Source organism: Brevibacillus dissolubilis (genome assembly GCF_006170445.1).
In the GTDB taxonomy this organism is placed as follows: domain Bacteria; phylum Bacillota; class Bacilli; order Brevibacillales; family Brevibacillaceae; genus Brevibacillus_B; species Brevibacillus_B dissolubilis.
The window spans coordinates 115,343-173,013 of sequence record NZ_VCNA01000009.1 but is presented as its reverse complement, the minus strand read 5'-3'; the positions used below and the strand labels follow the sequence as shown (position 1 = coordinate 173,013).

The 57,671-nt window shown below is 52.4% G+C and carries 47 protein-coding genes and 1 other annotated feature (2 of these 48 running past the window's edge); of the genes, 35 read left to right on the top strand and 12 right to left on the bottom strand.

Annotated features, from left to right (window positions below; all coding sequences use genetic code 11):
- Both leuB and FGI41_RS17510 read left to right on the top strand, forming a co-directional pair.
- Positions 1–483 carry the final stretch of a 3-isopropylmalate dehydrogenase gene (leuB, locus tag FGI41_RS17515; protein WP_139491637.1) on the top strand. Its footprint begins 615 nt before the window's first position, so the window shows 483 of its 1,098 coding nt (coding positions 616–1,098); its start codon lies beyond the left edge, outside the window; the stop codon is at positions 481–483.
- 143 nt (positions 484–626) lie between these two features.
- Positions 627–2,003, top strand: coding sequence for a sodium:solute symporter family protein (locus FGI41_RS17510; RefSeq protein WP_139491636.1), 1,377 nt, complete (start codon positions 627–629; stop codon positions 2,001–2,003).
- A gap of 42 nt (positions 2,004–2,045) precedes the next feature.
- On the opposite strand, the gene FGI41_RS17505 is transcribed toward FGI41_RS17510, so the two are convergent.
- The 3 genes from FGI41_RS17505 to FGI41_RS17495 all read right to left on the bottom strand — a co-directional run bounded on the left by FGI41_RS17505 (position 2,046) and on the right by FGI41_RS17495 (position 5,542).
- Positions 2,046–3,392, bottom strand: a complete 1,347-nt coding sequence (locus FGI41_RS17505; RefSeq protein ID WP_139491635.1) for a TrkH family potassium uptake protein — start codon at positions 3,390–3,392, stop codon at positions 2,046–2,048.
- Positions 3,393–3,408: 16 nt separating this feature from the next.
- Entirely contained in the window at positions 3,409–4,011 is a 603-nt protein-coding gene (locus FGI41_RS17500; RefSeq protein ID WP_139491634.1) for a DedA family protein, read from the bottom strand.
- A gap of 94 nt (positions 4,012–4,105) precedes the next feature.
- Positions 4,106–5,542, bottom strand: coding sequence for an aminotransferase-like domain-containing protein (locus tag FGI41_RS17495; protein ID WP_139491633.1), 1,437 nt, complete (start codon positions 5,540–5,542; stop codon positions 4,106–4,108).
- A 117-nt stretch (positions 5,543–5,659) separates the two neighbouring features.
- On the opposite strand from FGI41_RS17495, the gene FGI41_RS17490 reads away from it, so the two are divergent.
- The 6 genes from FGI41_RS17490 to FGI41_RS17465 all read left to right on the top strand — a co-directional run bounded on the left by FGI41_RS17490 (position 5,660) and on the right by FGI41_RS17465 (position 11,918).
- Positions 5,660–6,172 carry a MogA/MoaB family molybdenum cofactor biosynthesis protein gene (locus tag FGI41_RS17490; RefSeq protein WP_139491632.1) on the top strand — a complete coding sequence of 171 codons (513 nt, stop codon included), beginning with the start codon at positions 5,660–5,662 and terminating at the stop codon, positions 6,170–6,172.
- Between the two features lie 33 nt (positions 6,173–6,205).
- A complete protein-coding gene (locus FGI41_RS17485) occupies positions 6,206–7,984 on the top strand; it encodes a B12-binding domain-containing radical SAM protein (protein ID WP_139491631.1) in 1,779 nt (592 codons plus the stop codon).
- Between the two features lie 274 nt (positions 7,985–8,258).
- Positions 8,259–9,242 (top strand): tryptophan--tRNA ligase, encoded by a 984-nt coding sequence (trpS, locus tag FGI41_RS17480; RefSeq protein WP_139491630.1) that lies wholly within the window; start codon positions 8,259–8,261, stop codon positions 9,240–9,242.
- Between the two features lie 507 nt (positions 9,243–9,749).
- The gene (locus FGI41_RS17475) at positions 9,750–10,367 is read left to right on the top strand and encodes a DedA family protein (protein WP_438358034.1); all 618 of its coding nucleotides are present in this window, start codon (positions 9,750–9,752) and stop codon (positions 10,365–10,367) included.
- Between the two features lie 9 nt (positions 10,368–10,376).
- Positions 10,377–10,820, top strand: coding sequence for a DUF1294 domain-containing protein (locus tag FGI41_RS25535; protein WP_139491628.1), 444 nt, complete (start codon positions 10,377–10,379; stop codon positions 10,818–10,820).
- A 15-nt stretch (positions 10,821–10,835) separates the two neighbouring features.
- Complete coding sequence (locus tag FGI41_RS17465; protein ID WP_139491627.1) at positions 10,836–11,918, top strand: M42 family metallopeptidase; 1,083 nt, start codon at positions 10,836–10,838, stop codon at positions 11,916–11,918.
- Positions 11,919–12,105: 187 nt separating this feature from the next.
- Here the strand turns inward: FGI41_RS17465 and sspI are convergent, their stop codons facing one another.
- On the bottom strand, positions 12,106–12,342 hold the full coding sequence (gene sspI, locus FGI41_RS17460) for a small acid-soluble spore protein SspI (RefSeq protein ID WP_139491626.1): 237 nt from the start codon (positions 12,340–12,342) through the stop codon (positions 12,106–12,108).
- A gap of 99 nt (positions 12,343–12,441) precedes the next feature.
- Here sspI and FGI41_RS17455 point away from each other — a divergent pair, with 99 nt between their 5' ends.
- Positions 12,442–13,095 carry a potassium channel family protein gene (locus tag FGI41_RS17455; protein WP_139491625.1) on the top strand — a complete coding sequence of 218 codons (654 nt, stop codon included), beginning with the start codon at positions 12,442–12,444 and terminating at the stop codon, positions 13,093–13,095.
- Between the two features lie 3 nt (positions 13,096–13,098).
- Complete coding sequence (locus tag FGI41_RS17450) at positions 13,099–13,914, top strand: TrmH family RNA methyltransferase (protein WP_139491624.1); 816 nt, start codon at positions 13,099–13,101, stop codon at positions 13,912–13,914.
- 47 nt (positions 13,915–13,961) lie between these two features.
- Here FGI41_RS17450 and FGI41_RS17445 read toward each other — a convergent pair whose 3' ends face one another.
- Entirely contained in the window at positions 13,962–14,741 is a 780-nt protein-coding gene (locus FGI41_RS17445; protein WP_139491623.1) for a DUF2225 domain-containing protein, read from the bottom strand.
- A 110-nt stretch (positions 14,742–14,851) separates the two neighbouring features.
- Positions 14,852–15,095, top strand: a binding site (T-box leader).
- A gap of 44 nt (positions 15,096–15,139) precedes the next feature.
- On the opposite strand from FGI41_RS17445, the gene pheS reads away from it, so the two are divergent.
- The 3 genes from pheS to zapA all read left to right on the top strand — a co-directional run bounded on the left by pheS (position 15,140) and on the right by zapA (position 18,990).
- Positions 15,140–16,174 carry a phenylalanine--tRNA ligase subunit alpha gene (pheS, locus tag FGI41_RS17440; RefSeq protein WP_139491746.1) on the top strand — a complete coding sequence of 345 codons (1,035 nt, stop codon included), beginning with the start codon at positions 15,140–15,142 and terminating at the stop codon, positions 16,172–16,174.
- Positions 16,175–16,197: 23 nt separating this feature from the next.
- Positions 16,198–18,627 (top strand): phenylalanine--tRNA ligase subunit beta, encoded by a 2,430-nt coding sequence (gene pheT / locus FGI41_RS17435; RefSeq protein WP_139491622.1) that lies wholly within the window; start codon positions 16,198–16,200, stop codon positions 18,625–18,627.
- 81 nt (positions 18,628–18,708) lie between these two features.
- Positions 18,709–18,990 carry a cell division protein ZapA gene (gene zapA, locus FGI41_RS17430; protein WP_139491621.1) on the top strand — a complete coding sequence of 94 codons (282 nt, stop codon included), beginning with the start codon at positions 18,709–18,711 and terminating at the stop codon, positions 18,988–18,990.
- Positions 18,991–19,124: 134 nt separating this feature from the next.
- Here zapA and FGI41_RS17425 read toward each other — a convergent pair whose 3' ends face one another.
- Positions 19,125–19,985 carry an alpha/beta fold hydrolase gene (locus tag FGI41_RS17425; protein WP_139491620.1) on the bottom strand — a complete coding sequence of 287 codons (861 nt, stop codon included), beginning with the start codon at positions 19,983–19,985 and terminating at the stop codon, positions 19,125–19,127.
- Positions 19,978–21,831 carry an ABC transporter substrate-binding protein gene (locus FGI41_RS17420; protein WP_139491619.1) on the bottom strand — a complete coding sequence of 618 codons (1,854 nt, stop codon included), beginning with the start codon at positions 21,829–21,831 and terminating at the stop codon, positions 19,978–19,980. Before FGI41_RS17420 ends, FGI41_RS17425 begins: the two co-directional genes overlap by 8 nt.
- Before the next feature lie 135 nt (positions 21,832–21,966).
- Here FGI41_RS17420 and FGI41_RS17415 point away from each other — a divergent pair, with 135 nt between their 5' ends.
- The 5 genes from FGI41_RS17415 to FGI41_RS17395 all read left to right on the top strand — a co-directional run bounded on the left by FGI41_RS17415 (position 21,967) and on the right by FGI41_RS17395 (position 25,695).
- On the top strand, positions 21,967–23,196 hold the full coding sequence (locus tag FGI41_RS17415) for an MDR family MFS transporter (protein ID WP_139491618.1): 1,230 nt from the start codon (positions 21,967–21,969) through the stop codon (positions 23,194–23,196).
- A 314-nt stretch (positions 23,197–23,510) separates the two neighbouring features.
- The gene (gene larE, locus FGI41_RS17410) at positions 23,511–24,350 is read left to right on the top strand and encodes an ATP-dependent sacrificial sulfur transferase LarE (RefSeq protein WP_139491745.1); all 840 of its coding nucleotides are present in this window, start codon (positions 23,511–23,513) and stop codon (positions 24,348–24,350) included.
- Positions 24,343–25,104: a nickel pincer cofactor biosynthesis protein LarB gene (larB, locus tag FGI41_RS17405; RefSeq protein ID WP_139491617.1), complete on the top strand. Its 762-nt coding sequence runs from the start codon at positions 24,343–24,345 to the stop codon at positions 25,102–25,104. Before larE ends, larB begins: the two co-directional genes overlap by 8 nt.
- Positions 25,105–25,195: 91 nt before the next feature.
- The gene (locus tag FGI41_RS17400; protein ID WP_139491616.1) at positions 25,196–25,432 is read left to right on the top strand and encodes a hypothetical protein; all 237 of its coding nucleotides are present in this window, start codon (positions 25,196–25,198) and stop codon (positions 25,430–25,432) included.
- Positions 25,420–25,695: a hypothetical protein gene (locus FGI41_RS17395; protein ID WP_139491615.1), complete on the top strand. Its 276-nt coding sequence runs from the start codon at positions 25,420–25,422 to the stop codon at positions 25,693–25,695. The genes FGI41_RS17400 and FGI41_RS17395 overlap by 13 nt, the downstream gene beginning before the upstream one ends.
- Positions 25,696–25,774: 79 nt before the next feature.
- Here FGI41_RS17395 and FGI41_RS17390 read toward each other — a convergent pair whose 3' ends face one another.
- Positions 25,775–26,134: a phage holin family protein gene (locus FGI41_RS17390; RefSeq protein WP_139491614.1), complete on the bottom strand. Its 360-nt coding sequence runs from the start codon at positions 26,132–26,134 to the stop codon at positions 25,775–25,777.
- 120 nt (positions 26,135–26,254) lie between these two features.
- A complete protein-coding gene (locus FGI41_RS17385; RefSeq protein WP_139491613.1) occupies positions 26,255–27,166 on the bottom strand; it encodes an alpha/beta fold hydrolase in 912 nt (303 codons plus the stop codon).
- A gap of 129 nt (positions 27,167–27,295) precedes the next feature.
- Here FGI41_RS17385 and FGI41_RS17380 point away from each other — a divergent pair, with 129 nt between their 5' ends.
- From FGI41_RS17380 to FGI41_RS17370, 3 genes are all read left to right on the top strand, one after another.
- Complete coding sequence (locus FGI41_RS17380; RefSeq protein WP_139491612.1) at positions 27,296–29,650, top strand: endonuclease MutS2; 2,355 nt, start codon at positions 27,296–27,298, stop codon at positions 29,648–29,650.
- A gap of 3 nt (positions 29,651–29,653) precedes the next feature.
- On the top strand, positions 29,654–30,064 hold the full coding sequence (locus FGI41_RS17375; protein WP_139491611.1) for a DUF350 domain-containing protein: 411 nt from the start codon (positions 29,654–29,656) through the stop codon (positions 30,062–30,064).
- A 279-nt stretch (positions 30,065–30,343) separates the two neighbouring features.
- Positions 30,344–31,642, top strand: coding sequence for a nucleotide sugar dehydrogenase (locus FGI41_RS17370; RefSeq protein WP_139491610.1), 1,299 nt, complete (start codon positions 30,344–30,346; stop codon positions 31,640–31,642).
- 99 nt (positions 31,643–31,741) lie between these two features.
- Here the strand turns inward: FGI41_RS17370 and FGI41_RS17365 are convergent, their stop codons facing one another.
- A complete protein-coding gene (locus FGI41_RS17365; RefSeq protein ID WP_139491609.1) occupies positions 31,742–32,569 on the bottom strand; it encodes a M55 family metallopeptidase in 828 nt (275 codons plus the stop codon).
- A 204-nt stretch (positions 32,570–32,773) separates the two neighbouring features.
- Between FGI41_RS17365 and FGI41_RS17360 the strand changes: the two genes are divergently transcribed.
- From FGI41_RS17360 to FGI41_RS17295, 14 genes are read left to right on the top strand one after another with little or no spacing between them, the layout of a single operon-like run.
- Positions 32,774–34,273 carry a tyrosine-protein kinase domain-containing protein gene (locus tag FGI41_RS17360; RefSeq protein ID WP_139491608.1) on the top strand — a complete coding sequence of 500 codons (1,500 nt, stop codon included), beginning with the start codon at positions 32,774–32,776 and terminating at the stop codon, positions 34,271–34,273.
- Positions 34,274–34,288: 15 nt separating this feature from the next.
- Positions 34,289–34,897: a YdcF family protein gene (locus FGI41_RS17355; protein ID WP_176560330.1), complete on the top strand. Its 609-nt coding sequence runs from the start codon at positions 34,289–34,291 to the stop codon at positions 34,895–34,897.
- 57 nt (positions 34,898–34,954) lie between these two features.
- Positions 34,955–36,238: an oligosaccharide flippase family protein gene (locus FGI41_RS17350; protein ID WP_176560329.1), complete on the top strand. Its 1,284-nt coding sequence runs from the start codon at positions 34,955–34,957 to the stop codon at positions 36,236–36,238.
- The gene (locus FGI41_RS17345; RefSeq protein WP_255298520.1) at positions 36,198–36,719 is read left to right on the top strand and encodes an acyltransferase; all 522 of its coding nucleotides are present in this window, start codon (positions 36,198–36,200) and stop codon (positions 36,717–36,719) included. Before FGI41_RS17350 ends, FGI41_RS17345 begins: the two co-directional genes overlap by 41 nt.
- Before the next feature lie 22 nt (positions 36,720–36,741).
- A complete protein-coding gene (locus FGI41_RS17340; RefSeq protein ID WP_139491605.1) occupies positions 36,742–37,872 on the top strand; it encodes a glycosyltransferase in 1,131 nt (376 codons plus the stop codon).
- A gap of 21 nt (positions 37,873–37,893) precedes the next feature.
- Positions 37,894–39,270 (top strand): O-antigen polysaccharide polymerase Wzy, encoded by a 1,377-nt coding sequence (gene wzy / locus FGI41_RS17335; RefSeq protein WP_139491604.1) that lies wholly within the window; start codon positions 37,894–37,896, stop codon positions 39,268–39,270.
- Positions 39,267–40,499, top strand: coding sequence for a glycosyltransferase family 4 protein (locus FGI41_RS17330; protein ID WP_139491603.1), 1,233 nt, complete (start codon positions 39,267–39,269; stop codon positions 40,497–40,499). Before wzy ends, FGI41_RS17330 begins: the two co-directional genes overlap by 4 nt.
- Complete coding sequence (locus FGI41_RS17325) at positions 40,496–41,518, top strand: NAD-dependent epimerase (protein ID WP_139491602.1); 1,023 nt, start codon at positions 40,496–40,498, stop codon at positions 41,516–41,518. Before FGI41_RS17330 ends, FGI41_RS17325 begins: the two co-directional genes overlap by 4 nt.
- A 3-nt stretch (positions 41,519–41,521) precedes the next feature.
- Complete coding sequence (locus FGI41_RS17320; protein ID WP_139491601.1) at positions 41,522–42,802, top strand: nucleotide sugar dehydrogenase; 1,281 nt, start codon at positions 41,522–41,524, stop codon at positions 42,800–42,802.
- Positions 42,803–43,969: a glycosyltransferase family 4 protein gene (locus tag FGI41_RS17315; RefSeq protein WP_139491600.1), complete on the top strand. Its 1,167-nt coding sequence runs from the start codon at positions 42,803–42,805 to the stop codon at positions 43,967–43,969.
- Entirely contained in the window at positions 43,953–44,561 is a 609-nt protein-coding gene (locus FGI41_RS17310) for a sugar transferase (protein WP_139491599.1), read from the top strand. The genes FGI41_RS17315 and FGI41_RS17310 overlap by 17 nt, the downstream gene beginning before the upstream one ends.
- On the top strand, positions 44,554–45,222 hold the full coding sequence (locus tag FGI41_RS17305; RefSeq protein ID WP_139491598.1) for an acetyltransferase: 669 nt from the start codon (positions 44,554–44,556) through the stop codon (positions 45,220–45,222). Before FGI41_RS17310 ends, FGI41_RS17305 begins: the two co-directional genes overlap by 8 nt.
- Positions 45,223–45,227: 5 nt before the next feature.
- Positions 45,228–46,379, top strand: coding sequence for a DegT/DnrJ/EryC1/StrS family aminotransferase (locus tag FGI41_RS17300; RefSeq protein ID WP_139491597.1), 1,152 nt, complete (start codon positions 45,228–45,230; stop codon positions 46,377–46,379).
- Between the two features lie 36 nt (positions 46,380–46,415).
- On the top strand, positions 46,416–48,359 hold the full coding sequence (locus FGI41_RS17295; protein ID WP_139491596.1) for a polysaccharide biosynthesis protein: 1,944 nt from the start codon (positions 46,416–46,418) through the stop codon (positions 48,357–48,359).
- 151 nt (positions 48,360–48,510) lie between these two features.
- On the opposite strand, the gene FGI41_RS17290 is transcribed toward FGI41_RS17295, so the two are convergent.
- Positions 48,511–53,853, bottom strand: coding sequence for a fibronectin type III domain-containing protein (locus tag FGI41_RS17290; RefSeq protein WP_139491595.1), 5,343 nt, complete (start codon positions 53,851–53,853; stop codon positions 48,511–48,513).
- A 287-nt stretch (positions 53,854–54,140) separates the two neighbouring features.
- Positions 54,141–57,671, bottom strand: the 3' portion of a protein-coding gene (locus FGI41_RS17285) for a fibronectin type III domain-containing protein (RefSeq protein ID WP_176560328.1). Its footprint extends 2,757 nt past the window's final position; the window shows 3,531 of its 6,288 coding nt (coding positions 2,758–6,288); its start codon lies beyond the right edge, outside the window — the gene reads right to left on this strand; its stop codon occupies positions 54,141–54,143.

The window sequence follows — 57,671 nt, the reverse complement described above, 5'->3', positions numbered from 1 at the left end:
GTAGCAGAACGGGTTGCGGCTGACTATCCAGATGTCACTCTGTCCCACCAGCTGGTAGACTCCTGCGCGATGCAGCTGGTACGTGCGCCGAAGCAGTTTGACGTCATCGTTACTGAGAATATGTTCGGTGATATCTTGAGCGATGAAGCGGCGATGCTGACCGGCTCGATTGGGATGCTCGCATCCGCAAGTCTGGGTGAGGGCAGTATCGGTCTGTATGAACCGGTACACGGCTCTGCACCAGATATCGCGGGCCGCGGGGTAGCCAATCCACTTGCCACCATTTTGTCTGTAGCGATGATGCTGCGCCATTCGCTTGGCATGGACGAAGCGGCAGAAGCGGTTGAGAAGGCAGTCTGGGCTGTACTTGATGCAGGATACCGCACAGGTGACCTGACAGAAGACCGCAGCCAGGCACTTGGCACTGTTGAGATGGGGCAAAAAGTAATTGAGCAGCTTCAAAAGCAGGTTGTCGGGCAATAACCCATAATAGCTGATTAGATGAAGAAAGCATTCTTAGTTCCCGGGTGGAACAGGATGCTTTCTTCCTTTTTTCTTGTGGGAGGCTCTGTCTTTTTCTATACTGAAACCAAGCTTTACAGGAACGCAGAGAGAAGGGAATCATCATGTTGTTTGTCAGTTTTTTTGCTGTGCTGGCCTTGACGATTGTCGCTGGGATGTATGCCAAGCGCTCCGTGAAAAAGGTGAGCGATTTTACCAATGCGAGTGGGATGTTAAGTACAGGGATGGTTACTGGTGCACTGGTCGGCGGTTTTGTCGGTGGCACTTCTATCGTAGGGACCGGGGAGTTGGCTTTTCGCTACGGCTTTCCGGCGTTGTGGTTTACGCTTGGCGGTGGACTGTCGATTATACTGCTTGGCTTATTTGCTGAAAAATTCCGCCGTCAGCAGGTGACGACCTTGCCTGCTCTGATCGGGAGCCAGTATGGGGATCGGGCGAGGCTGGGGGCGAGTATTTTTTTATGTATGGGGATGTTCATTCAGGTGATTGCCCAGATCCTCGCGGCATTACCGCTGTTGACAATCTTCTGGCAGGGGGATGTCGTGCTGATGGCGTTGGTGCCCATGCTGCTACTCTTGGCTTATGTCTGGTTTGGCGGGTTCATGGGTGCGAGTGTGGTCGGGTCGATTAAGACATACCTGCTGTTGATCTTGCTGGTGGGGACAGGGATCTGGCTGTTTGTCACCCTGCCGCCCGATACCTATGCCAGATGGATGGAGGAAGGGCGTTTTACCTTATTTAATGAAGAGCATGGGATTGGCTGGGCGCAGGGCGGTGCGATGTTCGTAGGGATTTTTTCGACGCAGGCGTACCTGCAGCCGATCTTTGCCAGCAGAGATACACAAGCAGCGCGCAATGGCTCTTTTGCCGCTGGTCTGGTCATTATGCTGATTGGACTGTTGGGAGCTTGGATTGGTATGTTCATGCATGATGCTGATCCACAGTTGACTCCGCGTGAGGCGATCCCTCAGTTCTTTTTACAGTTCATGCCGCCTTGGGTGACGGGGACGGCGCTTGCGGTGATTCTGCTCTCGGTCGTGATGACAGGGGCTGCGCTTGCGCTTAGTATCGGGACGATTCTCGGACAGGACGTGATTTTGCGGTATACGAAGCGGTTTGCCAGTGATACCGCAGCGATTCAGCTGTCACGGGTGTTGATTTTTGCTGTGATATTTTGCGCATACCTGATCGTCTGTGTGCAGGCGGACTCGCTTATTCTGGAGTGGGCGTTCCTGTCGATGACGCTTCGCGGAGTGACGATCTTTTTTCCGGTGGTACTGTACCTGTTGGGGATTGTCAACGTACAGCCTCGCTGGATTACATGGTCGGTATGGGGCGCGCCAATCATCGCACTCATCTGGGCGCTTGCTGACATGAATACAGGCATTGATCCGTTCTGGCCGGGTGCGGTATGGAGTCTCGGTTGCTTTTTACTTGGTGTCTGGGCACAAAAAAAATCCACCCGTCTTGTGGACAGGTGAACTCATTTGATTAGGAAGTAGGCCAGACCGACGTAGTGTGGGTTAGCCGATCATGATTTTGCCTTGCGGATAGCGGAAGTATTCCTTTTGCTTGCGCTGTGCCAAGGCAAAGGCAATCGTGAGTGGACCGACCCGCCCGGCAAACATGGTCACTGCAATAATGATTTTTCCGGGGACACTTAGCTCCGGCGTCAGACCCATGGATAAGCCTACGGTGGCAAAAGCTGAGGCCGACTCGAACAGGATCATCAAAAAGTCACGGCCTGGTTCTGTGATATTCAACAGCATCGTCACCATCACAACAAGGAATAAACCGCTCATCGTAACGGTGAGGGATTTGTAAACCATCGTCGGAGCAATCCGCTGACGGAAGAAGATCACGTCTTCTTTCCCTTTGATCTGTGTGATGACGGCACCGATCAGGGTGGCAAACGTGGTCGTTTTGATACCGCCACCCGTCGAACCTGGTGATGCCCCGATCACCATCAGGATGATGATCAAGAATAAGGTAGAATGCTGCAGACCGGCGATGTTAAGTGTATTGGAGCCTGCTGTACGTGATGTGACAGATTGATACAGCGCCCCGAGGAATTTACCGACTGGCGATAGCTCAGACATGGTGTTGGGATTGTTGTATTCAAAGAGTAAGATCAGCACAGTACCAAGTCCTGTTAAGATCGCTGAGGTTGCCAGTACGATTTTAGTATGTAAGGAAAGACGGCGGGTGAAGCGATATTCCCAGACCTCACTTACGACAATAAAGCCAATCCCGCCTAGTGTGATCATCGTGCACACGACCAGATTCACCAAAATATCGTCAACATACCCAGTCAGACTGGCGAATTCACCCATCAGGTCAAAGCCTGCATTGTTAAAGTTGGAGATGGCGTGGAAAAAGCCATAATAGATGGCCTTTCCAAGCGGCATATCAAATGCAAACCGAATCGACAACAGAATCCCGCCTATCACCTCGGTGGTCGCGGTGAAGTAAAGGATCAGCTTGGCGAGCCTGACAATCCCTTCGATGGAGACTGTATTGAGCGATTCCTGCAACATCAGCCGCTGGCGCAAGGAGATTTTTTTGCCCAACAAGACAGCGAAAAAGGTGGCAAAGGTCATGAAGCCGAGTCCACCTACTTGAATCAGTGACAGGATCACCATTTGGCCGAAGGTGGTAAAGGTCGTGCCCGTATCTACTACAACCAGACCTGTTACACAAGTAGCCGATGTGGATGTGAAAATGGCATTGATCCAAGAAAGCCCCTGTCCGTCACGTGTGGAGATGGGCAAGGTTAATAAAAATGCTCCGATCATAATAATGAAGGCAAAGCCCAGCACCAGCGCTTTTGGTGGATCAAAGAAGATGGTGTCGATCAGTTTCCGTTTCATTTGTTTATCGCTTCCCCTACTTTTTACGGAATTTCCTCCACAACAGTGAAGTGACACCAATTAGTATAACTCCAGATGCGATTCCTACCAAATATTCTTTTATCGTTTTTACCACGACTGACCAATTTTCCCCCAAATAGAACCCGACCATTGTCCAAAAGCCACAGAATATGAAAAAACCGATAAAACTACATACCAAAAACGTCGGCCAGCTCAGATTGCCAATCCCGGCCACATACGACGAGAGTGTCCGCACACCAGGCAGCATCCGGCCTACTAACAGCACCAAGACACCGTAACGGCTGGAAAAACGCGTGGTGACTTCAATCGATTGTTGTGAGATCAATAAGTATTTGCCGTATCGTTGCAACAGAGTGACTCCATACCGTTTGCCCAGCGTAAAAGAGATCATGGAGCCAACCCCACTGCCAAGTGTGGCAAACAGGATCGTCTGCATCAGGTCAAAACGCTCCCGACTGGCCAAATACCCGAAAAAGGAGAGCGCCACATCACCTGGAAACGGCAATCCAATCCCTTCCACCACCATGGAGAGAAAAACACCAAGATAGCTGAATGTAGCCACCAGCCAAACAATCGTATCCCATATTGTCGTTACCATCTTTATTGATCACCTCAAGACAGTATATGGGACAAACAGGAGGATTAGGCTGATTATCTTGTCCGAAGCGTGAATTGGGAGGGAAGACGGAGCGCTAGGTGTATTGACCCAGAATGGCAGCGATTCTGGAGAGCCAATGAAGCATCTCACGCGGTCCCCATGGGGATAGTGGGAAACGCAGGGCTGGGATTCGGGCGTTACGGTTATGGGCCTCAGAAGGCATACCAAAAGTATATCCCGGAGCAATCTCAATCCCTTCTGCACGGAGAATCGTGACCACCCGCTCCTCGATCTGATCAGCATGGATCGTTGGCTCTCCCCAGTGAATCCAAGTGTTGAGGCCGCCTTTTACAGGATAGAGCCGGGCATGGGATGGCAGGAGTTGATCAGCAGCCTGCTTGACCATCTGCCATTGAGCTGCGAGGTGAGCACGGCGTTCCGGTAAAAACTGCTCCGACAGCCACGGATCGCACAGAATATGAGACACGGCTTCTATAACTAATAAAGAAGGCTCCAGACTGTGAAGTGACACGAGCTGACTCAGGCGAGTGACCTCTGCTTCATCCAGTGTGACAGGCAGTGCCAGCAGACCCAGCATCAGCTCACGTGAAAGTGTTTTAGAAAAAGAGTGGATGTAGTAGACAGAGACGTTTCGCTGTTCTTCGTTAACGATCCGGTACAGAGTACGGCTTGGACGTTGAAACCACAGATCGCCGTGGTGATCGTTTTCGATGATGGACACATCTGTCTCTTCTGCCCAAGCGAGCAGAGCCAGCTTGCGTTTGCGCGAGTAGCTGAGTCCTGTAGGAAAATGGTGATGAGGCTGAATCAGCAGCCAATCAGCCGGTTCTGTTTCGTGCGCTGCTTTCAACAGATCCAATGAAATGCCTTCATCATCAAAAGGAATCAACCGGACGATCACCCCGCGGGACTGCATAATTGCAAGCAACGGTGGATAGGTGTACTCCTCCAGATAGACCACATCACCTGGTTTCATGAGATGCGAAACCAGAAATGCAAGTCCGCTTCGGCTGCGGTTAAATAACAACACACGCTCAGCCGTGAGTGGAACGCCGCGTTTTTTCTCGTGAGCGATGATCAGATCCTTCGCCTGCTGACGACGGCGGGTAGCTTGCGAGCGGTCCTCGCCTAGGATTTCGAAGCTGCTGAGAAAATGTTGCCTAAGCCGCCGCACCAGTTCAGCGGTTGGAGCCGGTGTAGAGTCGAGTGCGGAAAAAAGCGGGACATCCCCAAGCACGACAGGCTCCCGCAGTAATCGCGGTGTAACGAAATAACCCTTGCCATGCACAGCTTCCAAATCGCCCTCTGCGACGAGATGATCGTAAGCCTTCTTCACCGTCTCCAGCGAACAGCCGCTGATTGTCTTCATCTCTCGCAACGAGACGAGCTGGTCACCATTTTGCAAAAAAGCACCCAGCGAGATTGCCTTGCGGAGCTGTGCCGATAATTGAAGATAGAGTGGGATATCGCTCTGTTTTTGAAAGGAAAAAGCAAAAAACGGACGTGACATACAAGCCTCCGATCATGAATAATCACTTTTATTATAAAGAAACGGAAAAACATTGACAGAGCATGTCTGAATTTTTATCATATCGGAACATACTGATAAGACGGAGATGATGCAAAAATGAGCACAGTGGAACATAAGAAAGAAGCACCGCGTACGGTCGGCTGCATGGTGATTACTGTTTCGGACACCCGCACGGAGGAGACTGACAAAAGCGGTCAACTCATGAAACAGATGCTTGCCGAAGCGGGGCATGAAACCATTCTCTATCAGATCGTAAAAGATGAACCAACACAGATTACCGCCGCGATTCAGCAAGGAGCCGCTCATACCGGGGTAGATGTGATTCTGCTCAACGGTGGTACGGGGATCGCTCCCCGTGATACCACTTATGAAGCGGTAGAGGCCTTGCTGGAGAAGCAGATGCCGGGATTTGGCGAGATTTTCCGTTTTTTAAGCTATACAGAAGATATTGGTTCTGCTGCGATTCTTAGCCGAGCGATTGCAGGTACATACCGTGGCAAAGCGGTTTTCTCGACGCCTGGCTCGACTGGGGCGGTAAAACTTGCTATGTCCAAATTGATCTTGCCGGAGCTTGGGCATGTTGTCAGGGAGTTGCGCAAACAGGTATAATGGGTTGTTAGGTAAAGGAGTGTTTACAACCATATGAAAATTTTATTGACGACGCTCAACGCCAAGTTTATTCACTCTTCTCTGGCCTTGCGTTATCTGCGCAGTTACACCAAACCACATTTTCCTGACCAAGAGTTAGTTGAGTATACCATCAATGATGTGACGATGAACATCGTAGGGGATATCTACAAGCGTAATCCTGATATCGTTGCGTTTTCCTGTTATATCTGGAACATCCGTGAGACGCTGGATGTCATCAAGCTACTGAAAAAAGTACGTCCCGAAATGCCGGTCATCATCGGCGGACCTGAAGTGACGTATGATACCGACTGGTGGATGAAAAAGCATCCGGAGATCGATGTGATCGTCATCGGAGAAGGGGAGGAGACGTTCCTCGACCTGTTACAGACGTACGACAAGGCCCGCGAAACCGGTGAGGCGGTCGATCTCAAGGCTGTCAACGGAATCGCATATCGTGAGGGTGAATATGTCCGTTTCTCCATGCCTCGCAATAATATTGAGGATCTGAATACGATCCCATCCCCGTTTGAAGAAAATCTGGACGAGCTAAACAACCGTGTCGTCTATTTCGAAGCGTCCCGCGGCTGTCCGTTCAAATGTCAGTATTGCCTCTCCTCGATTGAGGATGGCGTCCGGTATTTTGAGATCGAACGGGTGAAGCGCGACCTGAAAACATTGATTGACCACGGTGTGAAGACGATTAAGTTCGTAGACCGTACGTTTAATATTCACAAAAAGTATGCGATGGAGATTTTCCAGTTCCTCATCGACAACCACAATGGCACTGTTTTTCAATTCGAAATTACGGCCGATATCCTCAAGCCTGACGTAGTAGACTTCTTGGCGGAGAATGCACCTGCCGGCGTATTCCGTTTTGAGATCGGGGTGCAATCGACCAACGATGAGACGAACCGTCTGGTACAGCGGATTCAGCGTTTTGACAAGCTGAGCTATACCGTGACCAAGATCAAGGAATCGGGCAAAATCGACCAGCACTTGGACTTGATCGCAGGTCTGCCGGAGGAAAACTATGATTCCTTCCGCAAAACGTTCAACGACGTATTTGCCCTGCGTGCAGAAGAACTGCAGCTTGGCTTCTTAAAAATGCTGCGTGGGACAGGCGTCCGTGCCCGTGCGGCCAATCATGGATATATCTTTATGGAAGAGGCACCGTACGAGATTCTGGGGAACAATGTGCTTTCCTTTGCTGAGATTCAGCGGATTAAGCGGGTGGAAGACGTGCTGGAGAAATACTGGAACGCACACCGTTCTGATACCACAGTAGAATGGCTGCTGGCACATCATTTTGAGACACCGTTCGATTTCTTCCAAGAATTTGGCGATTATTGGGAGGAAAAAGGCTGGGGACGGATCGGTCACCAGTTGGAGGACCTGTTCTCGCGCCTGAAAGATTTCCTCGGAAATAAAAAGATTGTCGATGCTCATCATGTGGAATCCTTGATGAAATTTGACTATTTGCGTAATCAAAAGCATCGCCCGCGCAAAATCTGGTGGGAGGATCTGTTGGAAAAAGCAGAAGCACAAGCCGTATTTGCTGAGGTTCACAACCAACGTCAACAACTGCGTGCAGACTTCGCGGCACATGCAGAGAGTGAGAAGGAATACTTCAAGCATACGATGGTGACAAGTGTTTCCTTCGATATTGCCCGTTGGCTGGAGGCTGGAGAAGTGGTCACAGGCGACTTTGCACTGGTCGTGTATTATCCGTACACAGGGGATGCAGGGACGACATTTACCGTTGTGGAAAAGCCTGCTGTAGTTGCAGAGTAAGAGTTACGACGATCTAATACTCATTGAGAAGTAGAACTAAACCATTGTAAGGGTAGTTATTGTCAGTGATGTCCGCGTCCAAGCATAAGACAGCATGAAAAAAGCTCGCATGAACGCGGGCTTTTTTCATACTTACTATACGGTGTGTGTTAAAACTTTTAAAAAAGTTCATATCAAGAATCGTCCTAATCAGAGAAACGAAATAGCAGGTCTTAATTATTCCCCCTATATTTGGTATGATAATAGTAACTAGACAGAGCAAGGAGAGAAAAACGTGAAACGATTATTTTCCGGCGTACAGCCATCCGGCAATTTGACTATCGGTAACTATCTGGGAGCGATTAAGCAATTCGTAGATTTGCAGCATGAGGCTGAAGCCTTCTATTGCGTAGTTGACCTGCATGCGATCACGGTTCCGCAAGACCCGGCGGAACTGCGTAAACGTTCCCGTGAGATCGCACAGCTTTATCTTGCTTGTGGTGTTGATCCAAGCAAAGCGACGATTTTTATTCAATCCCATGTAAAAGAGCATGCTGAACTCGGCTGGTTGCTCCAATGTGCTTCTTATATGGGCGAGTTGGGCCGGATGACTCAGTTTAAGGACAAGTCCGAGGGCAAAGCGGCTGTAAACGTTGGTCTGTATACATATCCGGTACTGATGGCTGCTGACATCCTGCTGTATGACACCACCCAAGTACCTGTCGGCGATGACCAAAAACAACACATCGAGCTGACCCGTGATATCGCGGAGCGTTTCAACAAGCGCTATGGTGACACATTTGTGATTCCAGACCCGCAAATCCAAGAATTCGGTGCACGCATCATGGCCTTGGATGAACCAACCAAAAAAATGTCCAAATCCGCAGAAAACGAAGGCAGCCGTATTGCTATTCTCGAAGACCCGGCGATCTTTAAGAAAAAAATCATGCGCGCTGTAACTGACACCGAGAACGAAATCCGTTTCGACGAAGAGAATAAGCCAGGGGTATCCAACCTGCTGACCATCTACAGCATGTTTGCCGGTGAATCTGTTGAATCCCTCGTCAACCGCTACCAAGGAAAAGGCTACGGCGATCTGAAAAAAGACCTCGTAGAAGTGATGACCGATAAACTCGGCACGATCCAAAAACGCTTCGAAGAACTCAACGATGTCACCGAACTCGACAACATCCTCCGCGCAGGCAGCGAAAAAGCACGTGCAACGGCGGAGAAAACAGTCAACCGTGTGAAAGAAGCAATGGGATTGGTATTGCTGTAAGAGAGCGTCCTTGTAAGAATAGGAAAGAGTCTCATTTACGGGACAACGAGACTACGGAACTACGAGACTACGGAACTACGAGACTACGGTACTTCCAAAGCTGTCGGCTAATGCCGGCAGCTTTTTATATTTTATCCCCACCCAGTCCTAGCACGTAATATCTTAGCTCCGAAGCAGATCGGGAGAATCATCTGTTTGTAAGGCGACCGGCCGAACGAAGTGAGGGAAAGGCAACTGGAAAACAGATGATCTCCTGATCTGCTCACGCAGATACAATATTAAATGGCATACACCCCGAAGCAGATGGTATGATAAGAAAGGCTTTTGCTGCGCCTGCGTCCCGCCCGATAGAAGATAGGATCGAAGGCGGTTTTTTCTGTTCTTTTTTCCTGTTGGGATGTAACTTTTCTGATGAAGGGGACGTATTTACTTAAAGTGAATGGACAACTCGGTGGTTGTTCATTCTTACAGATTACCGCCAGGGGATAAGGAGATTACCGGATGGATATAAACTTAGATTTGCTTGTTTCCGTTGTGGAGCAATATGGATATGCGGCGCTGTTCTTTTTGCTCTGGCTGGGGATTGTCGGTTTGCCGATTCCAGATGAACTGGTTGTGGCTACAGGTGGTTTTGTGGCTTCACTGGGGATTTTGGACCCGTATTATGCCTTTTTGTTTGATTATCTCGGGGTGGTGTCAGGACTGTCGATTGGGTACTTCCTCGGTAGATGGATTGGGCCACCGATTATTACCCGTCTGATGAAGAAAAAGAAGCTGGCACCGTATATACACCGCTCGACCGAGTTGATTAACAAGTACGGGGCATTTTCGCTCTGTATCAGTTATGCGTTGCCAGTCGTTCGTCATGTGGTGCCGTACATTGTGGCTGTGGGAGGCATGAGCTACCGGAAGTATGCATTGTTTTCCTATACGACCGGGCTGGTGTGGACGTTTGCCTTTTACATGGTCGGCTATCTGTTTGGACAGCACATGGAGAAGATCATTGAGATGACACGGACGTATGGGTTTATTTTACTGGGTGTACTGGTTGTGCTGCTGTTACTCTTTTTCCTGTACCGTTGGTTGGGGCCGAACCGCTTCAAGCAAGCTGGCGGACGAGAGTGAGGAATCCAGGTGGGACAACGTGAGAGAGGGCACCGCGAGCAACGCGGAACAGATACGGCACATGCAGGAAACAACCTTGGAAAAAACATTTATGAACAAAACAAGAGTCATCGGCGCAACCGGAATCTCATATGGATAAGTTCATGGGGATTGGCAGTCGCGGGACTGCTGACCCGACAGCTTTTATGGACAGCAGGAGGCATGCTGCTGGTCAATGGGTATGCACTTCTCTTGATGTGGTTGGATAAAAAAGCGGCCATCGAGAGAAAATGGCGAGTGCCAGAAGCAAGTCTTTTGTGGACGGCGGCATGGGGCGGGGCATTCGGGATGCTTCTGGCGATGCTGGGGCTGCGTCATAAGACCAAACATATTTCTTTTTGTATTATCGTCCCGCTTTGTTTATTATGTTATGTAGCAGGTAGTACTTATATCTGGAAGAATCTACCTTTCTGAGAGGAGTTGTGTTAGATGCAAGAAAAGAGACACCAGATGTTTCGTGAACTGACGGAAGCGCCGGGAGCACCGGGTTTTGAGACAGTGGCACGTGATGTCATGCGTAAATACATAGAACCATTTGCTGATCAGGTGGAATTCGATGGGCTGGGCAGCTTGATTGCCAGAAAAACAGGCAAAGAGGACGGGCCGAAAATCCTGGTCGCGGGTCACTTGGATGAAGTGGCGTTCATGATCACCCGTATTACCGATGAGGGCTTCATCAAGTTTCAACCGCTTGGGGGCTGGTGGCCGCAGGTGATTCTGGCCCAGCGTATGCATATCCAGACCCGTACCGGCATGATTGAGGGCGTGGTCGGTTCGACACCGCCGCACCTTTTGTCCCTGGAAGCGCGCCGCAAGATGGTGGAGATCAAGGAAATGTTTATCGACATCGGCGCTGGCAGCCGTAAAGAAGCGGAAGAATGGGGCGTACGTCCGGGAGATCCAATCATTCCGATCTGCCCGTTTACCGTGATGAAAAATCCAAAAATGCTGATGGCCAAAGCCTGGGATAACCGGATCGGCTGTGCTGCTGCGATTGATCTGTTGCAAGGTCTGCAAGGCCAAGAGCATCCAAACACGGTCTATGGTGTGGGTACGGTGATGGAAGAAGTAGGTTCCCGTGGTGGACGCACATCTGCCCAACACATCAAGCCCGATATCGCGATTGCCGTTGACGTAGGGACGGCTGGTGACACTCCGGGGATCAACCGCAGTGAAGTGCCATCCAAGCTTGGCGGCGGCGTCGAAATCGGCATGTACGATGCGGGTCTGATCTCGCATGAAGGACTGCGTAATTTTATCATCGACACTTGCGAGGAGCTGGAGATTCCGTATCAGTTCTCCTTCATCCCTGGCGGTGCGACCGATGCGGCTCCGATGCACACAGTTGGCAGCGGGATTCCTTCGATCTGTCTGTCCGTAGCGACCCGTTATATCCATAGTGCGGCTTCTGTCCTGCATGAAGATGATTATGACAATCTGGTCAAACTGCTGGTGGCCCTAGTACAGCGCCTTGATGCTGAAAAAGTAAACCAGCTTCGCACGTACGGATAAAAGACGGCTACAGCACGACTGCTAAAACAGCAGCGTCTCTGCCGACCAACATACCAAAAATCAACCCCGTATCCTTTTTACAAAGATACGGGGTTTTTCACTACAATGGGGTCGCGGACAGCTTGGCTTCACTGTAGGATGGACGACAGCTTGTCACGCAACCATCCGCTCTATAGAGTGGGTTGTCTTACACTGGAGACGGAGTGTTTTTGGGGATGTGCTGCGCGATGGTATTGCACATCTGTTGCTGCTGCATCGGGTTGCTGTTCTGCCAGAGTACCTCGAACAGGACACCAAGACCTGGCAGGGTTTTTTCCTGACCGGAGGACACGGAATCAGAGATGGTTTCTTGGACGGATTGGCTGTCAGAGCCTTGCATTTTGTACATGATCGCTTGACGCAGGTTAAGTGCGCTGATGTTCATGTGTGGTTTGCCCCTTCCATGTGAGAGTTAGCGGACAGATTTAGTATTAGTCAAGGCATTGTGTTATAATTCGAGTGGAAAAATGGGAGGTAGGATCATATGTCCAAACAATTTGCGATTATCGGGATGGGGCGTTTTGGCTCCAGTGTAGCCCGGACTTTGTACGAGATGGATTATGAAGTGATGGGAATAGATGAAGACGAAGAAATGATCAACGACAACATCCAGTATGTAACACATGCTGTGGCCGCTGACTCCACCGATGAGCGGGCGATGCGGGAGATTGGCATCCGTAATTTTGACGTGGTGGTTGTGGCGATTGGGGCGGATATTCAGGCGAGTATCCTGACCACGCTGATCCTCAAGGAGATGGGTGTCAAGAAGATCGTTGCCAAAGCGCAGAATGAGCGTCATGGACAAGTTCTCTACAAGTGTGGTGCCGACCGTGTCGTATTCCCTGAGCGTGACATGGGGATCCGTGTCGCCCATAATCTGATCTCGGCCAACGTGCTTGATTTTATCGAGCTGGCGGAGGACTACAGTGTTGCAGAGGTTGTCGTCTCCTCCAAAATGGTGGGTGAGTCCCTGCGTCAATTGGACGTGCGTGCCCGCTACGGGGTCAACGTCATCGCGATCAAGAGCGGGAATTCGTTTAATATTTCCCCAGGGCCAGACGAGGTCATCAAGCCCAACGACGTGCTGGTAGTCATCGGACACAACCGCGATCTAAAAGAATTTGAGGAGCATGCCTAAACCATGAGAGAAGAATTCATCACATCCGTCCAAAACCCTTACATAAAAAAATTGTACAGCCTGCATAACCGCAAAGGCCGCGAAGAGACTGGCACGTATCTGGTCGAAGGCCCACATCTGGTGGAGGAAGCGATCCGCTCCGGTGCGGATATCCGGGCGATTCTATATAACATCGAATACGCCATGCATCCTGACTGTGAACGCGCGTTGGAAGAAACGGGACGAGACCTTGATATTTATGCGGTCTCCCAGCAGATTATGGAAAAGCTGTCTGAGACCAAAAGCCCACAAGGCATCATCGCGGTCGTGGGAATGCCTGACCGCAGCTTCGCTACATGGTGGAAGACAGCATCCGAGCGTGATTTTCTCCTGTTGATTCTCGATGAGCTGCAAGACCCTGGTAATCTGGGGACGATTCTGCGTACGGCTGATGCGGCAGGGGTAGATGCGGTGATTCTGGGGCAGGGAAGCGTGGATATCTATAACGGCAAGGTCGTCCGTGCCACCATGGGCTCGCTGTTCCGACTGCCTGTATTTGTAGAAAAATTGGATGAAGTCGTGGATGAGGTAAAAAGCAAGGGGGGCTCGCTGTTGGTAACCGCGCTGGGCGGGGAGAGCCGCTCCTACGATGAACCGCTGTACAGTGGCAAAACAGCCATTGTCATCGGTAACGAGGCGCGCGGTGTGTCCCAAGAGCTGAAGCAAGCGGCCAGTCAGTTGGTTCATATCCCGCTGTACGGCAGAGCGGAATCGCTTAATGCTGCTGTGGCGGCAGGTGTGATGCTGTACGAGGCCCAGCGTCAGCGCAAGAGCCAATAGACGTACAGCCGCTTGTGTGTATGAGGGGATGAGGAAAACATCATTACTTACGAGGTCAGGCTGGATGGAGCATCGCTTTGCGCTTCTGCGGCCAACTGGGCTTCTGCCAGTTTTTCCTCTTCCTTCTTAGCCGCATGTTCTTCACGGGCGACAGACCATTGATCGCGCGCCATGGTGACGATGCCATGCTCGATGGTCTGATTTTTGCGCTGGATGACCTTGCCGAAGTAGTTGATGGCTTTGTCGTACTCACCGATTCGGCGGAACAATTCCCCGATTAGATAGAGGATCTTGACTTCCGACATTTCCTTGTCCCCTTTTTTATAATCAGAGTGGACAAAGGATTCCTCGTACTCTCTGACGGCGATGGAGAGGAAGCGTTTTTCTTCGGCATCCTTCTTTTGGAAGCGGTACAGCCATGCAAGCCGCAAATACAGCCCCGCCTTGACGCTGTGTGCTTCTTTGGTCAGTTCGGCTGCATAGATGGCCAGTTTGTATGTGGCGATGGCTTCGGCATAGGAGCGGTTCTGACCGAAGTTCTTGGCTGTCCAACGTGAAGTGATGCTTTCTTTCACAATTTGCTTGTGTTCTTTTAGCATAGGTTGTCTAAACTGTTCAGTAAAGCTGAAACCACAGGTTGGACAGATGTTGACGGTGTAGAGAATCGGGTTGTACTCTTGCTTTTGATAATGGGTGCAAAAATCGGTGTCACGTTTTGCAGAGACCTGAAACCGGCTGCGGACTTTTTTCGAAGTAAAATTACAGTCGCAGTGATAGCAGGTATAGTTTTTGTCAAAAAGAACACTTAGTCCATTTGACGCATCCATCCTGATCGCCTCCAAACGAAGTACGAGTGTTACCACGTATACTTGGGTCTTATGGTTCTTTGCACAGAAGAGAATTCTAGGGTATAATATACCAGAAAAATTGATTTATGACCAATGCTATGACAGAGCATAGTACAAAGGAATTATAGCCTTTCAGGGAGGAAATGCCGTGACTGCAAGCATTTCTAGGGTCTATACCTTTGGAATTCCCTCTGGAGTGGTATCTTGAAACCATCTTTTGGTGGAAAGTAGAGATATCCGGTTCATCCCGTTATCGATGATCGAGTGAGACAGGGCATATGACCTTGGCCTGTCTAAGTAGGGTGGTACCGCGAGCAATACCTCGTCCCTTTTTTGGGGATGAGGTTTTTTTATTTTCAGGAAAGGAAGAGATGAACGTGCAACAACGTCTGACGCAAATGAAACAAGACGCACTTGCCGCTTTGGCGCAAGTGAACGACGCACAGGCTCTGCAAGACCTACGCGTCAAATATCTCGGGAAAAAAGGAGAGCTGACCGAAATCCTGCGCGGGATGGGCGGCTTGTCCGCAGAGGAGCGCCCGGTCGTAGGCCAATTGGTCAATGAGGTGCGCGCTGCGGTTGAAGAAGCCATCGGCGCGAAGCAGGAGGAGTTCGAGCAGGCAGAACTGACTGCGAAGCTGGCTTCCCAATCCGTTGACGTGACACTCCCAGGCCGTCCGCTCAAGAGTGGCACGATGCATCCACTCTCCCGCATCATCGAGGAGATGGAGGACATCTTCATCGGTCTTGGTTATGAAGTAGCAGAAGGCCCAGAAGTGGAGCTTGACCAATACAACTTCGAGATGCTCAACCTGCCGAAGGATCACCCGGCACGCGATATGCAGGACTCCTTCTACATCACCGAAGAGATCCTGCTGCGTACCCACACCTCTCCGGTACAGGCGCGCACCATGCTTGCGAAGGAAGGCAAAACCCCTGTCAAAATCATCTGCCCGGGTAAAGTGTACCGCCGTGATGATGACGATGCGACACACTCCCACCAGTTCACCCAGATCGAGGGTCTGGTTGTCGGTAAAGGCATCAAGATGAGCGATCTGAAAGGTACGTTGCTTACGTTTGCGAAGCAGATGTTTGGCCCAGAGCAGCAAATCCGTCTGCGCCCAAGCTTCTTCCCGTTCACCGAGCCAAGCACAGAGGTCGATATCCAATGTATCCTCTGTCACGGTAACGGCTGCCGTGTCTGCAAACAGACCGGCTGGATCGAAATCCTCGGCGGCGGGATGGTGCATCCACGCGTGCTGGAGATGGCTGGTTACAATCCACAAGAAGTCAGCGGTTTCGCGTTCGGTGTGGGTGTAGAGCGTATTGCCATGCTGAAATATGGCGTTGAGGATATCCGTAACTTCTACACCAACGATGTGCGTTTCTTGCGCCAATTCAACCGGACGTAAGGTAAGGGAGGAGCAAAGGTACGATGAGAGTTTCTTATAACTGGTTAAAAGAATACGTTGATCTGACTGATATCACCCCGCAGGAGCTTGCCGAGCGCATGACCCGCAGCGGGATTGAAGTAGATGCGATTGAATCCCGCAACACGGGTGTTTCCAATGTGGTCGTGGGTTATGTAAAAGAACGTGAACAACACCCGGATGCTGACCGTCTGAGCGTATGTAAAGTAGACGTAGGCAACGGTGAAGACCTGCAAATCGTCTGCGGTGCGAAAAACGTAGCCGCTGGGCAAAAAGTACCAATCGCGATGATCGGTGCGGTGCTCCCAGGCGATTTCAAAATCAAAAAATCCAAGCTGCGCGGCGTCGAGTCCCAAGGCATGATCTGCTCCGCTAAGGAACTTGGCCTCAATGATAAACTGCTCGCTAAAGACCAACAGGAAGGCATCATGGTGCTTCCAGAAGACGCAGAGATCGGCATGGACGCGGTCTCCTACCTCGGTATGGATGACTACGTGCTTGAGCTGGGTCTCACCCCGAACCGCGCTGACGCGATGAGCATGATCGGTGTGGCTTATGAAGTGGCTGCGATCCTTGGCCGCGAAGTGATCTTCCCAGAGATGAACGTGGTAGAAAACGGCGAAGCCAACCCGGTACGCGTCACCATCGAAGCAAAAGATCACTGCTACCAATACGCAGGCCGTCATTTTACCAATGTCAAAATCGGTTCTTCCCCACAATGGCTGAAAAACCGTCTGATGGCTGCCAACGTGCGTCCGATCAACAACGTGGTCGATGTCACCAACTACGTGATGCTCGAACTCGGCCTGCCGCTGCACGCTTTTGACGCTTCCCAAGTGGTCGATAAAGAGATCATCGTCCGTCTGGCTCAAGAAGGCGAGAAGATCACGACGCTTGACGATCAGGAGCGCACACTTGACGATCAGACTCTCTTGATCACAGACAAAACCAAAGGAGTAGCCATCGCAGGTATCATGGGCGGTGCCAACTCTGAAGTAACGGATGAAACAACCGAGATCATCCTCGAAGCCGCATACTTCACACAACAAACCGTACGCCGCAGTGCCCGCAAGACCGGTATCCGTTCCGAAGCGGGAACACGTTGGGAAAAAGGCGTCGACCAAGCGCGAGTCAAGCTGGCTTGCGACCGTGCAGCTCTGTTGATCCAACAGCTGTCCGGTGCGACCGTGTCTGTTGGCGTAGCCGATGACACTGTACAGGTAAAACAGCCGCTTGCGATCGACATCACCTTGGAAAAGATCAATGAGCATCTGGGTACCAGCATTGATGCGGCTACAGTGACTGCTATCTATACCCGTCTGCAATTCCAAGTAGAAGAAAAGGGTGCAGGCGCATGGACGATCACCGTACCGACCCGCCGCGGCGACATCACACTGGTAGAAGACCTGATCGAAGAAGTAGCCCGTCTCTACGGCTATGACAACATCCCGATCACCCTGCCATTCGGTGAGACCACCCCGGGCCGTCTGCAGCCAGAGCAGCTGCTGCGCCGTATCGTGCGTCACCACCTGATCGGCCTCGGCCTCAATGAGACCGTCTCCTATGCCCTTCTGCATCCAGAGCGCATGGAGAACTTCGACAGCATGATCGATGCCAACCTCAAGCGCATCTCCCTGATCATGCCGCTGTCTGAAGAGCACAGCGTTCTGCGTACCAACCTGATCGCAAGCCTCGTGGAGACAGCTACTTACAACAAGAACCGTCAAAACCATGACCTCGGATTCTTCGAGCTGGGCAACGTGTTCCTGACCGAAGAAGATCAACTCACCAAGCTGCCTGAACAGCGCCTCTACCTCGGCGGTCTGATCGCAGGTCAATGGGTACCGCAGAACTGGACCGGAGCGAAGCAGCCAGCTGACTTCTTCCTGACCAAAGGCGTGGTCGAATCCGTCCTCGACCGCATCGGCCTCAAAGCAACCGAGCTGACCTACCAACCGACCCAGACCCGCAAAGGCATGCACCCAGGCCGTACCGCTGACGTGCTGGTAGGCGGCAACGTAGTAGGCTTCATCGGTCAAATCCATCCACAACAGGAAAAGGCATATGACCTCGATGAAACCTATGTATTCCAATTCGACCTCTCCAAGCTGTTCTCGCATGCGAAAGACTTCAACGACTACAAGCCACTGCCGAAATTCCCGGCGATCACCCGTGACTTCGCGCTGGTTGTAGACAGAAGCCTTCCAGTTGCTGCTTTGGAAGAGATCATCCGCCGTGAGTCTGGTGACCTCTTGGAGTCTGTCACTCTGTTCGACGTCTATACCGGTGAGCGTATCGATGCTGCGAAGAAGAGCGTGGCGTTCTCCATGGTGTATCGTCACCCAGAGCACACCCTGCAGGATGAAGAAGTGCAGGCTGTCACTACCCGCGTTGTGGAAGCTCTCAAAGAAGCAGGTGCCGAGCTTCGCTCCTAGCAGAAAAGGTTGACGGATACTGTCATTTTCAGTAACCTAGAAGGGATAGACTATGATGGCAGTCTCAAGGAGGAAGCCTCCGTGCAGGAAGACAAGAATCGCCTAACGGTTGAGATCTATGGACAACAATACCGTCTGACCGGTAAAGCCAGCACATCGCATATGCGTATGGTAGCCGGTTACGTCGACGATAAAATGCGCGAGATCGCCCAAGGTAATCTCCGCCTTGATACGGCCAAAATCGCCGTCCTCGCCTGTGTGAACATGGCGGATGAGCATTTCCGTCTGCGTCAGGAGTACGAAGAGCTGCTTCGTCTCTTGCAGGAGGATGCGCGTGATGAGTCGGATGACAACAACGAATAAGACGTAGCACAACACAAAACGAGCCGTAGAAGCTTTTTCTACTGGCTCGTTTTTTTGCGGATATGTTAGTTGCGTGCAATTGCAGGGGGATGCCGCCGTGTTGGGATCAGTACCAGATCAAACGCAGTCCCATATTACGGGTGCTTCTCGAGAAACTGAATCATTTTCTGATCGACCAGCTCTGATCCTTTGCCCAGCCATATCAGATGCCCCCAGGTCTCACATAGAAAAAGCTCGGAATCAATGATGTACTGATTCGCATGGATCGGGTGCTCCAGAGGAACGGTTGCATCGTGTCTGCTATGGATGATCAATGTGGGGCTTGTGATGGTTTGCAGGTCTTCGGTGCTGATCGATGCAGGGGTAGCCATATCATAGACAAAACCATAGCCAGATCGTTGACGGTTGTTCATTTTACGCAGTTCTTCCACATCAGACTGATTCATCATTCGCTCAATCTCTGCAAGGGTCAGTCGACTAAAGGAAGGAGCCATTTGCTTGAACAAGAAGCGGGGAAAGCGATTATTCAGAGTACGGACCAGCTTCCACAGGTATTTCTCGGTGGTGGGACGGAACAGGATACGGGATGCTTTGTATTCTTTATCTTTTGGTGTGAGCCATTGCTTGGTGACAGCACATTGCAGCGTCAGGGTATGGAACCGTTCTGGATATCGGGAGGCAAGGTATATTCCGCTTGGTCCCCCGGCAGAAACCGCTAGCAGGTGAACCTTTTCCAATTGCAGATGATCCAGCAAGGCGATGTATGCTTGGCAAGCTGTCGCAAGGCTCGCCCCCAGTTCCTTGGAGGTATGGCCGTAACCCGCCCGTGACGGTGTGATAAGCGAATAGCCGTGTTCCACCAGGACGCGGTATCCAAACTCTTCATAACAGTTGGAATGCCCGCCGTGCATGACCAAGATGGGGGTACCTTCCCCAATAATGGAGTATTCGATGGCTAATCCGTTGTGATGAAATATTTGTACGCTTCTACTCATAAGACACCTCACAATCGGCCGGCTCAAACCAGACTTCCCGATAGTCTACGCATCCCAGACCATTGATCGAGACGCCTTGTACGGACGGATGGTAGTACATGCTTTTTTGCCGGTGATACAGCGTGATATAAGCCAGTTCCTCCGCACCCAGTGCCTCTAGCTCGGTAAGGTGAGTCTCCTGCTTTTCCTGATCAGGCTCGGCCTGTAGCTGCCGGAGCTTGGGCAGGTATTTGTCTTCATATAGCGCTCCAAGATTACGGTGCAGGATACTGTTATCTGTCGAGAAGACATCCGTGAGATCAAACACCCGATTCTCTTGTAAGGTGACCTCGTACAGCGAGATATCGGCTTCGCGGTCTAATCCAGAGGTGAAGTAGTCGGTCGGAGAAGAGATGAGGATCGTGATGTTGATTCCTGCCTCCTGCAGCTGGGCTTGGATGGACGCAGCATCCTGTTGGCGGAACGGGTGGATATAGAGGGTGACAGGTTCGCCTGTGTAGCCGGATTCGGTCAGTTTTTGTCTGGCGAGAGAAAGGTTATAGGCATCAGTGGATGAGTCTTGGGAATCCTTTCGTTTCTGCGATGCTGGCGATTCTGGATAGAACCCCCGTGCCGGAAAAATCTGCGGATCATTCAATCCAGCCACCAGCCCTTTGATGTCGAGCGCATATCGGACCGCTTCCCGAAACGCCCGATTCGTTACAATCCCTTTCGTTTGTAAGTTAAAACTCATAAATGTTGCCCCCGCCAGCGTCCGGCTCGTCTCATTCCACACGGTGGGAGTGGAGCGGTCATGCGGTGACGTACAAGGCAGATAGCTGACCTGATAGCCTTCCGAGTCGATTTTGAAGTACGATTCCAGATCAGGGACGACCCACATCTCGACGCGATCCAGATGCGCCCGGCCGAGAAAATACGGAACGAACGCTTCGAGTGCGCAGACAGACTCTTCATTTTTCGTCAGCTTAAACGGCCCGGTGCCGATCGGATAGCGGGCAAAGCTCTCGGCATTCCCCTCACATAAATCCCGAGGTACGATCCCCATCTGATCGGCGCACAAGATATGCAAAAACATGTGATTCGGTTTATTCAGACGGATTTCCAGCGCATGTGTCCCAAGAATCCGTACTTCCTCGATCTCCTCCGTCAGCCATGCATAGGGGGAGGTGAGGCGGGGGTCACGGAAGCGGCTCAGCGTATATTTCACATCGTCAGCAGTCAACTCCCGCCCATGGTGAAACATCACGCTTTTTCGCAGGTACAGGGTGTAGCGCATCCCGTCGTCACTCTTTTTGAAACAGTGTGCCACATGCGGTTCCACCTGACCCGACACAGGATTAAAGCGAAGCGGGGGATCAAAAATCTGTTTTAGCAGATGCGCTTCCATAATATGAGTCACATACAGCGGATCAAGCCCATACAGCGGGCGAAAGAGCGGAAGCCGAAGCTGATCAACGCGCCGCTCTTCTTTCATCTCTGCCACATAGCCGAAATGCTCGGTCAGCCAATCCATGAACATCTGCTTGAGCGCCAGACTCCCGGCCGAACCGCTCACCTGCTCGATGGCTCCCGAGACGTCCCCTTTTTTGACACGCTCTTGCGCAAGCTGCAAGGACAGCTCTTCCGTCCGCATGAAAAAGGTGATGTGAGATCGGTTGCCCCGTCCACGTCCGGCCGACCAGTGTATCCAGTTCTGCTCTGCCAGCTTTTTGAGGATCAGGTTGACGTTGCGGCTGGAACAGGAGAGGATGTCGGCCAGCTCGTGCAGGGTGATTTCGTATTCGCGCCCCTCGGTGACGTGTTGGAGGTGGGTGCGGATTTTTAGGTAGTGCTGTGCCATTTGCATACGTGTGTCCGCTCCTTTTTGCACATCTTTTGGAAAAAGATGAAATACTCTTTCACTAATTTACACTTTTTCTTCACCTTAATCTAGGTAAAATGATGTCTAGGTGAGAACAGATAAAAAGGGGAGTTGGATACGATGAATAGACTTAGGGCGATGATCGCCGAGTACGATTCCGCGATATGGATTCGCGTGATGGGTACGGCTTTGAGCACGTTGACCGGGTTTATGCTGCGCCCGTTTTTGGCGCTGTACTTATATGACAAATTAGAAGGCTCTGTCCTGCTGCCGATGCTCGTTGTCGGTCTGCAGCCGCTGGCGGGCATGATCCTGGGGCTGTGGGGCGGTTCACTGGCTGACCGCTACGGGCGAAAACCGCTGATGATGCTGGCGCTCTTGATTCAGGCCGGCTCGATGCTCGGATTTGCCTTCGCGGAATCGGTCTGGACGTTTGCCGTACTGACCATACTCAACGGCTTAGGGATGGCGCTGTTCCTGCCAGCGGCCAATGCACAGGTGGCAGATGTGGTGCCACAGGAGAAGCGTGCTCAGGTATTTGCCCTCTTGCATACCGCCTTTAACCTCGGTTCGGCAATCGGCCCGGTGATCGGGCTGTTGATCTTCAAGCAAAACCCGGCGCTCGTGTTCACGATCTCCGCCGTGGCTTCGCTCATCTATGCCGGGATGGTATTCTTCAAGATACAGGAGACCCTCCCCGCAGCAGCACGGATCAAGGCAGAGAAAAATGAAACCATTCCCTTCGTATTCGCCGAGCATAAGTCCCTCTACTGGCTGACCTTGCTCGCGGTACCGGTCGGTCTGTTGTATGCACAGGTTGACTCCACGTTCCCGCTCCATCTGAAGAACCATTTCGCCAACTTCGAAGATATTTACGTGACGCTGATCACGCTCAACGGGATTTTTGTCATCACCATGCAGATCTGGCTGGCGAAAAAGACTGAGCAGATCGCCCCGGAAAAAGTGTTGTTCTTTGCCTATATGTCCTTTGTCGTCGTCTGTTTCGGCTACGGCTGGGCACCGGGCTTGGCACTGCTGATCCTATTTGAGTTCATTTTCACCATCGGCGAGATGCTCAACGGCCCACACGTACAAAAGGTCGTCTCCATGATGGCCCCCGAAGAACTGCGCGGCCGCTACTTCTCCATCTTCGCCCTCAGCTGGCAATCCGCCCGCTCATTTGGCCCGTTGCTCGGCGGTGTGATCCTGGAGTACCTCGGCGGCGGTTGGCTGTTCGCCGTGATCGGTGCGCTTTTGTTCGTCTCAGCATTTGCCCAGCGTAACTTGATCCGCAAAGTGAAGCAGCAGAAGGAAAAAGAGGCACAGGTGCAGGCGGCAACGGCGGTATAGGTCGTCTGGCTATCCCGAGGAGTGTGAGCAGCATCTGTTCTCCAGTCGCCTTTCCCCCTTTGGGGCCGGTCTCCTTACGAACAGATGCTGCTCACACTCCAACGGCTAGCCACCATCTATAAATAAAAAAGACTTCCGACTTCCTTTCTGCAAAAAATGGACAGACAAAATCAGTGGTCGTTCACACCTTACCCAAATGTGTGCCGACCGCTGATTTTGTCGTGCTAAGTTTTCGCAGAAAAAGTATAATAGAGCGATGAAGAAAGAGGTGAATCGTTTTGACTGACATCACATCCAAAGACGACTTGCTCGACATGGCGAAGCGGTTAACCATCCGGGAAAAAGATGAAAAACTGGGTAACATCCTGCGGGAGATGAAACGGGTTGTCATCGCCTTCTCAGGTGGTGTGGACAGCACTTTCCTGTTAGCAAGAGCTGTACAGGTGCTCGGCAACGAAGCGATTGCCGTCACAGCGGCATCAGAGACGTTCCCGACACGGGAGTTTGAGGCAGCGAAGCGTTTGGCCGAACAGCTGGGCGCGCGCTTTTATACAACAGAGATCCGCGAGATGGAGAATCCGAATTTTGTATCGAATCCGGTCAACCGCTGTTTTTATTGCAAAGATGGTCTGTATGAGCATCTGGGCCACTTGGCAGAAGAAAACGAGTGGGGCGGGATCATCGCAGACGGAGCCAACATGGACGACCTCGGCGACTACCGTCCGGGACGCATGGCGGCGGCTCAGCGCGGGGTGCGCAGTCCATTGCAGGAAGCAGGTCTTTTCAAAGAAGAATTGCGCCAGCTGTCCAAAGAGATGGGGCTGTCCACATGGGATAAGCCGTCATTTGCCTGCCTGTCCTCACGCATCCCGTACGGCAACGAGATCACGCTGGAAAAGATCAATATGATCGACCAGGCGGAAGGCTATCTGTTGGCACTTGGCTTCCATCAGGTGCGCGTGCGTCATCACGACAACATCGCCCGCATCGAGGTGGAGCCGCAGGACTTCCCGCGTCTGGTGGAAAAGCATGCAGAGATCAATCAGACCCTGATGAAAATCGGCTACAAGTATGTCACGCTTGACCTGTTCGGATACCAGACAGGCAGCCTGAATGCTGTGCTCAGCAAGGAAGCGAAGGAAACCCATGGATAATGCAGATATCAAATCCATTTTGTATAAAGTAAAATCAGGCCAGCTCACCGTCGATCAGGCGTATGAGCAGATGACACAGGTAAGCGACTTAGGCTTCGCTCAGTTGGATCTGTCCCGTGAGGAGCGTACCGGATTCCCAGAAGTGATCTATGCCGCTGGAAAAAGCGTGGAGCAGTTCACCGGGATTTTTGCCAAGCTGACCGAGCATCAGCCAATCGTGCTGGCTACCCGTGTATCGCGCGAGCAGGCGGAGGCGGTACAGCAGGTGGTTCCAGAGTCTGTGTATCATGCAGATGCCAATATCGTCGTCTGGAGCGAACAGCCGCTTACGCCTGTACGGGAAGGCTATGTCGCCGTCGTGGCCGCAGGGACATCTGACTGGCAGGTGGCACAGGAAGCCGCTTGGACCGTGCGCTGCTTCGGCAGTGAGGTACGGGTGATTACCGACGTCGGCGTGGCTGGCATTCACCGTCTGTTCAAACGCTTGGACGAGATTCGCGGCGCATCGGTGATTGTCTGTGTCGCGGGCATGGAAGGTGCGCTGACCAGTGTGGTGGCCGGGCTGGTGGATAAGCCAGTGATTGCCGTGCCGACCAGTGTAGGCTATGGTGCCAATTTTGGCGGGGTTGCGGCGCTTTTATCCATGCTCAATTCCTGTGCGAATGGTGTGTCTGTAGTGAACATCGATAATGGTTTTGGTGCGGGGTATATGGCAGGGATGATTCATCGGATGGCTTCTCCAGGTAACGCCTAAACGTGTATGCCACATCATGTATAGATCAACAGTAATCATTCCAACCTGACGTTTCGTTCGGGTTGGGATTTTTTATGAGGTGTGTGATGGAATGAAGAAGCTACTCTTACTGACGACCGTACTCGGACTGGCTGCGACCGCAAGCGGCTGTACGTCTTACACCAGCATAGATACAGAGCAAGTCGTGCAATTTGAACAAGACATCACATCCCAATACAAACATATCGATGATGTTGAGATGAAATACTCCCCGACCACTCTGCACGTTCAGGTGAGGCTCGACGATAAGCTCAGCAAAGAAGATCACTTGATATCATGTATCAATTGAAGGATCTGCTCAACAGCAGTCAATTCCAACAAGAAGTGATCGAACAGGATTATCTGGTCCGTTACGAAGAGGAGCAGGGGAGATATCCCCGCGTACAGATGCGCTTTTACGAGGATCCAGATGACACAGCGGAGTACGAGTACACCTCCCGATACACGAAGGATGAGAAAACCGCCACAGGGGAAACCCAACCAGCCGGATATCAAAATTGGTCCTTTTCCGACTTCAAAAATGAACAGCAGGAGATTCCACCCAAACCATAACCACCCGCCCACACAAAAAAGGCAACCCACTAATCACGGGTTGCCTTTTTCCTATGCAGACGGTATTGCTGCATTGCGCTTATCTCTGCCCATTCGGGGTGAAATCCATCTTACCTTTGATCGGGATGAACAGATCAATAATCCCGATCACCAGCGACGCCAAGAGCGCACCGAGAATCGTCACGCGGATTCCGCCAACAATAAACTGGGTCAGGTAAATGACCACGGCGCTGACGAGAAAGCCTACGATTCCACGGTTATAAGGGGAGATTCTGTCACCAAACACTGCCTCCACCGCCCAGCCGATCACAGCGATGACGAGCGCAGCCAACAGGGCTGTCCAGAAGCTGGCGATCTCAAATCCTGGTACCAAGAAACCAACCAACATCAAAACGAGGGCCGCGACAACAAAACGGATGATATGACGGATAATCGTCATCTCGTATCTCCTCCTTTTTTCTTGGGGGCTTTTCATACCATGTGCAAAAGAGGGAGGGAGTATGTAAGGATTGGCGTGCCAAATCATTGAAAGGGCCTGTAAGACGCGGTGTATAGCGGCTCAGGGCTTATCTTGCTCCGCCTCCAGTGTAAGCGCCAGCTTCGTTACAGATGCAGAAGAGAAGAAGTCGATCACCACATCTACATATGGATGAGCATGCCGATGGACCCAATGATCCTCACCAGCGATGGTTACCAGTACAGCATCGGGGATCGTCTTCACCATCTGATCCGCTGTATCTGCCGCGAGATGTGTACTGCACTCCCCGCGGATGAGCAGCACCGGGGCTTGAATCCGTGCCAGCCTGTCCCATTCGTCTTGCTGGTGCATCTGCCGGGCGGTCTCCACCAAAGCTTGGACATCAAAAGCCCAGCCCCAGCTGCCGTCTGCTTTTTCGGTCAGGCTTGGCCCCCACCAGGCGGGATTTCGTCCGATTTGATGCAGATAAGCGATTCCTTCTTCATAAGATGAAAAAGACCCCTGCCACGACTTCGCCCAATCCAACCAGTACGACAGATTGCCGTCACGGGCGCATGGATGCTGGTCTTCGATCACCAGGCGATCCACCAAGTCTTGGCGCGCGGTGGCCACTTCCCACGCAATCGTTGCGCCCAGGGAGTGGCCGACGAGGTGGACGGAACCCAGGGAGAGTTGTTCGATCAGGGTGATCACGTCTTGGGCGTAGGCCGTGACAGTATAAGGTCGGGTCTTTTCCGTAACGGGGGTATGGGGAGGATATCCCGTTGGAGAAGATATAACCACGTTCGACGAGGCTGAATCAGGTGAAGTCTGCCCATGCCAGCGCAGATCCGGCGCGATGACGCGATAGCCCGCCTGTGCCAATGCTTCTGCCACCTCTGACCAGATCGCCGCACACCCCTGTATGCCGTGAATCAGCACCACAGGCTGTGCCTGTTGATCTCCCCATTCCAGGTAATGAATCCGCATTCCGTTCCCCAATCTGTACGGCATCCTGCCATTCCTCCCATCCTCTGCAAAAATAGGTGAATCATGCTTGTCGATTCAACGCAAAAATTGTTCAGCAATACTTGTCACATGGTATAATAGAAAGATAATGCTTTTTGGTTAGGAGGAACCCAAGTGGAGCAACGGGTTTTGAAAACGTTAGAATACGATAAAATCGTCGCTTTGTTAGTGGACAAAGCTTCTTCCACGTTAGGTAAAGAATGGTGCAGACAGATTGCTCCTTTTACCAATATAGACCAAGTGCGTCATGCACAACAAGCAACCTATGAAGGCTCCGAAGTGCTGCGGCTTAAAGGTGATGTGCCGCTCGGGGGGATCCGTGACATCCGCGGCCCAATCCAGCGTAGCCGTCTGGGTGCGATGCTTGCCCCGTTGGAACTGCTCGATATCGCGAGCACCATCTATGCAGGACGCCGCCTCAAGAACTTCCTGCTCGATGTGGCTGACAATCACGAGCTGCCGATCCTTAAGTACCTCGCCGAGGGGATCGAGGGCTTGCGTGAGACGGAGCAGGAGATCAAGAACTGTATTAATGATGACGGAGATGTGATGGATTCAGCCAGCATCGACCTGCGCCAGATCCGCCAAGAGATCCGCAGCCTCGAATCCCGCATCCGCGAAAAGCTGGATTCCATGACCCGCTCCACCTCCATCCAGAAGATGCTGATGGAGAATATCGTCACGATCCGTGGTGACCGTTACGTCATCCCGGTCAAGCAAGAGTACCGCCAGCATTTCGGCGGGATCGTCCATGACCAGTCCGCATCAGGTGCGACCCTGTTCATCGAGCCAGAAGCTGTCGTGCAGATGAACAACAAGCTCCGTGAGCAGCGGATCCGTGAAGAGCGCGAGATCGAAAAAATCCTCTATGCGCTTACCGTAAAAGTAGGCGAGCACGTAGAAGAGCTGAAGCAAAACGTCGAGCTTTTGGCCGAAATCGACTTCATCTTCGCCAAAGCCAACCTCGGCTACAGCATGAAAGCGACCACCCCTAAGCTCAACGATACAGGCTTCATCCGCCTCAAACGCGCCCGCCATCCATTGATCGACCGGAATGTTGTCGTACCAACCGATGTCGAGCTGGGTCAGAGCTACACCGCGATCGTCATCACGGGTCCCAACACCGGGGGTAAGACCGTCACGATCAAGACGATCGGTCTTTTGTCCCTGATGGCCATGTCTGGTCTGCAGGTCCCGGCTGACGATGACAGCGAGATGGCCGTATTCTCCTCGATCTTCGCCGATATCGGTGACGAACAGTCGATCGAGCAGAGCCTCTCCACGTTCTCCAGCCATCTGGTCAACATCATCTCCATCCTGCAGAACATGGATGAAAAAAGCCTCGTGCTGTTCGATGAGCTGGGTGCAGGTACAGACCCGACAGAAGGTGCGGCCCTCGCGATGTCCATCCTCGACTTCGTACTGGAAAAAGGCGCACGTCTTGTCGCCACCACCCACTACAGCGAGCTGAAAGCCTATGCCTACGAACGCAAAGAAGTGATCAACGCAAGCGTCGAGTTCGATGTACAGACCCTGCGTCCTACCTATAAACTGCTCGTCGGTGTCCCTGGCCGCTCCAATGCATTCGCCATTGCCCGCCGCCTAGGCTTGCCCGATGAGATCATCGAGAAAGCCCGCTCATCCGTCAGCGAAGAAGACAACCAAGTCGAAGTGATGATCGCCTCCCTCGAACGCAACAAAAAATCAGCCGAACGCGAGCGCGAAGAAGCCGAAGCACTCCGCCGCCAAGCGGAAGAGCTGCGCCGTCAGCTCGAAGAGGAGCGCCAGCGCTTCGCCGAAGAGAAGAACCGCATGCTCGAAAAAGCGGAGGAAGAGGCACACCTCGCCGTCCAGCTGGCCCGCGAAGAAGCCGACGACATCATCCGTGAGCTGCGCCAGATGCGCCGCGAAGGTGTCGAGATCAAGGAACACCGCTTAATCGATGCCAAGCAGCGCCTCGGCAATGCAGTCCTCGAGCTGGAAAAAGAAAAAGTCAAAAAGCCAAAAGCCGTCCGTGCCCACCAGATCAAGGTAGGCGACGAGGTGATGGTCACCACGTTCAACCAGCGTGGTACCGTCTTAGAAAAGGTCAATGACAAGGAATTCCTCGTACAGATCGGCATCATGAAGATGAAAGTGAAGCGCGACGACATGAACGTCGTCAAGGAAGCCAGCCAAAAACCTCCTGTGCAGCAGTTCACCTCCGTCAAACGGGCAAAAACCGATGTGAAAATGGAGCTTGACCTGCGCGGCTACAATGTCGAGGATGGCATCAGCGAGATCGACCGCTATTTAGATGAGGTACTGCTCGCAGGCTTCCACTCCGTATCGATTATTACCGGCAACGGTACAGGTGCCTTGCGCAAAGGGGTTCACGAATACCTGCGCAGTCACCGCAACGTCAAGTCCTTCCGTCTCGGCGGACAGGGTGAGGGCGGAGTAGGCGCGACCATCGTGGAGTTGAAGTAAGCCATGAAGATGATGCTGAGCAACCCCTATCTGGCTACCGCCGCTTATTTTGCGGTGACAGGTCTTGCCATGGTCTTGTTTTTATCCATCTTTGAGCTGGTCACCAAGTACCGTGTCTGGCACGAACTCAAAAACGGCAACATCGCCGTTGCGATGGCAACCGGCGGCAAGATTTTTGGCATCGCCAATATCTTCCGCTTTTCCATCGAGCAGCATGACAGTCTGGGCCGGGCGCTCGTGACCGGCTCTTTCGGCTTTATCCTTTTGCTTGTGGCTTATTTTATCTTTGAGTTCATGACCCCTGGTATGAAGGTTGATGAAGAGATCGAAAAAGACAACCGGGCAATCGGCCTGATCTCCATGGTCCTGTCGGTCGGTTTTTCGTTCGTCATCGGTGCCAGCCTGACCTTATAGCCCTTTTTATGCAACCAAACCGTCCCCAAAAACGTCTTTAGATGTGACCATTTTGTTTCACCCTATACCTTTTTTTTCACGGGACGAGTATAATAGTGCATTGAGTAAAACGAGATTGTCCGATGTTGAGGAGGGATCCGACTGTGGAGACCTTGTATAAAATTTTATTCGTTTGCTGTGTGATTTTTATGATCCTGGGTGTCTACTACTTGTCCTAGCTGCAGGCGGTCACCCTGAGCTTACGAATTCATGTTAAACAGTGAAAGAGGGAATTCGATTATGACGCATCCTGTTCGCGTGGCTGTTGTGGGACTTGGCTTCGTCGGCTTGCCGCTGGCGCTTACCTATGCGATGAAAGGGGCTAAAGTCGTCGGGATCGATGTCAGTCCACGTCTGGTGGAAGAGATCAATGCCGGGCAGTCACACCACCTTGAGTCATACAAAGGCAAATTGCTTCGTGAGATCATGCAGGAGCAGCTCGCCGCTGACCGTTTTCACGCGACCACTTCCTATGCGGAGGCGGCTGAGACGGTCAACAACTATATCATCACAGTAGGTCTGCCGGTCAAAAACGGCGATCCAAACTTCGGCCCGCTCAAAGGCTGTGCGGAATCCATCGCGAAGATCCTCAAAAAAGGGGATACCGTCATGGTCCGAAGCACAGTCGTTCCGGGCACGACTGAAGAAGTCATCAAGCCGATCTTGGAAGAGATCAGTGGACTTGTGGCAGGCGAGGATTTCTACCTGACCTATTGCTCTGAGCGCATCGCGGAAGGCCGTGCGTTTGAAGAGTTCATCCACATGCCGCTCGTGCTGGGCGGGATTAACGAGGCGAGCGCAGAAAAAGGAAAAGAGTTGCTCTCCTTTATCAGCGAAACCGAGATCACCATCTCCAGCATCCGCATCGTGGAAACTTCCAAAGTCATCGAAAATATCCAACGCGACGTGAATATCGCAATGGTGCAAGAGTTTGCCCGTTTTGCCGAGGCATTCGGCATCGACACCTATGAGCTGATCAAGGTAGCGAACACGCACACCCGTGTCAACCTGCTGACCCCAGGCCCTGGTGTAGGCGGCTACTGCCTGCCAAACGCCCTCTACTATCTCCAGCCAAAAGCCAACGAGCTGGGCGTACCGCTCAACCTGCTTGGCACTGCGCGCGGCATCAACGATAATGTGCCGGCCGTGCTCGTCAACATGCTCGACGAAGCACTCAAGTCCCAAGGTAAGCAACTGGCGGAGAGCCGTGTAGCTGTGCTGGGCCTGGCGATGAAGGACTTCTCTAACGACGACCGCATCAGCCCGGTGCATGATGTGATCGCATTGCTTCAGGCAAAAGGAGTAGAAGTCGTCTCCTACGACCCAGCCGTTCACTCCAGCTACACGCATAAAGTGGAGACACTGGAGCAAGCGCTCAAAGGCTCGGATGCCCTGTTCCTCACTGCGGTGCAGCAAGAATTCACCCAACTCGATTGGAGCCAACTGGTCGCCCAAATGGCAGAATCCCCAGTCCTGTTTGACACCAAAAACCGCATTCCACGCACCCTTGATACACAAGTGAAAGTCGTACGGATGTAATCGCACAACGATACCCCGCACGAAACCAAAAACCCCGTCGTCAGAAAGCTCGGCGGGGTTTTTGGTATTCATTTTTTGGAGGATTCTGTGTTCCTGTGATTAGAAAAAGGATACCGTACCCGCCAGATTGATCATCGCCCGCATCGTTTTATACAGGTCGTACTGATCACGGGCCATGTAGCTCACCTCGGTTGTACCGACATGATAGGTTGTCCCAGGAATGATGGAGACCATCTCGGCTTCGCCGGTATGCGAGAACTCGATGCGCAGCTCCAGCGGTTTTTGGGCCAGCAGCGGTTGGATGTTTTTGGCGTTATGTAAGGAAAGCTTGGCTTGCTCGCGGATCGTCTCGCGGGCTTTGGCAAGCGGCAGGCAGAGAGCAGAGGTGCGGGACGTGGCTGTTTTGACGATGGCCGTATGGATGCCAGGGATGAGTGCGGATGCTTCGTCGGCGATCTGGTCATCACCTGTGACCATGACGACAGGCACACCTGTCAGACCGGCGAAGACGGCATTGAAGCCGAACTCACCGACGACTTGACCGTTAATGTACATATTTTTGATTACGCCAGACATGGTATGGCTAAGCACACCCGGCACACCATGACGGGCATGATAGCCGATCAGAATGGCAGCGTCAAATGTTTCATCCAATCCATGCATCATAGAGTAATCACGGGGAGTCCCTGCCAATAGACTAGCGGAGGGGTGTAACTCTTCGATCAGGATATTATTGAGATGGTGATGACTGTCAGCAACGACGATCTCGGTAGCACCAGCCTCCAATGCGCCTTCAATCGCGGCGTTGACATCACCGGTCATGAACATCCGCCCGCGCTGATAATTGCTGCCTGTATCGGGATTGATGTAGCTGGGGTCGACGATTCCGCTAATTCCTTCCATATCCACAGAGATAAACACTTTCATGAATAATCAGTCCTTTCGTTTTTGATAGGGGAATGCTGTTAATAATGGGTTTTCACATCCATTTTAAGCAATAATTAAATGAATATTAACAACCTGTTCACAAACTAAAGTTTAGATATCTATGTTACAATACCTTTAGGTTCGTCGTCTAATTTTGGACAAAATTGTTTTTTATCCTCAAAGAATGTCGGAGGAATATCGCACATGGAAGTCAGAAAAGTAGCTGAATTGGATATCAAGGCTATCCTTAACATGATTAAGAGACGGTTGTGGATCATCGTTGTATGTACGTTGATCTCTACATCCACCATCGCATTTGTCAGCCAATATTATATTAAGCCCACTTTTGAGGCTTCGACCATGCTATTGATCAGCCGCAATAATGATAAGACAGCAGAAGTGATCAGTATCGCCGATATTGAACGCGACTCCAAGCTGGTGGACACCTATAACGTCATCATCAAAAGCCGGCCGATCATGGAAAAGGCTGCCGAGAGATTACAAGCCTCGATCCAACTGAAGTTAAAACCAAGCACGCTTTCGGCGATGACCAATGTCACCCGTCTAAAGACTTCGCAGGTGGTCAAGATCACGGTCTCCTATCAGGATTACCACAAGGCGGTAGAGATTGCCAATACCATCACCAAGGTGGCCCAGACAGAGGTCAGCCAGTTCATCTCCGAGGATAATATCCAAATCCTCGAATTGGCCGTCGATCAGGATAATCCCGTCCCGATCAAACCAAACAAAAAGATGAATATCATCTTGGGCTTCTTCCTTGGATTCTTCACCAGCCTGGGGATTATTTTCGTGTTAGCGTATCTGAATGATTCGATTGAAGATGAAAAAGATGTCGAGATGATCATCGATGTACCCGTGCTTGGCAGTATTCCCAAGACAGCAGAGGGGGCACGCTATCTCTTGATGGATATCGATCAATCCCCGCATGCTGTCGTGGAGGAGGTCGCGGTGACAATCGATTTGCCAAGCAGACGCAGCACCAAAAAGCTCAAGCCGATGGTTGGCTGGAAAAACGGCTTAAGAGACCGTCTGGGCCTGCGCAAAAGCCAGCACACAGGCAATGAGGATGATCTGCAGGATGCATTCCGCACCTTGCGCACCAACCTGCAATACAGTCTGGAGAAGCCTGTTCATACGATTCTCGTGACCAATCCAGGACCAGGCAAAGGAAATCCGATTACAGCAGTCAATCTGTCCGTATCGCTGGCCCAGATCGGAAAAAAAGTGCTGCTGGTTGATGCCGACTTGCGCAATCCGCGCATCCACCAATTTTTCCGCATGAACAATCAGCGTGGCTTAACCAACCTGCTGCTGGCTGAAATTCAGACACCAAAGCAGGTGACCCAAAAAACCAATGTGAATAATCTGTCCGTCATCACCTCCGGGCCTGTCGTGCATAGCCAGGAACTGCTCACCTCTAACCGGATGGCGGATTTGCTGACAGATCTGCGTGAAGAGTACGATTATATACTGATCGATGCTCCTCCGATCATCTCGGTCTCTGACGCACAGACGCTTGCTCCGATTGTGGATGGAGTGCTGATGATCATCCAGTCGGGCAAGACTAACCGGGAGATCCTCACGAAGGCCAAAGATGTCATCAGGATGGTAAACGGCAAGATCATCGGGATTGTACTCAACCACCCGAAAAACAGCACAACACGATTTGTCTACAAAAGCTAAGGAGTGTACGCATTAGTGGAAACCAGAAGCGACAGGATAAAACGATCGAGGCAAGAGAAGAAGTCAACGACCCGCAAGATCATTGGATTGACGGCCTTATCCCTGTTGGCGCTTGCTGGTTTTTTCTTTTATCAGGCAGGGAATTGGCTGGTGATCCAAAGCGAGCAGCCGAAGAAGGCAGACACGATCATTATTCTCAGTGGTGATCTGGGACGGCTGGAGGATGGGGCACGCTTGTATCGGGAAGGATATGCCCCCTACGTGCTGCTGACCAATGCCAGTGAAAATGCCCTGACCGTGCGCGGTGCTGTCAATCACGGCGTACCAGAGAGCCAGGTGATCCCTGAGTGGAAGGCAGACAGCACCTATGCCAATGCCACCAACTCCAAAGAGCTGATGATTCAGCATAAGTTCAAGTCTGCTCTGGTCGTGACGAGTGATTATCATATGCGCCGGACACGTTATATTTTTGAGCGGGTGTATCAGGATACAGGGATTGAGCTGACGTATGTGAGCTCCAAATCGCCGAATTTTACGGCGGAGCGCTGGTGGGAGACCTCTCTTAGCCGATTTCTGACCATGGGCGAGTACGCCAAGATGGTCGGGTATTGGTTCAAATATTAGGGTCTCATCCCGAAATGCTGCTCATGGAAAGTTAGGAACGAGAGAGAGGAATCAGATGTGAAGTCAGGTCAATCAGTATCAATCGTGAAGGATTTCTCATGGACGCTCCTCTCCAATCTCATCTATGCCGCTACACAGTGGGGGATCCTGGTGATGCTGGCGAGGCTGGGGACGCCTGAGACAGTCGGGCGGTTCTCCCTGGCACTGGCGATCTGCTCGCCGGTCATCCTGCTGGCCAACCTGAAGCTTCGGACCGTGCAGGTGACAGATGCCAAAGAGGAGTACAGCTTCTCCGAATATGCCAATCTGCGGGTCATCACCACGATGGTAGCGATGCTGGTGATTGCTGGGATTACGCTCGTATCGGGCTACACCTGGGAGACGATGCTGGTCGTTCTGGTGATGGCGGTGGCCAAAGCGTTCGAATCCTTCAGCGATATCTATCATGGACAATTCCAAAAACGGTTGCTGTTTAACACGATTGCCAAATCGATGATTTTGAGAGGAATTCTTTCTTTTATCATACTGACCATAGTCCTGTATCTGACGAAAAGTCTGGTCTGGGCTGTGGTTGGTATGACTTTAGTATGGGGTCTAGTTTTCTTTTTCTGTGACTTTAGGACTGGTAAACAGCTCGATCTTGATGTAAAATTTAGCTGGAGCATGACTAAAATCCTAAATTTGGCTTGGGTTGCCTTGCCATTAGGCTTTGCCGTCATGATCAACTCCCTCAACACTAATATCCCGCGCTATTTCATCCAAAATCATTTGGGGGAGCATGCATTGGGGATATTCGCAGCAATGGCCTATCTCTTGGTCGTCGGTAATACCGTGATCAATGCGCTGGGGCAGTCAGCCAGCCCGCGTCTGGCGAAGCTGTACCAGACGGGCAATATGTCCGGATTCTTCCGACTGTTGGCAAAGCTGGTCGCGATGGGCATCGGGCTTGGACTTGCGGGTGTGATCGTCACTTATTTTTTCGGGGCAGAGATCCTCACCCTGATCTATGGGGCGGAATACGCACAGCAGGCTGACATCTTCGTCATCCTGATGATGACCGGAGCCGTGACCTATTCCTTCGTTTTTGTAGGGACGGCGCTTGGTGCGATGCAAAAATACAAGGTGCAGGCACCTATCAATCTTATCAGCAATCTGGTGGTGCTGGTGCTCTCTACCTTCGCCATCGCCGCATTTGGACTCAAAGGGGCGGCATGGTCTTTGTTTGGCTGTGAACTGAGCTTAGGGCTCGGGTATCTCATCGTTGTGTGGTATACGTGGAAAAAGGAAGGGGCGCGTTATCTTGCTGCTCGGCGTAATGAAGCGACTGATCAAACTTTATAAAATGAAACAAGACCCCATCGGCTACAGCCGCTCCATCGGGGTGAAGATTGGTGACAGATGCCGCATTTACGCCTTGACCGATTCCACGTTTGGCTCGGAGCCGTTTCTGGTATCGCTCGGGGATCATGTGACTGTGACCAGCGATGTGAAATTCATCACACACGACGGCGGGGTCTGGGTATTTCGTGAACAGCATCCAGATATCGATGTGTTCGGCCCAATCCGCGTCGGCAACAACGTATTCATCGGAGTCAACTCGATTATTATGCCGGGGGTAACCATCGGCGATAACTGTGTGATCGGCGCAGGTGCCGTGGTCACACGCGATATACCAAGCGGTTCTGTCGCAGTAGGGATGCCGGCCAAGGTAATCGGTACGGTAGAAGATTACTGGGCCAAGGTGGAGAAAAAAGCTACCCATATCCGCTCGATGAACCATGATCAGAAGAAAGAGTATTTAATCAACACATTCATGAAATAAAGCCGACGGAGGTGAGGAGAGCGTGGATAAGAAGCCGAAGCGTATTTTACATATTTTCGGTGGGATGAATCGCGGCGGTGCGGAGATGCGGACGCTCGATCTCATGCGCAACATCGACCGTTCGGCGTATCAGTTCGAGTTCTGTGCGCTGTCCGGACAGCCGGGCGTACTGGATGAGGAGATCAGACAGATGGGGGGAGAAGTGCATCTGTGCGGGCTGGGGCTGTCATTTCCTGCGCGTTTTCAGGCACTTCTCCAAACAGGCAGGTATGATGTGGTGCATTCGCATGTGCATCATTTCTCCGGCTTGATTCTGTGGCTGGCCGCACGGGCAGGGGTGAAGGGGCGAATCGCTCATTTTCGCAGCACCGCAAGCGGTCAAGCCCAGACGCTTCGCCGCAAGGTACAGACCCGTGTGATGAAGCAGCTGATCAACCGCCATGCGACACAGATTCTCTCCGTCAACGAAGGGGCGATGGTCAGCTCATGGCGTAAGGATTGGAAAGCCGACCCGCGTTGTCAGGTGATTTACAATGGTGTGGATCTTCTGCCATTCCGTGCAGCACCAGAGCGGCATGCTGTGCGCCAAGAGCTTGGGATCGCAGAAGAGGCCCAATTGATCATCCATGTAGGACGGATGGACACAGAGGCGAAGAATCATCTGCGCTTGATCGAGCTCTTCGCGGCCACTGCCAAGCTCTTGCCGCAGGCTCACCTGCTTTTGGTCGGAAAAGGGGGCAATCAGCGCGAACAGCAAGTACGTGCCCTGATCGCCAAGCACCAGATCACAGACCGGGTCACGCTCGTAGGACAGCGTCAGGATGTCCCCCGTCTGATGATGGCAGCCGATATGCTGCTTCTCCCCTCACTGTGGGAGGGGTTGCCCGGCGTGGTGCTGGAAGCCCGTGCAGCAGGTCTGCCGGTGCTTGGCAGTGATATCCCAGGGACGCTGGAGATCGCGCAGAGATTGCCGTATGTACACTGTCTGCCGCTTGCCGAGAGCGATCAGGTCTGGGCAGAGCGGATCAGCCGGATTCTCGCCGAAGAAGCGGGGAAGATGACCCGCACGGAGGCGCTTGAACAATTTGAGGTGAGCGAATTTTCCATCGAAAATTGCTTGCGAAGTCATACCGCTGTATGGATTCAGATGTAAAAGGAAAGCGGGGGATAACAGATGATGACGTTGAGGCGCTTATTTCGATATTTCGTCTGCTATCTGCTTGTGCTGGTTATCATGTGCCTCGTCTACTATGTGGTGATTGAACCGGAGTGGAATTGGGACACAGTGACGATCTTGGCGGGATGCTCGGGGTTCTTGAGCATGCTGCTGATTGGATTGAACCCCCATATTAATTTTATTGGGTTTGTGGGAATTTATGGATTATATTTGACGCTTGCACACTTAGGTACGGTGTTGTCTGACTTGATTGACCCCCATGCGTTGGACAGTATACAGGAACACATGCTGTGGTGGGTACGTTCGGATTACCGCCCCTATACAGTGGCATTGTCCGGGATCGGGATTGCCTGCTTTTCCCTCGGGGCCAACTTCACCAGCTTCCTGCAGAAGAACAAAAAGAGAGACCTGAAAACCATCGACGAAAAAGGTCACCCCGGTATTTTTGCGATGGGGATCACTCTTTTGGCGATTGTCAGCTTTTATCTGGTCTTCTCGTTCGGGACGGGGCGTCTGCCGCTGTTTGGCTCCTATATGGACTACTGGGAGGCGCTGGAAAAGCTGCCGGAGTACGTCTGGATTCTGTTTTTCTTTGCGGTGGGGATTGACTTTATGCTGGCGACCGCAGACCGCAAGCAGTTGAAGATCGGCGGGATCATGTTTGCCATATCGGCGGGGCTGTTGATGCTGACCGGGAATCGGGGAGAAGTGATGTATCCGTCAGCAGCAGGCATGGCGATTCTGCTCAATCGTGGCTTTAAGATCAATATGAAGCTGGTGCTGATCGGGTTGATTGCCTTCTTCGTGATCATTCCGATCATCTCTGAGACACGGACCACGGCAAAGGATGATCTGGACGTCAGCGAAATCAGTCTCAGCTTCACAGATCCATTCGTCGAGATCGGCTATACCTTACGCCCGTTCGTCGTGACAGTGGGCTGGATCAAGGAAGGCGAGAACCACGGGCAAGGCAAGACCTACACCCTGCCGGTCAAACGGCTCTTGGGCTTAGCAATTCCCTTCTATGAACGCCCAAGCATCATCGACAATAAGTACATCCTGCGCGACAGGACACCGACACAGGGATATTCGGTGCTGGCGGAAGCTTACTATAACTTTGGCTTGGCTGGGGTGATGATCGTACCTGCTTTGATCGGGGCTTTCCTCGTCACCTTGGGCGACCATGCACCGAATAACAGCACGCTGGCCTTTGTCGGGGGCATCACGGCTGTACTGATTAATAATATCCGCAACGGATTTTCGTTTGTGCCTGGACAGATTCTGATGGTGGGCATCTTGTTTACGGTCGGTCTCATGATCCAGATCATCAGGCAAAGCAGCAACAAATCCGGAGCGAAGGAGCTACAGACATGAAAGCATTAATCGCACTGGAAGCCCATTTTTACCGAACGCCGGACGGCACCATCTACAATGATTCGGTGGTGAGCTACGCGTTCTGGCAACGATACCTCAAGGTGTACGCATCCATCATCGTGCTGGCCCGCGTGCAGGACGTGGCAGAAGCCAAGCCAAAATGGAAGCCAGCCAGTGGTGACCGCGTCGAGTTCTGCTGTCTGCCTAACTATGTCGGGCCATGGCAGATGCTCAAGACGATGCCAGTGATTAAGCAGATGATCCGCGAGATCGCGACCGAGTGTGATGTTGCGATCCTGCGTGTGCCGGGAGCCATCGCCACCTTCGCATGGAAAGCGCTCCGCTCCCGTCAGATCCCGATCGGACTAGAAGTAGTGGGAGACCCGTGGGATTCGCTTGCACCAGGCACGGTCAAAAGCATCGCCCGTCCCCTCGCCCGTGTGATGGGGACGCTCGGCCTCAAGAAGCAGTGCAGGCAGGCAGACGCAGTCGCCTATGTCACCGAGCATACTCTGCAGCGCCGCTATCCGGTGCGGGCGGGTAATCCAGACGGCAGCAAGCCGTATCAGACGCATTATTCTTCGATCGAGCTGTTCGATGAGGCGTATGTGACGGAGCCGAAGACGGAATTCGCCAAGCCGCTGCGCATCTTCAACGCTGGCAGCATGGAGACGCTCTACAAGGGGCAGGACATCCAGATTCGCGCGGTACGAAAATGCCGTGATCATGGACTGGACGTACATCTCGTGCTAGCCGGAGACGGTCGCTGCCGTCCCGAGTTCGAGGCGGTCTGTGAGCAGCTGGATATGCGAGAGCATGTCACCTTTTTAGGGATGCTGCCCGGCGCTCAGGCGGTCAGAGAGGAACTGGACCGTGCTGATCTGTTCATCCTCCCGTCACTGGTAGAGGGACTGCCTCGCGCGCTGATCGAAGCGATGGCGAGAGGACTGCCGTGTGTGGCGACAGATGTCGGCGGGATTCCAGAGCTGATGGAGCCGTCTGAGATGGTACCGCCGCGCGACGCAGATGCCTTGGCCACCAAGCTGATCGAGGTCTTGTCTGACACAGCCCGGATGAAGCGGCTGGCCCAAGAAAATCTGCTAAAAGCCCAAAAATATAAAGCCGCTCTCTTAAATGAACGGCGTACAAACTTCTATACCTATCTGGCCGATATGGCCTCCCCTAAAAACAGAACGATAGGAACCCAAAGGATGGTGGAGAAAGCATGACACAACCAGGAAAAGTATTTATAACAGGAAGCGCCGGTTTTATCGGATTTCATCTCTCCAATCGACTTCTCGCAGAAGGCTACGAAGTCCATGGTCTTGATAATCTCAACGACTACTATGACGTTAACCTGAAAAAAGCGCGTCTCGCACAGCTGCAGGAGAAGCCGGGCTTCACCTTTTACCAGATGAACCTTGAAGACGCGGAAGCGATCAATGCGATTTTTGCCGAGCACAAGTTTGACACCGTGATCAACTTGGCGGCACAGGCAGGCGTACGCTACAGCCTCGTCAACCCACGCGCTTATATCGACGCCAATATCGTCGGTTTTATGAACATTCTGGAAGCTTGCCGCCACAATCAAGTCGGCCACCTGATCTATGCTTCCTCCAGCTCTGTCTATGGAGCCAACACCAAGATGCCATTCTCCGTCCATCACAATGTGGATCACCCGGTCAGCCTCTATGCCGCAACCAAAAAATCCAACGAGCTGATGGCACATACCTATAGCCACCTGTACGGACTGCCGACGACGGGCCTGCGTTTCTTCACTGTCTATGGTCCATGGGGTCGTCCTGACATGGCACTTTTCCTCTTTACCAAGGCAATTCTCGAAGGTAAACCTATCCAAGTCTTCAACAACGGTCTGATGCAGCGCGACTTTACCTTTGTAGACGATATCGTCGAAGGGATTGCCCGCCTGTTGAAAAAGAAAGCAGCACCGAACCCGCTCTGGACAGGAGATGCTCCAGACCCAGGAACCAGCTATGCGCCGTATAAAATCTACAACATCGGCAACAACAACCCGGTGCAGCTGATGAAATTCATCAATGTACTCGAAGACAAACTGGGCAAAGAAGCGATCAAGGAATTCTTGCCGCTGCAGGCAGGCGACGTACCGGCCACGTATGCAGATGTAGACGACCTGATGAACGATGTAGGCTTCAAGCCGGTGACATCGATTGAAGACGGGATCGGCAAATTCGTTGACTGGTATCAATCATTTTACGGGAGGGCATAAACGATGAATCGTACTATTGGAGTCGTAGGTCTTGGATATGTAGGTCTTCCTGTCGCTGTTGCATTTGGTGAAAAGCATCAGATCGTTGGTTTTGACATCAACGAGCACCGTATTGATACACTCAAACAGCACATCGACTACACAGGTGAGCTGAGTGCGGAAGAATTGGCGAAAGCCAGCATCGAATATACCAGCAATCCAGAGCGTCTGGGTGATTGCGACTTTATCATCGTAGCGGTACCGACCCCGATTGACGAAGCAAAAAATCCGGATATGACCGCTCTGCGCAAAGCCTCCGAGACCGTCGGGAAGGTGCTTAAGCCAGGTACGATCGTTGTCTATGAATCTACTGTTTATCCGGGTGCGACAGAGGAAGTCTGCCTGCCGATCCTAGAGAAATTCTCCGGGCTTGTAGGCGGCCAAGATTTCTTCATCGGCTACTCCCCTGAGCGGATCAATCCGGGTGATAAGGAGCATACCTTCACCAAAATCACCAAGGTCGTATCCGGTCAAGACGCGGCAACCCTCGACGTGGTGGCAGATGTATACGGCTCTGTCGTCGAGGCAGGCGTATACCGTGCGCCAAGCATCAAGGTAGCCGAAGCAGCCAAAGTTATCGAGAACACCCAACGCGACATCAATATCGCACTCGTCAACGAGCTGGCACTGATTTTTGACCGTCTGGGCATCGATACCCGCGAAGTGCTCAAGGCAGCGGGCACCAAATGGAACTTCCTTAAATTCAACCCAGGTCTTGTAGGTGGTCACTGCATCGGCGTAGACCCCTACTACCTGACCCATAAAGCAGCAAGTGTCGGCTACCACCCAGAGGTAATCCTCGCAGGACGCCGCATCAATGACAGCATCGCCAACTTCATCGCCACCTCCGTGGTCAAACAGATGATTCTCCAAGGCTCTACCATCCAAGGCTGCCGTGTCACCGTACTCGGTCTGACCTTCAAGGAAAATGTAACCGACATCCGCAACACCAAGGTCGTCGACATCATCTCCGAGCTCAAAGAATTCGGGATCGACGTACAAGTCACAGATGCGCTTGCTGATGCCGAAGAAGCCCAGCATGAATACGGCCTGACCCTGACCCCGCTGGAAGAACTCAAGCCAGCCCAAGCGGTGATCTACGCGGTTCCACACCAAGCTTATCTGGAGCGCGGCTGGGAACTCATCGAGAACCTCCTGCAAGACGGCAAAGGCATCGTCGCCGACGTAAAAAGCGTGCTGGACGTGACCCAAGCACCTCAAAATATCTCGATCTGGAGACTGTAAATGAAAGTCTTGCATCTACTCAAAACCGAAACAGGAGCGATGTGGGCATTGCGTCAGATCGAAGTCCTGCGCAGTGAGGGTGTCGAGGTGGCGGTCACACTGCCGACCGGCAAAGGCAAGATCGCCGATCAGTACCGGGCGCTTGGCGTGGAGGTCATCCCCGGTCAATTCGATCTGCCAGTACGCCGCCCATGGACGCTGCCACGCGTGATGAAGCAGCTACGCCAGGTGGTTGCGACTGTCAAGCCAGACATTATCCACAGCCATTTTGTCGGCACCACGTACCTGATGAGACTGGCGCTTCGCAACAACGTGAAGATTCCGCGTCTGTTCCAAGTACCGGGCCCCCTGCATCTGGAGCAAGGCCCATACGGCTTCATCGACAAGCTGCTGGCGACCGAGCAGGATCATTGGATGGGGTCATGCCAATGGACCTGTGACAAATACCGCTCGATGGGTATTCCGGCAGAGCGTGTCCACAAGGCCCTGTACGGTACCAAAATAAGTCAATTCGTTGAACAGAGAACCAATCTTCTCCGCACCGAGTATAACATTGGAGATGAGACACCAGTGGTCGGCATGGTTGCCTATATGTATAAACCCAAGACCTATCTCGGTCAGTTCGTTGGGTTAAAGGGACACGAAACGTTTATCATGGCTATGAAAAAAGTCCTAGAGGTCATGCCGCAAGCACGCGGTGTGATCGTCGGCGGGCCTTGGGGCAATGCCCACTCCTATGAGCAAAAGCTTCAGGAGCTGGCGAAAACCCACTGTGGTGACAGCATCATCTTCACTGGCTTCCGCAGTGATGTGGGCCAAATCTATCGGGATCTGGATGCAGTGGCTCACCCGTCCCTCTCAGAGAATCTCGGCGGAGCGGCGGAATCCCTGCTCGCAGGTGTGCCGACGATTGCCACCAATATCGGTGGATTTCCTGATATTGTATATGACGGAGAAACAGGCTGGCTCGTTCCACCCCGTGACGAAGAAAAATTGGCGCAAGCGATTATCGAGGCACTCTCTGACCCTGCCGAGGCACAACGCCGTGCTGCACAGGGACGTGAGCTGGCCGTACGGGAGCTTGACGTAAACAAAACGGCGAGGGATGTACTTGCCGCCTATCGAACGATTTTACAAGAGGTTGAGCGTCATGAAGCGGTTATTTGATCTGTCTGTTGCACTCATACTGTTGCTTTTGCTATGGCCTGTCCTTTTGGTGACCGCGCTTTTGATCCGAACACGCATCGGCAGTCCGGTACTGTTTACACAGATGCGTCCGGGACTTCACGGGAAACCATTTTATATCTATAAATTCCGCACGATGACGGATCAGCGGGATGCAGCGGGGAATCTGCTGCCCGACGAGGTACGTCTGACCACACTGGGCAAGATGCTGCGCAAGTTCAGCTTGGATGAACTGCCGCAATTGTTTAACGTGGTCAAGGGCGACTTGAGTCTGGTGGGGCCGCGCCCGCTTTTGATGCAGTATCTCGATCGCTACACACCTGAGCAGGCCCGCCGTCATGAGGTCCGGCCGGGCATTACCGGCTGGGCGCAGGTGAATGGACGCAATGCGATCACATGGGAAGAAAAGTTTGCGCTTGATGTCTGGTACGTGGATCATCAGTCGTTTTGGCTGGATATCAAAATTTTGGTGATGACGGTGCTCAAGGTGGTCGGAGCCAAGGATATCAGCCAAAGCGGGCAAGCCACGATGACCGAATTCATGGGTAGTGAGGAGCGAAGCATCAATGGCTGAACTGATAATCATCGGGGCAGGCGGTCACGCGAGAGAGACGGCCCAACTGGTCAAAGACCTCAATCGTGTTCAGCCCACCTGGGAATTGCTCGGTTATGTGGATGACAACCCTGCGTTACAGGGGAGCATCCAAAACGGCTTTCCTGTGCTCGGCCCGCTTGATGAGCTACTGAATCAATCCACATACAACCGGGCACAATTCATCGTCGCCATCGGCAATTCGCAGGTGCGGCGAAGAATGATCGCCCGTCTGAGAGAAACATATCCACAGCTTACTTACGCTACACTGATCCATCCCACCGCTGTGATCGGGGATGAGACCGTGATTGGGGCAGGCACGATGATTGCCGCGAATAGTGTGGTGACGACCAATATCAGCATTGGAGAGCATGTGATCATCAATTATGGCTGCACGATCGGTCATGACTCGAAGCTGGAGAATTTTGCGACGATCCTGCCAGGATGCAATCTCTCCGGCAATGTCACAATCAGAGAAGCAGCAGATATCGGTACAGGATGCGCCGTGATCCCATCTGTGGAAATCGGCGAAGCAACGGTCGTCGGTGCAGGCGCGGTCGTAACCAGATCCTTGCCTGCTTATTGCACCGCAGTAGGCGTACCAGCCAAACCGATTAAATTTTCGAAGATGGAAAGAGAGTGAAGAGGATGGGCAATCATACGGAACGCATTTATCTTTCCCCGCCACATATGGGAGAACGTGAACAACAATACATCGCGGAAGCATTCGCAACCAACTGGATTGCTCCTCTGGGTCCGCATGTGGAAGGTTTCGAAAGGGAATTAGCAGGGTATGTAGGAAGTAATGGTGCTTTGGCACTAAGTTCTGGTACGGCAGGTATTCATTTAGCACTACGTCTTCTTGGGGTAAAACAGGGGGATAAGGTCTTTTGCTCCAGTCTCACCTTCGTGGCTACCGCCAACCCGATCCTCTATGAGGGTGCAGAGCCTGTTTTCATCGATTCGGAACCAGAGACGTGGAATATGTCTCCGCTTGCGTTGGAGCGTGCCTTCCAAGAAGCAGAGCAGAACGGGCATTTACCAAAAGCGGTCATCGTAGTTTCGCTCTACGGTCAAAGCGCTGACATGGACCCGATCAAAGCGATCTGTGACCGCTACGGGGTACCGATCATCGAGGACGCAGCAGAGGCACTGGGTACTACGTACAAAGGCAAGGGAAGCGGCTCGATCGGCAAGTTCGGGATTTTCTCTTTCAACGGCAATAAGATCATCACCACCTCTGGCGGCGGCATGATCGTCTCTGACGATCTGGATGCTCTGCACAAGGCTCGTCACTGGGCGACACAGTCCCGTGATCAGGCACGCCACTACCAACACAGCGAGATCGGCTACAACTACCGCTTGAGCAATGTCTTGGCTGGCATCGGGCGTGCGCAGCTGGAGATCCTCGAAGAGCGCATCGCGATCCGCCGGGCTATCTTTGACCGTTATGTGGAAGAGTTGTCACAGGTACCGGGTCTTGCCTTCATGCCGGAAGCGGAATTCGGCCGTCACACACGCTGGCTGACGACCCTGACTGTTGATGAGGCACAGACAGGAGTATCTGCAGTTGAGATCGTCGATGCCTTGGCAGAAGCCAACATCGAGGCACGTCCGGTCTGGAAGCCGCTTCATCTGCAGCCCCTGTTTGAAGGCTGCACCTACTACCCGCACCAGCCGGAAGAGAGCGTATCGGAGCGCCTGTTTCACACCGGTCTTTGTCTGCCGTCCGGTTCGAGCCTGACAGAGTCCCAGCAGACTCGAGTGATCGATGCTTTTATTCAAGCCGTCAACAAATAATCTTGTTTTGGTCGAGAAGCGTTAGGAGGTTTTAACATGAATTACAAGCAAAGGATGCTTGCGTTTATGCCGGTCGATGCAGGCATCGTATTTCTATCGGTGTATATCAGTTACCTCCTGAGATTTGACGGGGATATCCCCCGGCAATTCTTATCTGGAATGCCCTACGTATTGGCCAGTACGTTTCTGATTACCCTGGTATCCTTTCATTTTTATAATCTGTATAGTCGTGTCTGGCAGTATGCGGGTATTGGTGAATTGGTCTCGATCATCCGGGCGGTGACGCTTGGCATGCTGTTCAACTGCCTGTTTCATGTCGGGCTTCGGTTCCTCGATGTTGAAGTGGTCGTTCCCCTCTCTGTCTTTCTGATGATCTGGGCGATGCTGATCATCGGTACGGGTGGCTCCCGCTTCATCTGGCGGATCATCCATGACTCCTATCAAAAGAAGAGCGTCCGCCAAAAACGCGCCCTGATCATCGGTGCAGGCAATGCCGGAGCGGTTGTCGTCAGAGAAATGCGCGGCTCCACCCAAAGCGAGCATTTCATCGTCGGTCTGATCGATGACGACCCGCGCAAGCTACACCTCAATGTCATCGGAGTGCCTGTGATCGGTTCCCGTGACGATATCCAGCGCCTCGTCAAGGAAAAGGACGTCGACACTATCATCATTGCGATTCCGTCAGCACCGCGTGAGGAAATCGCCAAAATCATCAATATCTGCAAAGAGACGAGTGCCCAAATCAAGATTTTCCCGCGCGTCAGCGATATTATCTTGGGTAATGTCTCTGTCAACCATATCCGCGATGTCAACGTGGAAGACCTGCTGGGCCGCGACCCAGTGGAAGTCGACCTCAAAGGAATCGCTGACTACGTAACCGACCAAGTCGTGTTGGTCACAGGTGCAGGCGGCTCGATCGGTTCTGAGCTGACCCGCCAGATTTCCCCTTTCCGGCCAAAAGAACTGCTCCTGCTCGGTCACGGCGAGAACAGTATCTACTCGATTGAGATGGAGCTTCGCAACAAGTTCCCGCAGATGAAGATCACGTCTCTGATCGCAGACATCCAAGACCGCCGGCGGATGAGAGAGATTTTTGCTACTTATGGTCCGAGTGTGGTATTCCACGCAGCTGCCCACAAGCACGTGCCTCTGATGGAAGCCAACCCGCTCGAAGCGATCAAGAACAACGTCTACGGAACCAAAAATGTCGCCGAGTGTGCGCATGAATTCTCCTGCTCCCACTTCGTCATGATCTCCACCGACAAGGCCGTCAACCCGACGAGCGTGATGGGTGTGACCAAGCGGATCGCCGAGATGATCGTACAGAGCCTGGATAAGATCAGCAATACCAAGTTCGTCGCAGTCCGCTTCGGCAACGTGCTGGGAAGCCGCGGCTCCGTCATCCCGCTGTTTAAGAAGCAGATTGATGCGGGTGGCCCGGTGACGGTTACGCATCCTGATATGATCCGTTATTTTATGACGATTCCGGAAGCCGTGCAGCTCGTCATCCAAGCGGGTGCATTGGCGGATGGTGGTGAGGTGTTCATCCTCGACATGGGCAAACCGGTCAAAATCTCCGACCTCGCCCGCGACCTGATCCGTCTGTCCGGTCTGGAGCCGGAAAAAGATATCAAGATTGTCTACTCTGGCATTCGTCCGGGTGAGAAGCTGTTCGAAGAGATTCTCACCAAGGAAGAAGGCACACAGGCGACCCAGCACAACCGGATTTTTGTCGGTAAATCTTCTGATCTGACCTACAGCGGCATGCAAGAGATGCTCAAAGACCTCGAAGCGATTCTCAATGAAAAAGAGAGAATTATCCCTGTGGAAGAGATCAAGCGCACCTTCAAAGGAATCGTTCATACGTACAAATGGCCGGAAGTCCCAGAAAAGCCGATCATTCATACTTACGACCTCCCGAAAAAGCAAAAAGAACTGACACTCGCAAAAAAAGAAATCGCTACGTCAACGATTGATTAACAGAGATCTCCAATAAAATGCAAAACCCCCTGAGCGAAGGATGGAACCGTTCAGGGGGTTTTGCGTTGAAAGGAAGCCCCCTGCGCCGTAGCTGGCAGTGCAGGGGGCTTTTGGTGATGCGGAAGATCATCTTGCTGTCAAAAAGAGTTGGTTACCGGGTAGATGGAGTCGTAGCCGGTACCGTTTCAGATGCGTTCTCTTCAGAAGCAGCGGTCGGTTCAGAACCCACCGTAGATTTGACAGGTCCTACGGCGGTCGCAGTTACGGTTGAGACAGGAGGACGAGTTTCGGTGCCTTCGATGATGTACTCCAGCGTGTAGGTGTAGGTCAGACCCGGAGTGACATACTTATCCAAAAAGCTCGTCTGATCATACTCCAGCTCCATGCTGTAGCCAGTGCCATCTATCATAGCTGACAGAAAGTATCTGGCGTTAAACGGAGGTTTATCCCAAGTCAGCAGAATGCCATCATTGGTGGCTTGTGCGTGGAAGCTGGTAGGAGCAGGTGTGTTGTCTACAGGCTCAATGGCTGTCGCGGTAACGGTAGCAGCCGGGTACGGGCCTTCGTCGTCTTGAAAGATGTACTCGAGCGTGTAGGTATATGTCAGGCCTGGAATGACATTGGTATCCAAAAAGCTGGTTGCATCAGATTCCAGCACTACGCTGTAGCCGCCAGAGCCTTGCATGGCTGTCAGAAAGTATCCGGCGCCAAAGGAAGATTTGTCCCAAGTCAGGAGGATCCCGTCATTGGTTGCTGTGGCTTTGAGTCCGGATGGAGCTGCGATGACAGGTGCTTTGGTGGTTATCGTTACTTCCAGCGGAGCGCTGTCCTGATAGCCGTTGTGAATGTACAGATAGTAGACATAAGTGGTGTTGGCTTTCAGTCCCGCATCTGTGTAGCCAGCTGCTTTCAGACCTTCGACAACGGTGGTGACGGTTGTGCCGTTCAGTTCTTTGCGCTCTATTTTATAGGTCCAGTTGTCACTTACCGCAGGGTTCCATTTGAAGATGATGCTTGTATCAGTAGCATCTGTGGTAACGCCAGTCGGTGGAGCAGGCGGGATATGGATGGAGACCTGGGTGGTTACACGAAGCGGAATCGGGGTACTGCTGCCCAGTTCATTGACCGCAGAGAGCGTGTAGTTGTACGAGTAGTCAGAGGTTAAGCCTGTGTCCATGAAGGTCAGGGCATTTCCACTGTATACGACTTTACCGTCGCGCTTGAGTTCATAGGTTTTGGCTTGGGTGGCGGCATCCCATGTGAAGGTGGCGGTAGATGTCGTGGTGGTTGTTACTTTGAAATTAGCAGGTGTTCCAGGTGGTTCTGTTGCTGGTGGCAATGCTTTGGTCGTCACGTTGAGTGTGGTTGGCTGGCTTGCGCCGCCGCTGTTTTTGGCGACAACGGTGTAGACATAGGTTGTGGCCGGTGTCAGGTTCTTGTCAGCGTAGCTGGTGGCAGTCAGACCGCTTGCAATCGTGACGCCATCGCGCTTGAGATCGTAAGAGGTCGCACCGGTTACTGCGCTCCAAGAGAGTGTCGCATCGTATTCCGTGGTGGTGGCAGTAAAGTTGGTCGGTGTAGCAGGGGCCGTCACTGGGGCAGGCAGTGTGCGTACAGTCAGGCTGACACGGGTACTGTTGCCAGAGACGTTGGATGCTTCTACGCCATAGAGATATGCTTTGTCTGCAACCAGGTTGTAATCGGTAAAGGTTGTGCCGTTGTAGACGGTTTGATAGTACGCATTACCGCGGTAGATGTCATACTTCTGGGCATTCGCACCCGCTGTCCATGTGAGTGTCATGGTGTTGTGGGTAGGGGTTGCCTTGAGGTTGGTGATTGGCTTCGGATATGGAACCGTTGGGTACAGTGTTTTGACCGTCACAGAAGCTGCTGTCGCACTCTTCACATTAAAATGCTCGGAGTAGACGGTGTAGGTGTATTGGGTTTCTGGTTTGGCTGTGCTGTCTGTGTAGGTAGTCGCTGTTGCACCTGTTGTCCATCCGAGGGAGGTACCGTTGCGGTAGATGCGGTAGTACTGTGCACCTGGTACTTGATTCCAGCTCAGTTTTACCTGCAGGTCGGTGACTTCAGTAGCTTGCAGGTTGGTTGGAGCCGGGAGCGGAGGAGGTGTCGTCACGGTTACAGATAGTTTGGCAGAAGGTTGGCTGGTTCCCAGACCGTTTTTGGCATAGACCTCAAACGTATAAGTGGTGCCAGGATTAAAGGTCTTGTTAACATACTGCGTCTCTTGGCCGCTCCATTCTTCATTGATGTAGCCGGAGCGTTTGACCATGTAGAGGCTGGCATTGGCTACTGGGTCCCATGCGAGAGTAAGAGAGCCTGCTGCCGTGTTGACTACTCGGAAGTTCGTCGGTGCTGTCGGCAAAGAAGTCGGAGCAGCTTTGGTAGTGACGGTTACGGTCTTAGCTGGACTGGACGTGAATTTGGTCTTGGCATAGACGGCATAGTTGTAGGTCGTAGCCGATGCCACGGAGGTGTCTAGATAGCTGAGAGTCGTATTGTTGGAAGTCGTATACAGGCTGTAGCCATTGCGGGTAATCGTGTAGAATTCCGCATTGTCTACCTTCGGCCAGCTCAGGCTGACGGTCTTGTCTGTCGCCTCCGCTGTGAAAGTAGCAGGTGCTTCCGGTGTTGGAGCGGTCAGGGTCGTTGCCTGAATCTTGGCTGGCATGCTTGGGGTGCCATTGTATGATGGTTTTGCATAAAGCTCAATCGTATAGGTCGTAGCGTGTGTCAGGTCGGTAAGCTTACGGTAGTTGGTATAGGCGCCAAGTACGGATCGACCATTGGCATACATTTCATAGGTCAATCCAGGCTGTCCATCCCAGAGTACTTCGATCGAATCGGTGGTGATTTCACCGATCCGCAGATTGGCAGGTGCAGACAGCTTGGTGGTGACGGTAACAGATGCCGCTTGGCTTTGACCTGCTTTGTTGGCTGCAATCACCTTGTAGGTGTAGCTGGTGCCTGCGGTCAGGCCGGTGTCGGTGTAGGACGTATTCGGACCTGTGACGATCTCCACATCATTGCGGTAGAGCGTATAGGCAGCAGAGTTGCTCTGTGCATCCCATGTGAGGGTGACGGACGTATCTGTCGGCTCTGCTTTGAAACCGGTTGGCGTCACTGGCGGAAGCACGGGTGCTTCGAGTGTTTTCACCGTCACGGTTGCAGGGGCGCTAGTGTAGCTGTCTTTTTTCGCGTACACGGAATAGGTGTACTCGGTTTCTGGTGTGAGGGCGGTATCGGTGAAGCTGTTGGCATCGCCGCCATATACTGGCGAATCGTTGCGGTAGACGGCATAGGTGACAGTTTCATCTGCTGCGTCATCCCATGTGAGAGCGACGGTGTTAGCAGTAGGGACTGCTGCCAGATTGGTTGGTGTGTCTACAAGGGATGCTTCTGTTTTCGCGTTGATGATGTATGGAGCTGTTTCCCCGAAGCTGTCTTTGGCAATCAGGGTGTAGACATATTCTTTGTTCGCTTCCAAGCGGGTGTCGGTAAAAGATGCGTCTTGGCCTTCATACACCTGTACGCCGTCGCGCTTGAGCACATAGCGGATGGTTTCCGAAGGAGCGATCTTGGACCATTGGATTGTGATGCTGCTGGTATCTTGAGCGGTTGCGGACGGGAAGAGCTGTGGCTGGGTAAAGCCTTTGGCTGTCCCGTTGTTGCCCCCGCCCAGGTCATAGACGGACCCGGTTGCGATCAGGCTCGGATTCCACGAACCGATCAGACCGGATGCGCCAGTCAGCACATCTTGATTGATGCTGTTCTGAATCTGTGCCTGACTGCGGGCATGATCCCAGATACGGAGGTTGGCTACTTTTCCGCCAAACTTGTATCCAGTAGTGCGTCCCCAGCCAGAGAGGTATGCGGTCGGAGTTGCGGACTTGCCGTAACGGGCGGTGGTGCCCATCCCTTGGATCAGGGGCTGCTTTTGTCCGTTGATGTAGAGTTCAAGATTGTCGATGGTTGGCACGCCGTTGGTGAATACGGCTGCTACGTGTACCCACTTGCCTTTCAGCGGAGCGGCAGAGACACCCATCACATTATTTTCAGAAGAGTTGAAACCGAAGTAGCCGCCGACGAACTCCAGATTGTAGCCAGTATCCCAGCCGAATGGCATCTGGCTGCTCGTGCCGTTCCAGTTCATCCAGAATTCCACGGTGTTTTTGCCGCCTGCTGTTGTGTTGACAGCAAGGTTGGTGAAGCGGTATTCATCATCTTGGCCATCCATCGTAACAGAGGTGGAGGGTTGTCCCACAACAATGCTGGTCGTACGGACGTTGAGTGAGACAGGCTGGCTCTCTGCGTTGGCAGATGTCGCCGCCAGTGTGTAGGTATAGTCGGTATCAGCCAGCAGATTCTGATCGTGAAAAGTGGTGGCTGATCCAGTATAAACGGCAGCGCCGTTGCGCTTGAGCACGTAGCCTGTCGCATCGGTCACGGCATCCCATGTGAGAGCCACGCTGTTGGAGCTTGGTGTGCCTAAGAAGTTAGCAGGCTGTGCGAGTGTCACTTCACGGGTCGTCACAGAGTAAGGCACTGGCTTGCTTTCGCCAAAGCTGTTCTGCGCGGTCACTGCGAATTGGTACGCGGTCGCGGCTGTGAGATCTTTGTCGGTTGTCATGGTATCAGCCCCGCTGTAGATCACTTGACCATCACGGGTAACTGTGTAGGCTGTCGCTGTGGAGACCGGGCTCCAGGCGAGTGCAGCCGTGGTGTCTGTCAGCGTAGTGGTATGTGGAGCGAGTGCAGGAGCGGCGAATCCGCTGCTGATCCCCGGTGCACTGTTGGATACAGCTGGATAGACCTTGCCTGTGGCGATCGTGTCTAATTTGTAGTAAGCGATAAGTCCTTGTTCATCACCATTCAGTACCGTATTGTAGTCGGCTTGGATGGCTTCCGGCGTGCGGGCTACGTTCCAAATCCGCACATCTGCAAGGCTTCCTGCAAATTTGTATCCGGTGGAGCGGCCCCAGCCGGAGATAAAAGCGGTGGTGCTGGCACTGCGGGAGATCGAGCTTGTCCCGACATAGCGCTTGATCGTTTGCTTCACACCATTGATGTAGAGCTCGTTGGTGTCAGGCAGACCATTGGTGAAGACGGCGGTGACGTGCACCCATTGGTTTTTCAGGTTGGTCGACGGAATCCCGAAGACATCCCCGTTACCCGTGTTAAAACCAAAATAGCCGCTGGTAAACTCAAGATCATAAGATCCTGCCCAGCCAAATGGCATCACGGGGGCTTTCCCGGTCCAATACATCCAGAATTGAACCGTGTTTTTCCCTCCTGTCGCCGTGTTGACAGGAAGATTGGATAATGCTATCGTATCGTCCACCCCGTCAAAGCTGAGGGAGTTCCCATACGGTGACGCAGCAGCCTGTACTGCGCCCATCGGTTGAAAAATCGTGGTGAAAAACATGGCGAACAGGATGAGAACCCGTAAGCCTAGGTTTCCATACTTTTTCATCCATTCTCCTCCTTTGTTATATCCTGAAGATTTTTAAAACGGAAAACAAAATAAGACAAATGTTAAATCAGTGGGTCTAAAGGCTTACATATTCGGCTAGATATGTATGAATTTAGTCCTATAGCCATTATAGCATTGAAACGTTTTGGGTTGGAGATAGATAATAATTTATTTTAATAAAGGGAGAGGGAAATGCGTCTGAAATGTGAACATTGTCTCAAAAGGAAAGACCCCTTAACTTGTCACTGCTGACAGCTAAGGGGTCTTTCGGTTTTTCTGGGACGAATCTATTTGTTATTGTTCTTGCCTGCGGTTTTGGCGTTGATGAATTCGCTCTTCGTTTCAACACCGTCTTTGCTGCGGGCTACGATCCAGATTTTGTAATGTTCAGCTGGGGCCAGACCGGTCATGGTGACGATGATGTCTGTGCTCCATCCGGTTTCGAAACCGTTGTCTGCCACGACTTTGTATTCAGTGGTGGCTGGGTTTCCGTTGGTGTCCCACGTGAAGGTGAGGCTGGTTTCGGTAGCTTCGAGCACCTCTGCTTTGCGCGGACGGTTCGCCAGCGTGTAGAGTGTTGCATCGTCCTCGGCAGAAGCAGTGCCCAAGGTGGCTCTCAGCACGTAGTAAAACTCGCTTGCGGCTGGCAGATTGCTGTCTTGGAACGAGGTGCTTTTTCCTTTGTAGATGGTAGTGCCATTGCGCTTCAGTTCGTATTCTGCATCGGCTGCGACATCGTTCCAGCTGAGGTTGGCTGTAGAGCCGTTGAGGCTGGCCTTGAGTTCAGGTGTTGCAAGAACTGGAGCAGGTGGTACTGGTGTTTTGGTCGTTACGCTTGTGGTCGCTGCCGCGCTTACGCCTGCTTCATTGACCGCTGCCACGGTGTAGGTGTACGTGGTGGAAGCAGTGAGGCCTTGGTCCGTGTAGCTGGTGTCTGTACCCGTGTAGATGACCTGATCGTCACGCTTCAGCTCGTAGGAGAGTGCACCGGAGACAGCATCCCATGTGAGGGTGGCGCTGGTCTCCTCAGCTGCACCGGCAAAATTCACCGGTGTAGCTGGGATTGTCACGACTGGAGCAGCATCCAGCGCTCTTGCTGTAATGCTGGCTTGCTCACTGGACATCATTTCAGAATGGTTGGCTTTGATGTAGTAGGTGTAAGTCACGCCCGGAGTTACGCTCGTATCGAGGTAGCTGTTGGAGTTGGTCATGGTGAAGAATTCTTCGCCGCCGGTGCGGACGATGTCATAGGATTCTGCGTCGGCTACTGCATCCCATGTGAGGCGGATGCCTTGTTCGGTTGCTTCGGCCGCGAGATTGACCGGAGTAGCCATCTGCGGAGGTTGCGTTGTCGATGCTTTTGCCGTGACAGTGACGGTGGCTGGTTGGCTGAGCGGATTCTCACCGTCATCGGTGAAGATTTGGTAGGTGTAGGTCACACCTGGTTCCACTTCCGTGTCGGTAAAGGTAGTCGTTCTGCCGCTGAGGAACTGGAACCAGCCGTCATTGCGCTCCAGATAGTAGCCTGCCTGGATTGGAACCGCATCCCACGTGAGGACGATCCCGTTATCGGTTGCTTCTCCCCGGAAGTTCTGTGGTGTCGGTACTCCGGTTTCTGGCGGTGGTGGAGCCAGTGTTGTTACCGTGATGGTTGCCGGAGCACTTTTGCCGTATTGGTTGATTGCAACGACAGTGAAGGTGTAGGTGGTGGACGGAGTCAGGTTGTTGGCGGAGATGCTGTTGTTGGTTCCGGTCCACATCACGGTGCTGCCTTTTTTCACTTCGTAGGAGGTTGCGCCAGATACTTGGTTCCATGTGAGACTGATATAGGTGTCACCCGCTGTACCTCTAAAATTGGTTGGTGTCGCTGGTACAGCTGTCGATTCCTTGGTGGTGACGGTGAGGGTGACTGCTTCACTTGTGCCTGTGTCATTTTTCGCTGTGAGTGTGTATGTGTAAGCGGTAGACGGGGTCAGGCCTGTGTCGGTGAAGCTTACATTCGGTCCGCTGTAGATCACTTGATTGCCGCGTTTGAGCTCATAGGTGGCCGCGTTGGCGGAAGCATCCCATGTGAGGGCAGCGGTCTGATCGGTTGTGACAGCAGCGAAATTGGTTGGTGCTTGTGGTGCGACAGGTGCTGGTACCTTGGTTGTTACTGTGATAACAGTGGCTGTGCTCCAATCCCATGCGTTAAAGGCGGTTACGCTGTATTCATAGGTGTTGCCTGGAGTCAGACCGTTGTCGGTGAAGGTGTTGCCTTTGACATTATCTGCGATTGGCTGGCCGTCACGGGAGATGAAGTACACCCATGTGTCAGAGAGGGCAGGGTCCCAAGTGAGGGTAGCGCTGGTCTCTGTGGTCTCGCCTGTCAGATTGGTTGGTGCATTCGGTCCGATATGGTACGGATTCGGAGTAGTCACACGCAGGCTGGCTGGTTCGGATGCACCCAGCTCGTTGACTGCGGTGAGGGTGTAGACATAGGTACGGTCAGATTGGATGTTGTAATCTGCGTAGGTGGTCTGCGTTCCTGTGTAGATCACTTGACCGTCACGTTTGAGTTCATAGGTTTTTGCCTGATCCGCTGCATTCCAAGCGAGAGTTACGTTAGAAGCGGTTGGATTAGCGGCAAAATTGGTTGGTGTTGACGGTACGGCTGTTGCTGGCGGCACTTCTTTGGTTGTGACGCTCAGGGTCGCCGGTTGGCTTGAGCCTGCTGTGTTTTTCGCTGTGAGCGTGTAGGTGTACGTGGTGGCTGGAGTCAGGCTCTCGTTGGTGAAGCTGGTAGCAGAGCCTGTGTAGACCACTTGATTGTCACGCTTGAGCTCATAGGTCGTAGCACCGGATACGGCCGTCCAGGAGAGTGTTGCATGGTACTCCGTGGTGACTGCGGTAAAGCTGGTTGGTGTCGCTGGTGGCAGACCTAGTGTTTTAACTGTGATGGTGGCTGGATTGCTTTGCAGACCGATGGAGTTCACTGCGATGACGCCATAGGTGTAAGACTTGTCGGCGGTGAGGTTCGTGTCGGTGTAGCTGTTCGTGGTGACTGTTTTGATCAGTGAATTGTTGCGTGTGATGTAGTAGGAGGCAGCATTTTCTGATGGCTCCCATGTCAGTGCCACACTGCTGGATGTCGGTACACCCTGCAGATTCACTGGAGTTGCCGGATATGGAACGCTTGGCGGCAGAGTTCTGACCGTGATGGTTGCAGCCGGGCTGAGTGTTCCATAGTTGTACGCGTAAACCGTATAGGTGTAGTCGGTGTCTGGTTTCACGTTGGTGTCTTTATAGGTGTTGCTGTTAGAGAATGCGATCGAATTGGACGTGACTTTGGTACCGTTGCGGTAGATATGATACTCGTTAGCAGTACCGGTCGCCACATGATCCCATGCGATGGAAACAGATACGTCCTTGACGTCGGTGGTCCGCAGGTTAGTAACTGCCGCTGGTGCCGGTGCGGACGGTGTGGTGACGCTGAGCGGTGCAGATGCGGTGCTCTCGCCGATCCGGTTGATTGCCACTACGGTGTAATTGTAAGTCTGCTGGGACGATGCGGATTTATCGGTGTAGCTGTTGGTGTAAGACGTACCACTGTAGCTGCCGTTGCGCAGAATACGGTAAGAGGTTGCTTGCGCATCCGCATCCCACGTGATGGCAACGCTGTTGTAGCTCACATTGGTTACCTTCAGATTGACTGGGGCAGCAGGAGCCGTGGCGATCAGCTTGGTCGTAGCAGTAACCGTAGACGGTTGGCTTGTGGACGTGCTGTTTTTGGACACGATGCTGTACGTGTAGGTGGTGCCTGGTGTCAGGTTGGACTC

Coding starts and splice junctions, on each gene's coding strand:
- FGI41_RS17445 (WP_139491623.1), bottom strand. CDS start 14,741: ATGGATGCGTCAAATGGACTAAGTGTTCTTTTTGACAAAAACTATACC.
- FGI41_RS17400 (WP_139491616.1), top strand. CDS start 25,196: ATGAAGAAGCTACTCTTACTGACGACCGTACTCGGACTGGCTGCGACC.
- FGI41_RS17360 (WP_139491608.1), top strand. CDS start 32,774: ATGGAAGTCAGAAAAGTAGCTGAATTGGATATCAAGGCTATCCTTAAC.
- FGI41_RS17465 (WP_139491627.1), top strand. CDS start 10,836: ATGCAAGAAAAGAGACACCAGATGTTTCGTGAACTGACGGAAGCGCCG.
- FGI41_RS17510 (WP_139491636.1), top strand. CDS start 627: ATGTTGTTTGTCAGTTTTTTTGCTGTGCTGGCCTTGACGATTGTCGCT.
- pheT (WP_139491622.1), top strand. CDS start 16,198: ATGAGAGTTTCTTATAACTGGTTAAAAGAATACGTTGATCTGACTGAT.
- FGI41_RS17485 (WP_139491631.1), top strand. CDS start 6,206: ATGAAAATTTTATTGACGACGCTCAACGCCAAGTTTATTCACTCTTCT.
- FGI41_RS17290 (WP_139491595.1), bottom strand. CDS start 53,853: ATGAAAAAGTATGGAAACCTAGGCTTACGGGTTCTCATCCTGTTCGCC.
- FGI41_RS17300 (WP_139491597.1), top strand. CDS start 45,228: ATGGGCAATCATACGGAACGCATTTATCTTTCCCCGCCACATATGGGA.
- FGI41_RS17495 (WP_139491633.1), bottom strand. CDS start 5,542: ATGTCACGTCCGTTTTTTGCTTTTTCCTTTCAAAAACAGAGCGATATC.
- larE (WP_139491745.1), top strand. CDS start 23,511: ATGGCGAAGCGGTTAACCATCCGGGAAAAAGATGAAAAACTGGGTAAC.
- FGI41_RS17295 (WP_139491596.1), top strand. CDS start 46,416: ATGAATTACAAGCAAAGGATGCTTGCGTTTATGCCGGTCGATGCAGGC.
- FGI41_RS17330 (WP_139491603.1), top strand. CDS start 39,267: ATGAAAGCATTAATCGCACTGGAAGCCCATTTTTACCGAACGCCGGAC.
- FGI41_RS17385 (WP_139491613.1), bottom strand. CDS start 27,166: ATGCCGTACAGATTGGGGAACGGAATGCGGATTCATTACCTGGAATGG.
- FGI41_RS17370 (WP_139491610.1), top strand. CDS start 30,344: ATGACGCATCCTGTTCGCGTGGCTGTTGTGGGACTTGGCTTCGTCGGC.
- FGI41_RS17455 (WP_139491625.1), top strand. CDS start 12,442: ATGTCCAAACAATTTGCGATTATCGGGATGGGGCGTTTTGGCTCCAGT.
- FGI41_RS17365 (WP_139491609.1), bottom strand. CDS start 32,569: ATGAAAGTGTTTATCTCTGTGGATATGGAAGGAATTAGCGGAATCGTC.
- larB (WP_139491617.1), top strand. CDS start 24,343: ATGGATAATGCAGATATCAAATCCATTTTGTATAAAGTAAAATCAGGC.
- FGI41_RS17450 (WP_139491624.1), top strand. CDS start 13,099: ATGAGAGAAGAATTCATCACATCCGTCCAAAACCCTTACATAAAAAAA.
- FGI41_RS17315 (WP_139491600.1), top strand. CDS start 42,803: ATGAAAGTCTTGCATCTACTCAAAACCGAAACAGGAGCGATGTGGGCA.
- FGI41_RS17415 (WP_139491618.1), top strand. CDS start 21,967: ATGAATAGACTTAGGGCGATGATCGCCGAGTACGATTCCGCGATATGG.
- wzy (WP_139491604.1), top strand. CDS start 37,894: ATGATGACGTTGAGGCGCTTATTTCGATATTTCGTCTGCTATCTGCTT.
- FGI41_RS17375 (WP_139491611.1), top strand. CDS start 29,654: ATGAAGATGATGCTGAGCAACCCCTATCTGGCTACCGCCGCTTATTTT.
- FGI41_RS17390 (WP_139491614.1), bottom strand. CDS start 26,134: ATGACGATTATCCGTCATATCATCCGTTTTGTTGTCGCGGCCCTCGTT.
- FGI41_RS17505 (WP_139491635.1), bottom strand. CDS start 3,392: ATGAAACGGAAACTGATCGACACCATCTTCTTTGATCCACCAAAAGCG.
- FGI41_RS17305 (WP_139491598.1), top strand. CDS start 44,554: ATGGCTGAACTGATAATCATCGGGGCAGGCGGTCACGCGAGAGAGACG.
- FGI41_RS17420 (WP_139491619.1), bottom strand. CDS start 21,831: ATGCAAATGGCACAGCACTACCTAAAAATCCGCACCCACCTCCAACAC.
- FGI41_RS17325 (WP_139491602.1), top strand. CDS start 40,496: ATGACACAACCAGGAAAAGTATTTATAACAGGAAGCGCCGGTTTTATC.
- FGI41_RS17490 (WP_139491632.1), top strand. CDS start 5,660: ATGAGCACAGTGGAACATAAGAAAGAAGCACCGCGTACGGTCGGCTGC.
- sspI (WP_139491626.1), bottom strand. CDS start 12,342: ATGAACATCAGCGCACTTAACCTGCGTCAAGCGATCATGTACAAAATG.
- FGI41_RS17320 (WP_139491601.1), top strand. CDS start 41,522: ATGAATCGTACTATTGGAGTCGTAGGTCTTGGATATGTAGGTCTTCCT.
- FGI41_RS17500 (WP_139491634.1), bottom strand. CDS start 4,011: ATGGTAACGACAATATGGGATACGATTGTTTGGCTGGTGGCTACATTC.
- FGI41_RS17395 (WP_139491615.1), top strand. CDS start 25,420: ATGTATCAATTGAAGGATCTGCTCAACAGCAGTCAATTCCAACAAGAA.
- FGI41_RS17425 (WP_139491620.1), bottom strand. CDS start 19,985: ATGAGTAGAAGCGTACAAATATTTCATCACAACGGATTAGCCATCGAA.
- FGI41_RS17310 (WP_139491599.1), top strand. CDS start 43,953: ATGAAGCGGTTATTTGATCTGTCTGTTGCACTCATACTGTTGCTTTTG.